Origin of the sequence: Clostridium neonatale, assembly GCF_001458595.1 — a bacterium.
Taxonomy (GTDB): domain Bacteria; phylum Bacillota; class Clostridia; order Clostridiales; family Clostridiaceae; genus Clostridium; species Clostridium neonatale.
In genome coordinates, this window is record NZ_LN890328.1 from 1,845,490 (window position 1) to 1,903,160 (window position 57,671).

Genomic DNA, 57,671 nt, shown 5'->3' on the forward strand with positions numbered 1-57,671 from the left:
ACTTCCTGCACCATATAATATATCCAGAGTATAACTTTCTTGAGGTCCTACTGATATAGAGTCTATTATTGTTGAATCAGGATTATCTGGCTCTAACCTCCATTGGTGTGTGTGAAGATGGAATACATGTGTTTCTTGTACCCCTCCGTGTATAAGTCTAAACTTAGAAGGGTCACCTTTATATGCTCTTGGTATAAACGTTGCTGGATCACCACAAGTCCAAGAACTCATAGAAACATCTTCTCCATCTACTACATGATGCTCCATTGGCTTTTTTATATCTATTATATTGATGTTATCCTTAGGATTACATGGATTACAGAACTTAAAACCTACATCTTTATCTGGTATAAAAGCAGCTCTATTTACCATAGGCTCTGATCTGTAACTTATGGCAGTTACAGAAGTTCGCATTCCAGTATGAGGATCTATAATTGGTTTTCCAAATCTATTTACAGCTTCAAGTTCATCATGAAAATACACTGCATACTCTCTAAAACTCGGCTTAGATGGATTGTGAATATCAGCAAATATACCGCTTTTTAGCTCATTTCCATCTACAGGATCTGTCCAACTAGCTCCCTTTGCTTGAACTATTAGTGCTCCAAACAAGCCGTGTATATTAGTTCCTTTTTCGCTAAATCTAGTATCACCCATATCACTAAAGTAAAATATTCCTTCTCTATCTGCGTACCATTCATAAGTTATCTTTTCACCTGGGCCAACTGTAGAATCGCCATTATAGCCTACATTAGCGCCATCAGATAATATATTTTTGTACTTAAGTCCTTGCATGTGAATAGATAATCTTCTATCTTCATTATGCTCAAACTCTATTCTTATAGTCTCTCCAACATTTGCTCTTATTGTAAGAGGCTGAACTTCTTCTGTAGGTCTTGGAAGAGGAAGCCCATTTTCATCTTTATTATAAAAATTTGCTATAGCTTTATTCTTTACTTCATCTTTATATTCTTTTAGTATATACATAATTCCATCTGGATCATGGTCACCGAAGAAATCATATACAATTGGTATAGATAGTACAGTAACATTAAAATCTCTAAAAATAGAATCAATATTATCGTTATCCATTCTAATTACTCCTTTGTTTACATTTTTTATAATATATAATATTACATAACAATATAAACTGTTACATTTTTTGGCATTAAAATTATTATTTTTACAAAAAAGATTCACCGAAAATTGACTATAATCATATAATAGACACTTAAAATGCGAAATATGACCATTAAAATTCCCTATTTTTTATCATGAAAAATGAGTTTCTTATAAAATTTCATTTTTACTAAATTAATATTGAATACGTATTTTTGGCATTTTGCAACTATATGAATAAAAATTAATGTATTAAATAGAATAAGCGTATAGTGTATTTAAATTATTGAAATTATAGTTATAATATTAATAAAGATATATACAAAAAAATGTACAAGGAGGTATATACAAATGAGTAAATTAAAGAAAGCTATTTTTGCTGGCGGATGCTTTTGGTGCATGGTAAAACCATTTGATTCATATGATGGTGTACAAAAAATAGTTGTAGGTTATACTGGTGGTCATGTAAAAAATCCTACATATGAAGAAGTATGTACAAAAGAAACAGGACATTATGAAGCTGTAGAAATTCTATATGACGAAGAAATAATAAAATATGTGGAATTAGTTGAAGCATTTTTTATGAGCATTGATCCAACAGATGAAGGTGGTCAATTTAATGATCGAGGAAAGAGCTATGAAACAGCTGTCTTTTATACTGATAATGAACAAAAGCTCATAGCTGAAGAATATAAGATGAATTTAGACAAAAGTGGAATATTCAGTAAACCAATAGCAGTAAAAATATTAAAAGCAGAAGAATTCTATCCTGCCGAGGAATATCATCAAGATTACTATAAGAAAAATCCTTTTAGATATAAAGCATATTATGAAGGTTCTGGTAGAAAAAACTTTATAGAAAATACATGGAAAATATCAACTTTTAAAAAAGAAGAACTCAAAAATAAATTAACACCTATTCAATATAAAGTTACCCAAGAAAATGGAACAGAACCACCTTTTGATAATGAATATAATGAAATTTTTGATGAAGGAATTTATGTAGATGTAGTCACAGGGAAACCTTTATTTTCTTCAAAAGACAAGTTCAACTCAGGTTGTGGATGGCCAGCTTTTTCTAAACCTATAAATAAAGGATATGTAAAAGAACATTCAGATTTTAGTCATGGAATGTTTAGAACAGAAGTAAGAAGTACAAATGGAGATTCTCACTTAGGTCATGTCTTTAATGATGGTCCTGATGAATTAGGAGGTTTAAGATATTGTATAAATTCAGCTTCATTAAAATTCATTCCAAAAGATAAAATGGAAGAACTTGGCTATGGTGAATATTTAGATAAACTATAAAACTAAAAAATTGCAAAGGAATAATTACTAATCGCTTTGCACAAATAGAAGAAATTAAACAAATTTAAAATATGCTATTCTTGAGAACTTAGGAATAGCATATTTTATTTTGTCTTTATTAATGATATGGATTTATTTTTATATGCTTTAATAGCTTATATACTTGCTCCAATCCGCAATAAATAAGCAAATTCTTAAGATTTTATGAATATAAACATTACTATTTTAAAGATTATTTCTTTATAAAATCATTGATTTACAAAAATTATAATTCTTACACATAAACACATATTAATTCTATAATTCTTTTCTTTTAAAATCTAAAAGACTCTAAAATCATACTTTTAAACCATATATATTATGTAATAGATAATTTAATATGAAAGGATTGATATATGTGGCTAATAAAAAATCTCCTCATATTCCTAAAAGTGATTTTGATATTAATGAAAGAAAATAAGCCTTTTTAATTTTATACTAAAATTCATAATGCACTTAAAAGACAGTAGAATTTTGTTTTTATACAAAATCTCTACTGTCTTTTATTTTTCTTCTTCCATTAGGCTAATTAAATATCTATTCCTAGAAATCTTTTTACTAATAATCCAATGACAAAAGATATTCCAGCTACTGAAAGGCTAACAATAGACATTTCTTTGAATTTTTCTTTGAATGATAAATCCTTAGCAATTGAGATATAATAATTAAATGCAGCAATTATTACTATAACTGCAATTAACATAACCCCTAATGACATCATGTACATATTATCTGGTAATAATAAATATGGAAGAATTAATATTACCACTGTAATCAAATATGCAACTCCTGTATAAATTGCTGATCTTGCCGCATTTTTATTGCCTTCATTTTTAGCTGATAAATATTCTGAAGAAGCCATAGATAGTGTAGCAGATATTCCTGTAATAAGTCCTGCTAAAGAAATTAATTTATTACTTTGCATAGCAAACGACCATCCTGCTAAACATCCAGTAAATTCTACCAATGCGTCATTTAATCCCAAAACCATAGACCCTACATATTTTAATCTATCTTCATCTATCATTCCTAATAATTTCTGTTCATGCACCTGTTCCTCTGTAAATACTATCACTGATTCTGGTATATTTTTTTCTAATAATATCTTTATTGATTTATTAATATATTTGTTTTGTCTTATTTCCATTATTTTGACTGCAAATGTATATCCTAATATTTTAGATAACAATGTATACCAAAATACAAGTGCTCGATTAGGCTTTACATCACGCTTTGTGTATCTTTTCCAAACATCATAATGCTTTTGTTCTTCACTAGCTATTAATCTCAAAGTCTTCTTATCCTCAACATTATTAGTATCTTCAGCAATTCTCATATATATTAGTTTTTCAGTCAATTCATCTGACTGTAATTTTTTTACTAGTTTTATAAAATCATCATCATTCATTTCTATTACTCCTTAACTTAATTATATGAAAATGAATTTTATTTATGTTATATATGTTAAATTTAGAATTCTATATTACATATGTTCTCTAAATAATATAATCTAATAACTTTCTCACTGAATTTCTTGATTCAGCATATATATTTTTGCAATCTCATCAATTACAAATAAAATAACTCTTACGTTAAAATAAATCTTTCTTCTTTGTTTTATCCACTTCACATTTCCCCTTATATTATAATATTAATAATAAGTTAATAATAATTATTGTTTTTATAAATCTCTATTTTTTTATTATTGTACAACTATTGGATACAATTATCAATATTGTTAATATATATACACACATTCCTGTCTACATATAATCTACATATTTATTTGTTAAAATACAATTAATTTAAAGTTTACAGATCATATGTTAACTTCATAAATTAAAATTTATAAATTAAGGAGTATAAAAAAATGATAAAACAAAGTGAATTTTTGATTAGTGGTATTCTAATTTGTATAATATTAGTATCAGGAGGTATCTTTATATATCATAATAACAATAATATTCAAGATCCAAATATGATAAATTATTTAGATAAAGATAATAAATTAATGGATACTATGATGAGTGAAATGGATGGAATACCTCATACTGGTGATGTATCTATTGACTTTCTTTACGGTATGATCCCACACCATGAATCTGCTGTTAGTATGTCTGAAAACTTTTTACAACATGGTGGAGAAAATGAAGAACTAAAAAAAATTGCTAATGATATAATCAATGTTCAAGTTTCAGAAATTGAAGATATGAAACAATTAATTCAAGAACTTGAAAAAAATATTCAAATAGATACTGATAAAGAAACTGATTATTTCAAGGAGTATAATAAAACTGCTAACCATACTATGTCTCATCAAACATTTAAGAACGTAGATGAAGCATTTGCTAAAGGAATGATTACTCATCATCAAATGGCAATAGATATGTCAGAAACAATTTTAAAATATACTGATAATAGTACAATAAAAAATATGGCTGAAAATATAATTGATACACAGACAAAAGAAATACAACAAATGGAAAGCATAATCCAAACTATTAAATAACCACCTGAAAAAGATGAATTGATATTAAAAGCCAAATCTAAAATTGAGTAGTACTCTTTTCTTATAGATTGGACAAAAATTAATTGAATATTTTAGAATGGTATTTAAAGAATACTCATTTTATGAGTATAATCAGAAGCTTTTCATAATATTACTTGAGCTATGTAATAAACAGATTAATTTCATAATATATGTTATAGAATTTGTTGACTTATACATTAGAATTCATAGCCTGTCCATTGTTCAAATAAGAATCATATGGATAGACTATGGATTTACGTAGAATTTATAATAATTTAGTTTTTATGTTTTCTATATTAGAATAAATCTCGTTTTACCACTTTCCTTTGTTCATGTGTCCTGCTAATTCAGCTTTTGATCTTTGCTTTATTGTCCAAACCTCATTTTTTGCTTTTTCAAATGCTGCTACGCACATAGGATCTAATTTTATTTCTATGCCTTCATTGCAAAGTTTAGCAATTTTATCAGCTAAAACTATGATTTCTGCATGAATATCATTAGTTCTGTCAGATTGATAGATCTTATCTGCATCTTCCTTGCTTAATTCAACAAATTTTTCTTTACCCATGTTGCATTTTGGACATTTTTCAGGAGCTTCTTCACCTTCACTTATAAATCCACACACTGTACATTTAAATAATTTTTTCATAATAATGCCTCCATTTATTTTTAAACGTTCTGTTAAGTTATATGAACATTGCTCTTCTCAACACTAGAAAATATAATAAGTTTGACTAGAACCAATTATCCCCCTAGAAAAGGAGAGAAGAACAATGAACAAAACTAAAGTAAAATGTCCTCGCTGTCACTCTGACCAACTATATAAGTTTGGTTTGGATAAGCAGGCTAACCAAAAATATCAATGTAAGAACTGCAAACGCCAATTCGCTCCTGACTCTGTCAGCATGCCGAAGAAATCAAAATACCCCACGTGTCCTAAATGTGGTAAATCTACATTCTTACATCATTCTTATAAGCACTATAATCGATATAAATGTGGCAATAAAAAATGTAATCATGTAATTGTACATCATCATAATTTAAATATTGATGATGCATCTAGTGAAAAGCTAACCGGCTCCCTTTCTATGAAAGGAATGCGCTTTCCGTTACATATTATTCTTACAGCATTGACATTATATTTCTTAAATAATACATCAACACGAGCTATTGCACATTTCCTACATACAACAGCAAATATAAAAGTATCCCATGTAACCATAGCGAGTTGGGCTCATAAATTTGCACCATTCTTCAATCTGAAAGCTGATTCCTTTAAAGATCAGTTAAATCTTCAATCTGACGATTGGCACGCTGATGAAACTGTTGTATTTATAAATGGCGAAAAGTATTATCTATGGCTTGCTATAGACTCAGAAACACGCTTCATATTAGCATTTCATCTTACGAAATCACGTAGTGAAGATTCTGCTTTTACTCTAATTAATCAAGCTAAAAAGTTTGGTGAACCTAGTAATTTCATTACTGATAGATTGCCTTCATATAATCAAGCTGTAGCTAAAGTTTTGCCAAATACTAAGCATATTCCTGTAGCACCAATGTCCAGTGATACAAGTAATAATCTTATAGAATCTTTCAATAAAACTTTTAAAGCTTGGTATAAAGCTAAAAAAGGCTTTAATTCATTCGAGAAAGCTAATAACTTAATATCTGTATTTATCTTTCACTATAACTTTATAAGACCTCATGGATCATTAAACAATCATACTCCAGCTGAAGTTGCCGGCTTCGCTAGCGATAGCAAATCTAAACATTCTTGGTTTGTTGCTGCTTAATTTAGTTAATCAATATCTTTGATTAACCTGCAAAAATCCTATTTATTGCAAGCTTGTTTGCCATGCAATAAATTAATCAAACTTATATAATTTTCAAAGAGCGAGTAATTCTACGAAATGTTAAGCTATTTTTTCATAACAACCTAACAGAATCTTTTTAAATTTAAATATATAATAAATATTTCATTACCATATATTCAACTATAATTATAGATTATTATTTTACTTTATTCAAAGTTCAAATAATAATTATTTTTAAAGAAAAGTACTGATCTAACAGAATTATCTTAATGTTTCTTCGAAATTCTAACAATTCATTAAATTATAATCTTAAAATGAATAAAAACTCATTATCCCTATAAATTTAAAACTTCTTATATGTAATTACATAATTAAATATATTTTCCATTTATTTAATCCTCATAAAATCTTCACAACTTTTTACTAAAATTAATATATCTAAAGATGAATTACTATTTAAATATATTTTGAAATAAAATAAAGTAATTTGATGGAGGCAAATATGAAGATCAAAAGAGAGATTATTAAGGTTTATGACATGACATGTACTTCATGTGAAGGCAAAGTGGAGAGTGCATTAAAGAAAGTTAATGGAGTTGTAAATGTAATTGCTAGCTACAGTGCTCAGCAAGTAACTGTTGAATATGATAGTGTGATTTGCAATACTGAACAATTAAAGGAAGCTATTAAGAAAGCTGGTTATAGTACAAAAAATTCAAATAATATTAAATTCGCAGGCTTTTTTGTTGTGGTTGCTGCTATTTTACTAATTGGTAATTCTACTGCGGGATTTGATATGAGCTCTGCTCTAAATAATGCATCTTATATGGTATTATTTATTGTTGGTATGCTTATATCAATTCATTGTGTTGGTATGTGTGGCGGTATAATGCTTACACAAAGTATTTTAAAAGAAGAAAAAAGTAAGTTTCAGACTTTAATGCCTGCAATTTTATATAATGCAGGAAGAGTAACTTCTTATACAATTATTGGTGCTATTGTAGGTGCTTTAGGTTCTGTCCTATCATTATCACTTAATGTGAAAGCAGGGCTTCAAATATTTGCAGGAGTATTTATGGTTATAATGGGATTAAACATGGCAGGATTCTCTATTTTTAGAAAGCTTAATATTAAGTTACCCTGGTCTTCATGTTCTATAAAAAAGAAACCTAAAACTCCTTTCTTAGTTGGAATGTTAAATGGATTAATGCCTTGTGGCCCTTTGCAAACAATGCAGCTTTATGCATTAGGTACTGGTAGTGCAATGAATGGAGCATTATCAATGTTTGTATTTTCTTTAGGAACAGTTCCTTTAATGTTAGGCTTTGGGGCTATATCTGGATTTTTAAGCAAAGGCTATACAAAACAATTATTAAAGTTTAGTGGATTTTTAGTAATAATACTTGGATTAATAATGGGAAATAGAGGCCTTGCACTTGCAGGTTTTGGCCTTCCTAATATAAGAACATTAGCACAAGGTACTTCAGCAAATGCATCTCAAACTAATATAGCTAAACCAACTATTGAAAATGGAGTTCAAATAATAAATATGACAGCAGATAATAATGGGTATACACCTAATGTATTTTATGTACAAAAAGGAATGCCTGTTAAGTGGATAATAACAGGAAGTAAGTTAAATTCCTGTAATAATGCTGTGGTAATACCATCTTTAAATATACAGAAAACTCTAAATTCTGGTGAAAACATAATTGAATTTACTCCAGAAGATAAAGATATAAATTTCAGTTGTTGGATGGGAATGATAAGAGGAGTTATTAAGGTTACTGATAATCTTGATTCTGTGGATACATCTAAGGCAGATCCATCATTGCCACAACCAAGTAGTGGAATGAGTTGCTGCACAGGTAATACAGTAACTGATGCTGAGCAAACTCCAAGTATATATGGTGATGATTTAAGTAAGGTTTCAACTGATAGATTGATTAAAAAGGCTAATATTTCTGGAGATACACAGAGTTTAAATATTAAGGGAACCGGTTATGAATTTGAACCACTTGTAGTAGTATTAGAAAAAGGCATAAAAACAAACCTTTCATTAGATCTTGATTCATATGATAATCCAGATAGCACTTTCACCTTATATGATGGAGAAACTGGTGATGTTGTAACTACATTTACAGGTAAGAAAGGTATTATAGACGTAGATTTTAATATAGATAAAAGTGGATCATATGTAGTAGTCAATAACAATATAGCTGCAATTGGAATCGAAGTAACAGATTCTTTGGAAAATGTAAATTTAGAAGATGTTCGTAAAAATTTTTTAGATAATTAAATTCATTAATTTTTACTGGTATATTCGTATATTCTATATTAACATATTATTCCAGTTGAAATTTAATAAAAAAATTGCCAAGGCGACTATGATATAATCACCTATAAAACATAAATCCAATAGAATAAAAAAAGGCTCTAGCATTTTTACCATATTAATATTAGATGATAAAAATGCTAGAGTTCACTAATGAATTTAAAAATAATTTATTAAATTTTCCGGATTTCCTAAGTACGCTAAAGTAATATATCTATAATTTGAATTCTATACTAAATCTCCTTTGACAGCTTCCTCATTTTTCGTCTTTAATTTAAGTATATTATAAATCACCCCAAGCATTATAAACCATACTGGTGTTACAAATAAAGCCACACGAGTTTCTTTATTAAGTGCTAATATACCTATAACAAAAATTAAAAATGCTAAAATTATATAATTAGCAATTGGGTACAGTGGCATTTTGAATTTGCTCCTAGATGCAAGTTCAGGATTAGTTTTGCGATATCTTAAATGACAAATAACTATAATTGCCCAAATAAAGATAAAGCAGAATGTTGATATGCTTGTAATTAGCACAAATACCCCTTCTGGCATAATATAATTCAGAATAACTGAAATAAAAATCACAGCTGCAGAGAATATTATAGCATTAGAAGGTACTTGATTAGGTGTTAATTTTTTCATTGACTCAGGTGCATTATTTTCTTTAGCAAGAGAATAAACCATACGGCTTGTACTGAAAATACCACTATTACAAGCAGATGCAGCTGATGTTAGTACAACGAAATTTACAATACTTGCTGCTGCTGTAATTCCTACTGCGCTAAATACCTGTACAAATGGACTTTTATCTGGATTAATTGAATTCCATGGGTATATACTCATAATAACAATAAGCGCCCCAATATAGAAAATAATAATTCTAATTGGAATATTATTAATGGCTTTTGGAATAACATGTTCTGGATTTTCAGTTTCACCAGCTGTTAATCCAACTAATTCAATTCCAGTAAAAGCAAATACAACCATTTGAAATGAAAGTACAAAACCTTTTATTCCATTTGGGAGCCAACCACCATTATTCCAAAGGTTTGTAAAGCTAGATGTACCAGCATCTGTAGAGAATCCTTTTATTATCATAAATGTACCAATTATAATTAATGCTAAAATTGCAACAATTTTAATTAATGCAAACCAGAATTCCATTTCTCCAAACAACTTCACTGTTGTAAGATTCATAATTAGTAAAACTATAAGAACTATAAGGCTTGGAACCCACTGAGCTATATTGGGAAACCAGTATTGTATATAAAGTCCAGCAGCAGTTAAGTCAGCCATGGCAAGTGAAATCCAGCAGAACCAATATGTCCATCCAGTAATAAATGCTGATCCGTTTCCTAAATAATCATGTACAAAATCTACAAATGAATGATAGTTTAAGTTAGAAAGTAATAGTTCTCCAAGGGCGCGCATAATAAAAAAACAAACTGTTCCTGTTATGGCATACGCAAATAAAATAGATGGGCCAGCCAAGCTAATAGACCTGCCTGATCCAAGGAATAAGCCTGTACCAATTGCACCTCCAATTGCAAGTAATTGAACATGACGATTTTTAAGGCCTCTAGACAAGTTTTCATTTTCTGACATATTATTCTCCGCCTTTCAAAATTATGAATATTTATTAGTTGGAGATACAAATTATGAATAGATAAGGTCTAAATAAAGTAATTAAATATAAATTACTTTTTAAGATATGTTAACTACCCTGTCCTTTTACCTGAGAGTTTCGCTATACAGCTTTCTCCTTCGGTGCTCATTATAAAGAGTCTCTCCAAGGATTCATCCAATAGCGGTCATCTCTAATATGTTATTAGGTACCTGAAAGATTTACTTCTTCGGTGTATAGCCATAGCCATAACTCTCCCGCTATCTTCATCTGAATTATTAAATTTCTTATTATATACTAATACTTTTTTGTAAAATTTACAAGTTTTTTATTTTAATTTAGAAAAACATTTTTCATAAAAATAGCAGACTATATTTCAAGTCTGCTTAAATAATATTCTTTTTAAATCAATAATTTTATTTCCATACCTCTTTTGCAACTTCCTGAACCAGTTTCAATTTTGCCCATTGTTCTTCTTCTGTAAGTTTATTACCTTCTTCCGTAGATGCAAATCCACACTGAGGACTTAAACATAAGCGTTCCAATGGAATGTATTTTGAAGCTTCTTTGATACGTTTAATTATATCATCTTTATTCTCAAGTACAGGAGATTTTGTTGTAATGAGTCCTAATACAACTTTCTTATCTTTACCTACATATTTAAGTGATTCAAAATCACCAGAACGTTCATCATCAAATTCCAAATAAAAGGCCTGTACATTTTCTTTTGCAAAGAGATCTTTTGCTACACTGTCATAACCTCCCTGGCACGCCCATGTAGAATGAAAATTTCCTCTACATATATGAGTGTTAATTACAAGGTCTTCTGGCTTACCTTCAATAGCAAGATTATTGATTCTTATTAATTTTTCAATATTATCTTGAAGGCCATCTTCATCAGTCCCCAAAATTAAGCAAGCATTAGGATCAACACACACTCCCCATGTACAATCATCAAACTGGATGTTCCTGCATCCAGCTGCATATAAGTCTCTAATAACTTTTTTGTATCCATCTGCAATATCTAAAATCAACTCTTCTTCGTTTGGATAAATGGCTTTTGTTTTTCCCAAATTCCCAGGGATAATCATCTGGAATAGAAACTGTGCCGGTGCAGGAATTGTCTGTCTAGCAACAGTATTATCATCTTCAAATTGTTTTACAAATTTAAAATGTTCCACAAAAGGATGATTGTGAGCAGATACTTTTCCAATAAGGAATGTGTCATCAATTAATGCTGCCTCTCCATCAAATGGAATTCCACATTTTGTTTTCTCATGTCCAACACCATTAAATGCCCACATAAAATCAAGATGCCATGAACTCCTTCTAAACTCTCCATCTGTTATAACACTTAGTCCAGCTGCTTTCTGTTTTGTAATTAAATCTGTAATCGCCGCATTTTCAACTTTTTTTAGCTCTTCTGCTGTAATTTTTCCATTTACATATTCACTTCTTGCCTTCTTTAAATAATCAGGTCTTAAAAAACTCCCTACAATATCATATTTAAAAGGTGCATTGTTATTCATAATTATTCCTCCTATAAAAGTTGTTAATCTAAATTTAAAAAACAATCTTTTATCAAAAATTTTTATTGAAGTAATCATATCACATAAATTTAATTATAGTGTAACTCCAAAAAACTATTACTTGTTATAGTTTTATACTATAGCTGAAATATGTAAATCTTGTTTTTAAAAGCACTAGAAATAAATCTTATATAAATTCTGAAATAATTTCATTTAATGCATCAATGTAAATATTCGCAAGTTTGCTAAGCCTAATACTTTTATGTGAAATCCAACCAACTATTATTTCTTCATTGACATCTAGAGGTACAGCAATAATATCATTTCCATTTAAATCAGAACTTAGAACTCCCGTTGATATAGTGTACCCATTTAATCCAATTAATAGATTAAAAAGAGTTGCTCTATCACTAACTTTTATGTTTTTTTTATGAGAAAGAGTACTTAGTATTTCTTCAGAAAAATGAAATGAATTATATTCTCCCTGCTCAAAACATAAATATGGATAATCCCTCAAATCTTCAATAGTTACTACTTTTTGCTTTGAAAGAGGATTATTTATACTAATAAATACATGTGGTTTTGCCACAAATAACTTTGTAAACTTTAAATTGTTTTCCTTAAAGAGTTTATTAAGAATTTTTGAATTAAACTCATTTAAGTATAAAACTCCTATTTCACTTCTAAGATTTTTTACATCGTCAATAATTTCATAGGTTTTCGTTTCTCTTAGACTAAATTCATATTCGTTATTTCCATATTCTTTTATTAAGTTAACGAAAGCATTGACAGAAAAGGCATAATGCTGAGTTGATACAGAAAAATGTTGTGCTGAAGGCTTTGTATTAAAATATCGTTTTTCTAACAGTTCTGTTTGCTCAACTACTTGTCGTGCATAACCTAAAAATTCTGCTCCATCAACTGAAACACTAATTCCTCTGTTTGTACGCTGAAAAATACTTATATTTAGTTCAGTTTCAAGTTCTCTAATTGCATTAGAAAGACTTGGCTGAGTAATAAAAAGCTTTCTAGCAGCAATATTAATTGATCCACATTTTGCAATTTCAATTGCATATTTTAATTGCTGTAATGTCATTTTATCACCACCTTAAAAATAAAAAAATCGCCAAGGCGACTATGATATAGTCTTCTATAAAAATACAAATCCAATAGAATACAATAGCTTTTATAAAACGTAATCCTTTAAGCCGTCGATTTTTTTCAGCGCACTCTGGATTTTCTGAGCTTGCCGAAGAAAAGACCAGGCGCATATAATTTATTTTTTATTCTTTAGGAACTATGCATTTAGTTTATTGCAATATTTTTAAAAATGAATTATCCACAGATTATCCATGAATATAATTTCCTAAAGAATAAAAAAGTCCTTCTAACTGATATGCTAGAAGGTATCAATTTTACAAGTTATATTTCTATATTCTCTTTTACAACCTCTCCTTCTAACATTTGTTCTTCATGTATTGTTATATCAATCTCTTTCTTTAAATCCTTTAATACAGCACCATATGCTGGTATCAAAAATGCATCTGCACATATCCATGCAACTGGACTAGCAAAACATACTGCTATATATCCAAATATAGGAACTAAAACAAATCCACACACTGTTCTTGCTATCATCTCACATACTCCAGCAAGTATTGCAAACATTGAATATCCCATTCCCTGAATAGTAAAACGTACTACATTTACAAAACATAATGGAATATAAAAAGTTGCTGTCATTATTAAATATTTAATTACTTGTGAAAGTATTTGTGCTTCACTACTATCTATAAATATTAATGCTATGCTCTTTCCAAAGAAAATTGATACAATAAGAGCTATTATTGAATATGCTGATCCTATAATTATACTGCTCTTTATTCCTTGACTTATACGCTCTAGCTTTCTAGCCCCAACATTTTGTCCAGCATATACAGCCATTGTTGAACCAAGTGCATCAAATGGACAGCATAAAAACGCAGATATCTTAGACCCAGCAGCAACTGAAGCTACCACATCTGAACCAAGATTGTTTACTGATGTCTGTAGTATTACACTACCTATAGCGGTAATAGAATATTGTAATCCCATTGGTATTCCCATATAACATAACTTTTTAATACATCTTACATCAATTTTTAATTCATCTTTTTCAAATTTAAGAATTTCATATTTTTTTCTCATAAATATTAAGCAACATACTCCTGATATTCCCTGTGATATAACCGTAGCCAAAGCTGATCCTTCTACTCCCATATGCACAAATATTATTAAATATAAGCCCAAAATAACATTAATCACTGAAGATATAATTAAAAAAATAAGTGGTGTCTTACTATCTCCAAGTGAACGAATAATACCTGCTAACAAATTATAAAGAAATGTTACTGGTATTCCTAAAAATATTACAAATATATAATCATATGCACCATCAATAATATTTTCTGGTGTCCTCATCAAAACTAAAATATCTCTGCAAAATACACATACTATAACTGTCATTATAGCTGAAATTATAATTGATAACCATGCACTATTAGCTACATATTTACGTAAAAGTTTATAATCAGATGCTCCAAATTTTTGTGCTACTGGTATTGCAAATCCATTACAAATCCCCATGCAAAATCCAATTATCATAAAATTTATTGAACTTGTTGACCCTACTGCCGCTAAAGAATCAACGCCCAAATATTTCCCTACTATAATTGTATCTGCCATACTATAAAACTGTTGAAATAGCATTCCAAACAATAATGGAATTGAAAATCCCAAAATAATTTTAAATGGATTACCTGTAGTCATATCTTTTGTTTCATTCTTTGCCATAGCCTTTATCCTCTTTCTAAAGCTAATATATTTAAAATATTATATTGCTCTTTTATACTCGTAAAATTTCTTCCTTATTATAGCTTAAGATCTATTGTTCTTTCAATGATTTATAAGAAAATCATTTCATTTTAATTTATTTTTGTAATTTTTCATAAATAATGTTTAATAACTCTAAAATTAACAATCCCAAAGCTAAAAATTCATTAAAATTAGTCTTGAACTTTTGTGATTTATTAAGTGAATATAATACCATTTAAGAACTTAATAATGTTACTTACTAATTTTCAATAAAACAGTAAGTTAATTCTTATATATTGTGTTGGTTTTATTTCTTGAAAATATTTTAATTATTGTTATATAATACCTAAATTCGGAGTAAAAGTTTATTATTGTAATTAAGAAACATGGGTAACTGTTGCTTATAATTCATTTTAACCATTGTAATCATAGCTTTAATAATAGTTATAATTGTTTTTTCCTATCTAAAAAGGAGATCCTACCAAAATGGTAAGATCTCTTTTACTTTGATTTTAGAATACTCCTGCTAATAGATCTAATAAAATCTGATTTAAATTTTCTTCTTGATACAGATTATTAAACTTTGTATACATTAATACCTATATGCGAATCAATATTTAAGTAGTTAAAAAATTCTGAAAATACTTTGTGTTTTCAATAAATTAGTTAATATATCTACATTACAAAAGTATTACTGAATACCAGCATAAATGCCGTTATTTTACCCCAAACATGAGTAAGTATACCTTTCAAAGATCTTACTTTTGAAGCATTTTGTAATTTTACTTTTTCATCAATTTGATTGATAAGGATTCAATAGGCTGCCTTATTTTACTTATAGCCGTGGAAGTTAGTGATTGAGCTGAATCCATTATTTTTTCTCCACGCTTTCTCTTATACGGAGTTAAAATAACCGTTCCATTAGCATTTGCTAATGTTTGAAGATCAGAATCTGCATAAGCTCTATCGGCATATATTTTACGATTTTCAAAGTTAAGTAAAAGTTCCCTTACAGCTTCTAAATCATGAACTGATGCTTGTGTTAATAAAGCATATTCTGGATACGGAGTAGTCTTGGGTCTTACATTTGCAATTACATGAAGTTTGCAACCATAATAATGAAAATCTTTGGTTGCACAATAGCCTTTATTACAAATTTCACTAGCAACTTTTCCTTTGTAGCCTCTTTTATCTTTAGCTAACGCTATCGGAAAAGAATCTACTATATTCTCAGTATAGATGAAAATTTATTAGTAAAAATTGATGCTAAAATACATGTTAGTTCTCGAAATGCTTCATGCAAGTTATTAAGTCTGTTATTAAATGCCTGATAACTTGGTATGTTTAGAAAGTATTCAATTAAGTGATTTACAGCATATTTGTACACATCTTTTTTAGTATATTGTTTTTGTAATGTTGCCCATAAATAAATTGTCATTATCTCCTGATCAGTGAATTTAGGCAAACAATTATTACTAAAACGTTGCACAGAATATGCTAATCTGCTATCATAAATAGCAGAAACATAACAATATAATTCAATTAGTTTAATAATAGTTTTCTGATTCATAACTTTTATTTTAAACTAAATTTGAATTTTGTTATGTTTCTTTTTTATTTCGATTTTAACTCTTGATTCGCATATTATTATATAAAATTTTAAGAATTGCTTCTGTTGCCCATCACATCATTATCAAGAGTTTATATGCTCAATTTGTAGAAACAATTTTATTATTTTAACTGTCTGCTATAAATTGAGCATATTATTTCATAATTAAATCCTTATAATACTTCCACCACAAACTTGGATGACCTAATCAATATCCAATATCATTTTCTGAATTTAATACATGTAGCTGGTTTTAAGCTCTAACCAAATCCCTATATTCACCTTTTAAGTATTCAAAAGCATCTAACACATCTTTTGGTACCTCAACATGTGCAATATATCCTCTTCCATTTGGTCCATATCCACTTTCATTATCATTCAATCGTGGTATTTCACCCATAAGCAGTGAAATATATCTTTCAAGATCCCACATTCCTAATATATTATTTTTCTCAAATGTCAACTTATCTTCTTTAACTATAACTTTAGTCTTATATGAAGCGTAGTTTATTATATTAATATTGGAATCATACTTTCTAAATCCTGCTTCCATTCTATGCTGCATAGTTGCATCTTGAATAATAATGATATTTTTAGCCTCAATATTTTTCTCATTCAACAAACGCAATGCATATGTTACATTATTACCACAATTAGTAGATTCCCTTTCTATATAATAATCTTTTATATTATATTTTAAATTCATATACTGACCCATTATATCTGCTTCCATCTTATTTTCTGTCTCAATTTCTGGGCATTCTTCTTTTACTTTTTTTCTTAAACTTTCAGTAGTATGACCTTCTCCTCCAACAATCATAAGCTTTTTAGCTACGCCATTTAACATAGCTTTTCCAGCTACTTTACAGCCTTCTAGTATGCTTCCACCAAATAATATTAATGAATCAGCATGTTCTATATTATATTTCTTTATTAATTCTTCTCTAGTTAATTCTTGTACATCCCTTTTTCCACAAAAATCTGCTAATATATTGATCTTTTCTGCTACAACTTGTAGGCTCATGTATTTATCTCCCTTCTTGTGTATATAATAAGCTTGTCCCAAGCTATTTACATTGAATTCTATCACATTTCTACACCAGCCAAATGATTTCTTTCTGCTTCTTTTAATATTCCATTGCCATCATTATCTCTATCTATATAAATAAGAAAATATCCTTTCTTCATTTCTCCTGTTGATATACTTACTGAATCAATATATCCCCATATGATTAAACTAACATTTTTTAGCTAAAGATATTGTTGAAACAGAATATACATTTAATAAAACATGATCTGCAACCTTCTTTTCTGAAGATCGTAATGTATTATAATAAGATTTATTTCTATTCTTAATTTTTAGTTAATCTATTCAATTCATCTATAGCAGCTACAAGTTCAGATTCATACTCTTCATATAAATCTCCTTCATCTTCTCCAAGCTGTTCTTCATAAAATCTTATCAAAGACTGAAGTTCATCTATTCTACTCATATTATTCTCCTTTTGTTATATTTTAATTTTTTTATAATACTTTAAGCGTAATATCTATACCAATTTTTTACACAATCAATTTTATATTGTTGTATAAAACAAAACAGTAATAAATTAACCATAAAAAAAATTCCTATATTTTTTCATATAATATGTGAATCAATTATTTTTTCTCCACAATTTCGCCTATATGGAGTTAAAATAACCATTCTTATTTATATTTTAACTCTTAATTCGCATATAATATATATAAATATTATATTCTAGTTTATTAATTTCTCAAACTAAAAATCCGCGAAAAATATAACTGATTTTTATTCTGTTCATTACTATTTCTCTAGAAATGATTTTTTTTTATTTTTTCTACTCCACACCATGAAAAGGCTCAATAAATAAGCAAATTCTTAAGAATTTAAGCATATATGTTCTAATATTTATAACTTTATTTCTTCTAACAATTGTAAAATTTTATCTTTATAGATATATTTCTTTTTATGATTTTAAAATGTTAACTACAGTATTTATTATCTATATAATACATACGTAGATTCATCTTCTTTGTATCTGTGAGCTCATCTGTAACCAAATCTTAATTTATTACTTTATCTAATCCTTTTTTATAAAAGAGCTATGTTTTTATAGACACAAATAATATTTTTATATATACTTAACTAGTTATTTAATATATTGATATAAAAATAATATTGGTTAAAATTATCAAACAAAAATTGATATTTTTATTAAAAAGGAAGTTAGGTGAAATTCCTACACAGTGCCGCTACTGTAATTAGGGAATGCTGATTCAAAATACACCATTGAACATAACCATGTTTGAGAAGGAGAATCCGTGTACTGATCTATAAGTCAGGAGACTTGCCATTATTATAATATCGATACTCTTCGGTAAAAGAGTGATATTAATAAAAATTAAATATCTAATGATGACTAAGAGTATCCTTCTATCTTTATATTGAAACAAATAAATATCAAATGATAAAAGGAGACAACATGAAAAAACAAAAAAAGTTAATAACAATTCTATTAAGCATGATCATTTTATTAGGTCTTATTTCTTGTGGTGTAAACAATAAAGACATACAAGATAATTCTTCAAGCTCACAATCTGAGCTAAATACTGATTCACACTATCCTGTAACTATAACAACATATAACTATGCAAAGGAGCCTATTGAAATAACTTTTAATAAGGCACCTGAAAAAGTCGTAGCTATTTATCAAAATTCTATTGAAACAATGCTTGCATTAGGACTTGAAGATAAAATAGTTGCTGCTGCAGGTCTTGACCATGATGTAAAAGATGAATATAAGGATAGTTTCAGTAAAGTAAATTATTTAGCAGAATTTACTCCTGATAAAGAAACTATAATAATGGAAAAACCTGATTTTATATTAGGATGGTATTCTTTATTTGATGATAAAAGATTAGGTGATGTTGACTACTGGATTAACAATGGAACAAACACTTATATCTCATTAAATAGTGGAATATCTGAAGAGAGAACCATTCAAAATGAAATTACAGACATATTAAATATAGGTAAAATCTTTAATGTTGAAGATAAGGCTAAGGCTTTAGCAGATAATATTACTTCAAAAGTTGAAGAAGTTACTTCAAAAGTTGCAAATAAAGAAGAACAAACAGCTATGGTAATAGAATATTTTGATAATGATATATATACTTATGGAGCTAAAACTTTAGCTGGAGATATGGTAACAAAATTAAAAGCAGAGCTTTTAAATCCTGAAGGTGGAAATATAGGTGCTGAAGACTTAATAAATTTAAATCCTGATTGTATTTTTGTTTCTTATATGGACAGAGGAGATGAAAATGTTCCTATAGATGAAGTAAACAAAATACTTAATAACCCTGCTTTTGCAAGTCTTTCAGCAGTAAAAAATAAAAGAGTTTATGCAATACCATTAGGTGATATGTATTCCAGCGGTATAAGAACCATAGATGGTATAAACACTTTGGCTAATGGATTATATGGAAATGAATAAAAAACTTTTCAAAGAGGTTCCTATATATGTAGGAACTTCTATTCTACTTTTAATTATACTTTTTTTATCAATATGTCTTTCTGTTACCATAGGATCTGTTGATATAAGTATAAAAGAAGTTTATGAAGTTATATTATATAAATTATTTGGTATTGGTTCTTCATATAGTAGAACTGGTCCTATTTCCGATGTGGTCTGGCTTATAAGAATGCCAAGAATAGTGCTTGCTATTGCTGTAGGCGCTGGACTGTCTGTAGCTGGAATAGTCATGCAGGCGATAGTAAAAAATCCTCTTGCTGATCCTTATATACTAGGTGTATCATCAGGAGCATCTCTTGGTGCTACCCTTTCAGTAATTCTTGGATTTGGGAGCATCTTTGGAATTAACTCAATTGGATTTATGGGCTTTATTGGCGCCTTTACAATATCTATTTTAGTTTTGGTTATATCAAATATTGGTGGACGAAGTAATTCTATAAAGCTTCTTTTGTCAGGTATGGCATTAAGTTCAGTATGCAGCTCATTTTCAAGCTTTTTAGTATATATATCTGATGATTCACAAAAATTAAAAACTATAACTTTTTGGTTAATGGGCAGCCTTGCTGGAGCAAAATGGGATGAAATAATCATCATACTTCCAATTATTATTTTAGGAACAATATTTTTTATAACTCAATATAGAACATTAAATTTAATGTTATTGGGTGATGAGGCATCAATTACTTTAGGCACAGATTTACATAACTATAGAATCATATATCTAGTAATAACCTCTCTTATGATTGGCATATTGGTTTATGCTTCTGGTATGATAGGATTTGTGGGACTTATTGTTCCACATATAGTAAGAATAATTTTTGGAACTGATCATAGAAAGATAATACCAATAGCAGCTCTTTTAGGATCTATAATCTTAATATGGGCAGATGTATTTTCAAGAGCAATAATAAAAGGAACTGAAATTCCTATTGGAATAGTTATATCAATAATCGGAGCACCATTATTTGTATGGCTTATGATCAAAAAGAATTATGGTTTTGGTGGTAATAAAAAATGAATATAAAAACTGAAAATATTAATGTAGTTATAGATAACAATAATATATTAAAAGACATAAATATAGAAGTAGATAATAAAGAAGTTATAGGTATAATAGGTCCTAACGGCAGTGGAAAATCTACTCTTTTAAAATGTATATATAGATTATTGAAGCCAAATGCTGGCCTAGTAAAATTCGATGATGTTGATATTAAAAATATATCTATAAAAGAAAGTTCGAAGAAAGTAGCTGTTTTATCACAACATAATAACTATGATTTTGATTTTACTGTTAAAGATATAGTTCTCATGGGACGCTCACCTCATAAAAAGTTCATGGAAAGAGATAATAAGAATGATTATGATCTTGTAAATGATGCTCTAAGAAAAGTTGATATGATAAACTTTAAAGATAGAAGCTTTCAAAGCTTATCTGGCGGAGAGCAGCAAAGAGTAATACTTGCAAGAGCTTTAGCCCAGCAGCCTAAATGCTTAATATTAGATGAACCTACAAATCATTTAGATATAAAATATCAGCTGCAACTTATGAGAATAGTTAAAAGCTTAAATATAGAAGTGATTGCTGCCATTCATGATTTAAATATTGCTGCTATGTATTGTGATAAAATATATGTTTTAAAAGACGGAAAAATAGTTCAGTATGGCACTCCAAAAGAAATTCTTACACCACAGCTTATAAAAAATGTCTATGAAGTAGATACAAAGCTTATAGTAGATAAAGATATAGTTCATATCTCCTATTTAATATAGGAATATATTTTCCACGTCTTACTTTCAACTACTTTATAACAGAATTTTTATGAAACTTTTTATGTATTAAATAATGTAACGTTAATTTCTTGTTTGCATTAGTTAATTCTTGTTCAAGTAATTTAATCCTTTACATTTTTTTGCTACAATAAAACCTAAAGAAGTTAAGAAGAATTATCCTAAAAATAATGTATTCCCATAATAAGTATACTAAAAAAATCTGGTCTTCCTAAATTAGGCAGATCAGATTTTCTTCTACTATTTTAAAATAATACGCTACCTTTGTACTATAATTACTTAAAAGCAACTATTTTATGTTGTAAATATGTTTCTTCTATAAATATTTTTCCTAATTATTGGAATAATCAATTTTTTAAGTGCCTTATTTGAAAACATAAAAATACCTCTAACTAACATAAAAACCTATCTCATAGGCTTATTATTTCAAAACTTTTTCTAGCCTTTCTAATCCTTCTCTAAGTAATGATCTAGAACATGCTATGTTTATTCTAATAAATCCTTCTCCTGCTTCACCATATGTTTGTCCATCATTGATTCTTAGGTCACCTTGTTCAAGTATTTTTTTACTGATCTCTTTTGAACTCATACCAAGACTTTTACAATCAATCCATATTAAATACGTAGCCTGAGGTACCATAACCTTTAATTTGGGAAGCCTTTCATTAATAAATGAAAGTAAATAATCTAGATTTCCTTTTAAATAATCCAATAATTGTTCTAACCATTCTTCTCCTTCATTATAAGCAGCAATTAATGCCTCAATTCCAAAAATATTAGGCTCTATTGCCTCATTAATATTTAGTGACCTATTTACTTTTTTTCTATATTCCTCATTAGCTACTATTATATTTGATGTTTTGAGTCCAGCAATATTAAATGTTTTACTAGGTGCCGTACAAGTGATGGAATTCATTAAAAATTTTTCATTAATTGATGCAAATGGAATATGTTTATTTCCTTTATAAACCAAATCCCTATGAATTTCATCAACTAATACTAAAACATTATATTTTAAACATATTTCACCTAATCGTTGAAGTTCATCTTTACTCCATACTCTTCCTCCAGGATTATGAGGATTGCATAAAATAAAAATTTTAACTCTTTCATCTGAAGCCTTCTTTTCAAAGTCCTCAAAATCAATTTCGTAAAACTCACCATTGTACTTTAGTTCATTTAATACTATGGTACATCTATTATTCGTTATGGACGTATTAAAATAATTATAGACCGGTGAATGAATTAGAACTTTATCCCCTGGTTCTGTAAATGCTTGTACAACTGCTGAAAGTGATGGAATTACACCTGTACTAGCTTCAATCCATTCCTTTTTTATTTCAAAATTATGTTTCCTATTTCACCATCTAACCTCAGCTTCATAATAGTCATCTGGAATATTAGTATATCCAAAGATTCCATGCTGCACTCTTTTTTCTAAAGCATTGATAATTGGATCAGCTGTTTTAAAATCCATATCAGCTATCCACATTGGTATAATATCTTTTTCCTGTGAGGTGTCCCACTTAACACTATTTGTATTTCTTCTATTAATAATAGTATTAAAATCATACTTCAAATTGATTACCTCCTTATAAATTATATAATATCATACTGCTTTTCTTATAATTTGTATATTTTCAAAATCCAAATTTGGGTCATCCAATATAATATCTTTAACATCTTCTACTTTTATGGTCCCGCTAAATGGATTCTTAATACTTTCAACTGTGTTTATGACTTCAGCTTTAACTGTTGAATATTCAAAGCTTAAATCTGTATCAACCATTTCACAATTTTCTAATATTAAATTTTCTGCATAACACAATGGCTGTGTTCCACTTATTTTGCAGTTAATAAGTCTTAGATTTTTAGAATACCATCCTAAATATTCTCCATTCAAAACAGAATCATATACTGTAATATCTTCTGTATTCCAAAAAGTATCTTTTGAGTTGATTACACACTCTCTAAAAACACCTTTTTTTACGTGTTGAAATGAGTAATTTCCATCTAATTTAAAATTATTAACTTCAACATTAGAACTATGTAATAATAAATAATTACCTTTAAATTTAGAATCATTAATCTTAACATTTTTACAGTACCATAGTGTTTCCTCTGTATTCATAATAGTTTTATTAATTGTAATATTTTGAGCATCTCTAAAAATCTTAGGTGCATCAACTTTGCAGTTATTCATTATTATATCACTTGTATACCAAATGGCTGCACGACTATCTTCTGTAAAATAGCTGTCATAAACTTCTACATCTTTATTATGCCATATTGGATACTTACCCCAAAATTTACAATTATATATTCTTATATTTTCACTCTCTTTAATTGGAGATTCGCCTTCTAAAAATACACTGTCCTTTATTTCTGTATTAAAAGATTTAAATAGTGAACGTTCTCCTTCAAAAGTTCCTTTTTCTATTAATTTCATAACGTCAATTCCTCTTCATCTTTATTATTTTTTTAAATTCATTAATTTATATTTTCTCCATATATCAATATACCATCTGACCATATTACCCGATCAGATGGTTATTAAAATCGTAAATCAGTTATTTTCAGAGTAAACTTCTTTTGCCAAACTAAACGCTGCCCATGCATTTGGCCATCCCACATAAAATGCCAGATGAGTAATTATTTCAGACATTTCTTCGGCTGTTACTCCATTATTCTTTGCATTAATTATATGGTATTTTAAAGAATTATCAAAAATACCTTTTGTCATTAATGCTGTAACTGTAATCACGCTTCGATCTCTAAGTGATAACTTATCCTCTCTTGCCCATACTTCACCAAAAAGAACATCATCATTAAGTTCTGCAAATTTTGGTGCAAATGTTCCAAGAGCCTCTCTTCCTGCTGTCTGCTTTTTCATATATATTCCTCCACTCTATAAATAATATTTTTCACTTATGACATTCTAATACTATCTTAGTTTTGCATACTCTTCATCTGTTACAGCTTCACACCATTCATTAGAAACACCTTCTTTATGAATAGATAATGCTAAATGTGCAAAAGCTTCATCTGCTACTGCACCATGCCAATGTTTAATTTCTGGTGCTATATATACTACATCTCCGCTTTTTAAAAGTTGTGGCTTTTTTCCCATTTCTTGATACCATCCATGGCCACCAACACAAATTAATATTTGACCACTACCATGATGAATATGCCAATTATTTCTACATCCTGGTTCAAATGTTACATTGCATATTCCAACTTCTTTATCATTTAAAGAGCTTAAATAACTTTTACCGATGAAATATTCTGCATATGCTGTATTTTCTTCACCAAGTAAAAAATCTGATACTTTTTCTAATTCTTTTCTATCCATTATTCTCTTCTCCTCTTTTATCTATATTATTTTATTTCTTTTATCTATATGCTTTTTCATAGATTTTCACGCAATCTTCATGTGATAATGGGCATGGATCACACATAAATAACCCCCCCATTGTTTCTCTTGCGTTCTTTGCCATCTTATCAAATTCATCTTTTTCTATACCGTAATCTGACATTTTAAGATCTGCTACACCGCACGCTTCCTGTAATTTTACAAGCATTGTAATAAAATCTTCAGGTGATTTTGCATCCTCCATACCAAGTGCTTTTGCCATTTTAATAAATTTATCATCACATACATGCTGATTTATAAAATGCTTATAATATTCTTTACTTAACATTATGAGTCCTGCTCCATGTGGTAGGTCTTGATGATAAGCACTCATGGCATGCTCCATAGAATGTTCACTTGTACATGCACTAATAGTCATAACTGTTCCAGAAAGGGTATTGGCAAATGCCATATGTTCTCTTGCTTCAATATCATTTCCATCTTTCACAGCTCTTTCAAGATATTTTCCAACATTCTCAATAGCTGTTAATGCATACATATCACTCATCAAATTAGCTGCTACTGAAATATAACATTCTACACTATGAAATAATGCATCAAAGCCTTGATAAGCTGTAAATTTAGCTGGGACACTTTTCATAAGTTCTGGATCTACGATTGCTAAAACCGGATAAAGTGAATCAGGACCTCCAAATCCAATCTTTTCATTTGTTTCTTCATTAGTAACAACACCCCATTGATCAACTTCAGAGCCTGTTCCTGCTGTGGTTGTGATTGCTACTACTGGAAGTGGATTATTTAAAAGCTCTTGTCCTTTTCCAGTTCCGCCATTAATGTAATCCCATAGATCTCCATCATTTGTAGCCATGGCTGCAATTGCTTTAGAAGCATCCATTACACTTCCACCACCTAATGCTACTACAAAATCACAGTTATTTTCCCTAGCACACTTTGCTCCAGTCATAACTGTAGATTTTAATGGATTAGCTTCTACCTTATCAAATAAAACATTTTCTACTCCTGCAGCATTTAGCTCTTCCTCACATCTTTTTAGATAACCATTTTCCTTAGTTGATTTTCCATTAGAAATAACAACTAAAGCCTTCTTCCCTGGAAGCTTCTGTTCTCTTAAATTGTTTAATTGTCCTACTCCAAACAATAATCTTGTTGGTGAATACTTCATAAAATTCATATCTACACATCCTTTATTCTATAATTTTATTAAATCAAATATACTTTCGACTTGCATATATTGCTTTCATGTATTATGATAACTTTATACTAATACCTAAACCTAACTTTAGGTCAATACTTTTTAAAAATTTTTTTGGAGGTGTTTTATGGCTTATTCCATTGGAGAAATTTCAGAAATGCTTAATATATCAATATCAACTCTGCGCTACTACGACAAAGAGGGACTTCTTCCTCTCGTTAACAGAACTTCTGGAAATATACGTATATTTGACGATACAGATGTTGAATGCTTAAAAATGATAGAATGTTTAAAAAATACAGGTATGCCGCTTAAGGATATTAAAAATTTTTTTGAATGGTGCGAGGAAGGGGATTCCACAATTGATAAACGATATGAACTGTTTATGCACCAAAAGGAAAAGACCGAAAAACAGATTGCTCTATTACGAAATGCTTTAAATCGCATAAATTATAAATGCGAATTTTACAGAATATCCAAAGAAAAAGGAACTACAAATCTTCCTGGTTTACGTGAAGAACTAGCTATGAAATTTTTAAATAAAGAGCCTGAAAAATGAACACCAGAATAACTTGGTGTTCCTAGATTTATTAATTAATCATATATATAAGAAGTCAAATTCCAATAAATTGATTTATCAATTTCATCACTATTTATTATTTCTCTATCCCATGCAATATCTTCTCTAACTATCTTTGCTGGATTTCCTGCTATGATGCAGTTATTGGGAAATGTTTTGTTAACAAGACTATTTGCTCCAACAATGCTTGCTTCTCCAATATGTGTGCCAGATATTAATGTACACTTAATGCCAACCCATACATGCTCGCCTAATATTATATTTTTCTGGCCATTTATTTGTTTCCCAGATTTAACATCAAATATAGGATGTCCATCATTATTCACAAAAGAAACATATTCTGAAAACATGCAGTCAGCACCAACATCTATTTTCCCACCGAAATAAGCTATACATCTAAGATTCTCTCCACTATGGCTCTTCTTTCCCACAGTAATACTGCTTCCTTTTTTAGCAAAGAATATAGTTTTGTTTTGGAAGCTTGTTTTTTCCTGAAGATTAATTGAACTTTTCTCAAAAGCTCCAACCAGACTTTCTTTTCGTATTTTGCAAGGAGAAGATAAATTTATAGAACTATTATCAACACATACTATAGAAACATTATCTCCTATAAGACAGCTATCTCCTATTCTTACACTTGATTCACCATTACATTCTATTGTAATATTTTCACCAATATTGCAATTAGAGCCAATATATATACTGTTTCCTCCTATAGCTGAAATTTGAATCTTATCATTTATTTCTGTATTTATATTAATTATGTTGTTATATCCTAAAACTTTAAACTTTGTACCTTTTGGTGCTTTTATTTTATTTCCATAAATATCAGTGTATTCTTCATCCTTTAATACAACAACAGGCTTATGAATTATATATAAATAGTCCTTTTCTTCTAAGTAATTATTTTCATTTAAATAATTTTCTATTTTTTCATCATAATCATGTGTCACAAATACATAAAAATCCTTAGAGTTGTTTTTTAATATTTCTGCACCTAAAATCTCTTTATCAGTTACTGCATTTTCTTCTTTACTAATATCTAATTTACTATCTAAAATTAAAGAAACTTCATATCCATTGTTATTTAACATATCAAGTAAAAACTTATTATTTTCGCTTGTCCCCCATAAAACTATCTTTCTTTTATCTATATTCTCTAAATACTTTGCAAAATCAATGCTTTGTATTATATTTTCAAAAAAAGCTGACATATAATTCCCTCTTTCATATATTTAATGCTTCTGCTAAAGCTTCACTCTCTACTACTGAACCTCTTATAGTATTTATTAAGACAACATTTTCCTTCATTAAAGCTATGTTTTAATTCATCTTTTACATGACACTTTAAATCTATAAGCTTCATGCATTAAATTTATAAAATCACATCTCTATTGCAATCTTTTGAATATATATAAGAAAATAATTCTCTTCCAACTCCATAAGCACATTGTGCAACATACGGTCCAAACCATATGAAATCTTCCTTCTTTATTCCAATCCACTTATCATCTAATAAATACATACCTTCACCACTCAAAACATAAGCGCCATGTTCTTGCACATGAGTTTCAACTATTGGATGACATCCACCTGGTTCAAATGCAAGTATATGCATATTCATATCATAGCCAAGATGCGTTGGAAGTAAATCTTTTATATATACATTTTCCATTTCATTATAAATTTCATATTCAATATCATTAACATTTCCAACACAAACTTCTGCTTCAATGCCTTCAATTGGAATATATATTTGCTTATATAAAAGAAACTTTGCATTATCATTTCCTACATTTTTAAATGATATTCCAACTCCAGCTGGTGAAAAGGCATATCCTCCATCAATTAACGTATATTCTTCTTCTCCAATTTTTATATCTAATGTTCCATTTACACAATATATAAAACTTTCTATTTTATCTTCTTTAGCAAATGGTATAGTTGTTCCTCCATTTACATTTGCATCAACTATATATTGAACAAAGCTTGCTCCCATTTTAGGCGATGCAACTATGCTCACTCTACACTCCTTAATATTGGGTATAACGTTATTTACCAAACCATCTTTTGGTATTACTGCATATAACCCAGGCTTAACTACAGCTCTCGTTGATAATAAATCACTTGGATATCCCATTTTTATATCTCCTCTTAAATCACTTTATTTGCTAGATTAAAATCTACCTTCTTATATTAAAACAAAATTTTGTATGTCTTATTAAAAGTTTTAACTTTAAACTAATTGTATTATTTTACACTTTTTCTTTCAATTACATAATAAATATTTTGTATTTAAATTCTGCTTTAAAGAAGCTGCTTGCATATATTAAAATATAAATTTATATATTTTTTCATATCTACTTTATAAAATCCAACTAATCTTTATTAGGCGCTTTTATGATATTTTTTTGTAATCCATATATTGATTTATTTCCATTGAAAATATATGAAATAGAACAAACTACAAAAAAGTATGGCATATACTCATATCCAAAAACTTCAGCTCCTATAAATATAGGTGCTAAAAGTGTATTTGTGGCACTTCCGAATACTGCAGTATAGCCAAGAGCTGCAATAAATTCCACTGGCATATTCAATATATTAGCTAACACTACACCAAGGCTGCATCCAATAGAAAACAGTGGAGTAACCTCTCCTCCCTGATATCCAGCAGCTAATGTTATAACTGTAAGTATAATTTTAAAAAACCAGTCAAATTCATAAATATGTTCTCCATTAAAGCTTGCATTTATTAAATTAGTCCCTAAACCTGAATACCTTCCTCTTCCACAAATAATAAATAAAATGCTTAATATTATTCCAACTACAAATATTTTTTTTATAGGATCTTCAAATGTATTACCTAACTTTTCTTTTGCATATTTTAAAAATGCAGAAAATATTCTTCCAGCAAAGCTAAAGATAACTGCTATAATTACTAGTTTTAAAATAAACATAGCATCTATATTTATTTTTGTTTCCAGTTTGAAAGTAAACTTTTCTAAGTTCAATAGATGTGCTGTAAAGCTGGATGAAAAAGCTGCAATAATGATTGGCAGCAATGCTGTATAATCAAGTGCTCCTGCAATCAAAACTTCCAAAGCAAAAAAACATGCTGCAATTGGTGTCCCAAACAATCCTGCAAAACCTGCTGCCATTCCTGTTACTAAAAATATTCTAGAAGCATTTTCTATTTTAATTCTACTTCCAATGTAATGAGAAACAGTGGCTCCAATTTGTACAGCTACTCCCTCTCTTCCAGCACTTCCTCCAAACAAATGAGTCATCCATGTTCCTATCATTGAAAGTGGTACAAGTGCTAATGGAATGCTTTCTTCTTCACCATGACCAACATTAAATACTAAGTTCATGCCCTTTATTGCTTTCTCACTAAACTTTCTATATATCCAAATTACCCATATTCCTGCAACTGGAAGTAAGAAAATAAGCTTCATAAAATGCTCGCTCCTAAACTCCCCTAAATAAATTAAAATCTTTCCAAAACCTGCATCTATTGCTCCAACTATAACTCCAATAATAACGGCTGCCAAACTAACAATAATCATTTGCTTGTAACATTTAATAAACTCCTTCATTATGTATTACCTCCAATTTTACATAAAAAAACTGATAACTATCCGTAGCAATTACAGAAGTCATCAGCATATAGCGGTTTAGACATTTATGTCACGGGAGACTTTCATTCCCTATTTATATTCACTCTTTTAAATTTATACAAAATTCTTTTTAGATTATAGCATTTTAATATTATTTTGTAAATGCATTACATAGTTAATTTCATTCCATTAATTTTTCTTTTAATAATATCTATATTATATATTATTATTCATAGCTAACTCTTTTAATCCACTCACTAAATAGTGCATTAAACACTTCTGGCTGTTCTATCTGTAAATTATGTCCTGCCATATCTAGCACGGCAAAAGTTGCCCTTGGATAATTATCTAGAATACTCCATGTCCCCTTATATCCAACGCTTGAATCCTGACGACCTAGTAAAAATAATGTAGGTTTGTTAAACTTTTGATCAAACATATCCTTTTCGAAAGATAATTTTTTCCCACATTTATTAAGCTTATTCAAAAAATCATTATCAGCTAATTTTATACCAGATAAAATTTCATTGTTATATCTTGTCCAAGTTTCTTCTGTTTGAACTACTTGTATAGATTGAAACATTTCTGCTTCTTCTTTGTCAAGTTTTGATAATAATTCATCATCTTTATTTAAAACAATATGTTTAGGTCTTAAATCATGACCTTTAGTTGCTGGGCATAATAAAAATAATCCATCTACTCTTTCTTTCATTTTATATATTAGTCCTAAAGATAAATATCCCCCATAAGATTCACCCGCAAGTAAGAAATTCTCATCTGGAATAATTTTATCAATTACTTCAATAACAATGTCCAGCATCACATCAGAATTCACAATCCAATCTTTACTCTTTGTTTTTCCCATACCAGGCAGATCAATATATATTCTTTTATATTCATTACTTTCACCTAATATTGGTTCAATACATCCTGACATTAATCTATGGTCAACTGTATATCCATGAAGAATAACTATAGGCTTTCCATTTCCTTTAATCTCATAATTTAGATCTAAATCTCTTATTTTCAAATACATTTTTTATTCTCCTTTTTTATTTATCTTTGATATATGGTCAATACTAATTCTATTGGCTATAATATTATCAATAAGCTTTTAATTTATAATTGATAGATATCATCTTATTTAATAAATAAGCGATTTGCAACTATCTTATCAAGATAGTTTGTTATCAAACTATTTCTTTAAAAAAATTAAAAATTATTTTTTATTTTTAATAATGTTTTTAATAAATCCGACTTCTCCTTTTCTGAAATTCCTTTGTATACTGTAGATATTAAATCTTCAGATATTGATTCAAACATTGGTTTTAATGCCTTACCTTTTTCACTGAGACTTACATATATAACACGATTGTCTAAAGTATCTTTTGTTTTCTCAACATAGCCTTCCTTTATTAGTTTATTTACTAATGCTGTTACTGTTGATTTATCTTTTTCAATCTTCTCTGCAATCTCCTTCATAGTTAATTTTTCATTATATAAAAGTGCAAAAATAATGTCTCCATGAGAAGGTGCAAAGCCCTTCAAACCACATTTATTCATTTCATCTGTAATAAATGTATTTGCGTGATCTCTTATTCTTGAAATTAATGATATTATATCTTCTACTCTCATAAGATCATTATAGTTTGGCATCAAACTATTGTCAAATATTTTCATTTTCTTTTGTATATATATGATTATTTTAATGTACTTCATTACTGATTTTCTAAATTTAATTAAATCAAAATATCTATTTATTACCTTTTCAAATTGTAATTTATTGCTTTATTTCAGTTACAATATTACTTAAAATCCATTTCTTATTTTTATAGTCTTAATTATAGCATCATCCCATATCTGTGCTTCAATATATCTTATAGGTCCTTGTTCTCCTAAAGGATTCCAACTCTGAGGAAGTCCGTACTTATCAATAATCTTTAAAATTTCTTCATATGTATATACTTGTTTTCGATACTCTTTACTATCATCTCCTCTTGGTCCAAAAACAGGAAACATATCCCCATATGTAAATGAAATATAATTAGTATCAATATCTTTTATCTCAATACTAATTGATGTTCCATCTTTATACCAAGATAACAACCATGGGCAGTCTTCTAATGTCATATAATGTGGTCTTCTTCTATTAACTCTACCACCCTTGCTTATAAATATCTTTTTGACAATATCTTCATACTCAAATCTTCTTTCTAAATATATTTCGTCTCTATTAGATGCAAAAATGGCTTTATTATTATAAATAATATTCATAATATTTTTAGCATCTTCAATTTTTAAGTCTGAAAGATTCATAAATGGTCCTATTTCTTTTTCATAGTAATGAAAAAGTCTCATCGTCTCACCTCAACTATTTTCAAAATATCTCTTTATCAAATTACAGCTTATACTTTGGAATATTATAACATATATACAAGTATCAAGTTATCCACTCTTTGAAAATTTTTTTATTATTTAATCATCAGTACAAATATTATTGTAATGTAATTCATGAAAGATTTTCTCACCATAAAAAAATCTATATCTGCAAACGAAATAGCTATGTACCCTAGTATATTTACTTCTTTTCAAAGATGTATATAAACTGATCATAACATGCCTTCTACAAAAATAACTTTTCTATATATAAAAAGATAATAACTTCTGTAAAAACTACAGAAGTCATTATTCTATAACTGTTTATTCATATTCTTTTGAAATTACTGAAAGTTTCCTAAGATAATTGTTCTCTCGATATTCCTTGCTAATTCTACATCCGCTATTAATTTAGGTAACCTTTTTATTCTAAATAGGATTTTTAGTTAGTATTAAATTTCTCACTTATGCATATTAGTATCAATTAAATCACCCAGTAATTATCATGAAATACAACCTGACGGTAAGTTCCAAAATTCATCCACTTATTAAATATTTCACTTTCTGAATCCTCTTTATTAGTATTATATTCACTTAAAAATGCTTTAAGTTCATCATCTGAATAAACTTTAATTTCAAAACCTCTTCCATTTATAACTGGATAGCTGCCATAACTATACTTATCAAGTACAATAATTTCACTTATTTTTTTATCTCTAACTTTAACAGCCACATTATCTCTTAAGATTAAAATATCAAAATTATCTGGATAATTATAACTTTCTCCCTTTGTTGGAATTGTATCGCCTACTGTGTATTTTGGATGCTTATCATAATATTTTGATACATTTAAACTATCTAAGTTATAATAGAATTCTTCAAATATATCTCCTCTTGCACTTAGATTTTCATATACAAATGCTACATCATTCTTTAAGTTTTCTTCTAAGCATTCTATTACACCACATGCTGAAGTCATATTACTTACCCTGTCAATTAAAATAAGTTCGCCTAGAGTTTTATGAGATTTAAAATTATCTACAACTATGTTTTCTGCCAAAACAATCTTGCAGTATGCAATTTCATTTTTTGTTAAAGAACTTGCTTCCTTATGCTCGCCACTATTTACATCAATTGCATATTCAATTTTTGATACAACTGCTGGTATTAGTTTTGTTCCAATCTTAGCTAAAAACTCTTGTCCATTATTTAATTTACTATCATCCATCCATAAAATAGTAGCTTCAATATGCTTTTCTGTGTTAATCTCAGAATCTTTGAATAAAACGCATCCCCTTGATACATCTACTTCTTTATTTAATGTAATAGTAACAGGCTGACCTTTATATGCATCTTTACTTTCTTTATCACCAATGTTGATACTCTTCACATATGCTTTTTCATTACTTGGAAGTGTTGTTATTTCATCTCCGATTGCTATTCTTCCTGCTTCAACCTGTCCTTGAAACCCTCTAAATTCATGGTTTGGGCGGCATACCCTTTGCACTGGCATATAAAATCCTTCTTCATCCTCATCGGATACATCTACGTTTTCAAGATAAGCTAAAAGAGGTTCACCATTATACCATGAAATATTTTCTGATTTCGTAGTTATATTATCTCCTTCTGTAGCACATAAAGGAATTATTTTTACATCTTTAAGTGAAAGTTCTTTTGAAAGATCATTAATAACTTTCTCAATTTCTAAAAATTTATTTTCATCATAATTTATTAAGTCCATTTTATTTACTGCAAATACAAAATGCTTGATTCCCATTAAAGAACAAATTCTGGCATGACGTCTTGTTTGAATTAAAACTCCCTGCTCTGCATCAACAAGTATAACAGCTAAATCAGCAAATGATGCTCCAACTGCCATATTCCTTGTATACTCTTCATGTCCTGGTGTATCTGCAACAATGAAGCTTCTATTATCTGTTGTAAAATAACGATATGCAACATCAATAGTTATTCCCTGTTCTCTTTCAGCCATAAGTCCATCAAGCAAAAGTGAATAGTCTATTTTTCCTTCTCTGCTTCCAACCTTACTGTCAAGTTCTAATGCCCTTTTCTGATCCGCATATAGAAGTTTTGCATCATATAATATATGTCCTATGAGAGTTGATTTTCCATCATCTACACTTCCGCATGTAATAAATTTAAGTAATCCTTTCATCTTAGAAATATCCCTCCCTTTTTCTTCTTTCCATACTTCCTGCTGCTTCATTATCAATAACTCTTGTTGTTCTTTCTGATGAAACTGCACTTAAAGTTTCTTCGATTATCTCATCAAGTGTTGTGGCTTCTGATTCACATCCGCCAGTTAATGGATAGCATCCGAGAGTTCTAAACCTTACTTTTTTATATTGAATTTCTTCACCAGGCTTTAATTTTAATCTATCATCATCCACCATAATTATATTTCCATCTCTATACACAACTGGTCTTTCTTTTGCAAAATATAATGGTACAATATCAATATTTTCTCTTTTTATATATTGCCATATATCTTTTTCTGTCCAGTTAGAAATAGGGAATACTCTCATGCTTTCTCCCTTATTTATTTTCGTGTTAAATAATTTCCACATTTCAGGCCTTTGATTTTTAGGGTCCCATGCATGAGCTTCATTTCTAAAAGAAAAAATACGTTCCTTTGCTCTTGATTTTTCTTCATCACGCCTGCCCCCACCAAAGGCAGCAGTAAATCCGTATTTACTTAAAGCTTGCTTTAAAGCCTGTGTTTTCATAATATCTGTATAAGCTGAGCCGTGATCAAATGGATTTATTCCTTGTCTTACACCTTCTTCATTGGTGTACTTAAGCATTTCTATACCTAGCTTTTTTGCTGTTTCATCTCTGAATTTAATCATTTCTTTAAACTTCCATGTAGTGTCTATATGCAAGAATGGGAATGGTGGTTTTTCAGGATAAAATGCCTTCATTGCCAAATGAAGCATTACTGAACTGTCCTTTCCTATTGAATACAGCATTACTGGCTTTTCGCACTCTGCTGCAACTTCTCTTATAATATATATTGCTTCTGCTTCTAACTCATCTAAATGAGATAATTCACTCATATATAGCCTCCATTTCTACTGCCATAGCAGATTTATAATTAAGTATTTATTTGACTATTTCCTATATTTACTTATATAAAAATTTAAATTGACTTAATTGATATTTATTTAAATTTTTTCTATTTTTAATACTTCACTTATATCAAGATTTGAACTACATTAATATTTATTTGAATCCTTTGGATTTAAATCTATAACATATGTTTCACCATCTGGTTTTTCTACCTTCCAGTGTACAAGTTCACCATCTTCTTTAACAGTAAGTGTGCTTCCTCTTCCCCCAATATCTGCACCAAGATATAATGAAATAGCCTGACTTTTGCATTCTTTAACACAAGACGTACATCCCCAGCAGTCTTTTGGATATTTAATAAAAGCCTTTTTATTATCATCCATTTTTATAAGATTCCCTGGGCATGCTTCTAAGCACTGCCTGCATCCTATACATTTATCTTTATCAATCTTTATGCTCATATTTTTCTTTTCCTCCTACAAGTTCTCGAAAAATAATTTGTATCTTTCCATCAACTGCTTTTGAATTTACATACTTAAGGTATACATCACTTTTCTCTGGATAATCTAAATTCTCTGCAAAGCTGTGCCATCTTGTCTCTTTTCTTGCCTTTAAATGAGCAATTACAGATAAACATACTGTAAGCCTCTCTTTTAATTCATATATAAACATAAGCTCATGCATATCTTTAGCAGCAAGATGTGAAGTTAATGAAATTAAATTTCTTATCTTTTCATCAGCCATATGAAGCTGTCTTTCATTATATTGATAATTGCTGCCTATACCACCTGCATAACTGTCCATTATTTTCTGCATTGCTTCTTCTAATTCTTCAACAGTAAAGCTTTCATTTTCTTCATTTAAAATACTTTCAATCTCATATTTCTTCTCTTTGATTAACAGCTCTTTTTCATGATCTTTTATTTCAGCTTCATTTTTAATCTTTAAATTATTAACTTCTAAGTTTGTTTTATTTTTACCGTCTAAATCATGAATTATAGATAATGCTGCAATTTCTCCTTCTACAAGAGCTCCTGTTACATATTTTTGAGGACATCCACCTGCCACATCTCCAGCTGCATAAAGTCCATGTATAGTTGTTTTTCTATTTGTATCTACCCAATATCCGCTTGCAGTATGCCCTCCAACTATGTATGGTTCTGTTCCTTCAATTTCAACATTTTCTTCACTTGGATTCTTTCCACTTTCTATCCATTTTAATGTCTGGCTTGGTGCCATATTAAGATATGCCTTTTTTAATTCATCATTTAATTCTTCTTTAATTCCTTGTGTTTTTAAATAACATGGACCTCTTCCTTCAATATTCTCTCTTACTGTTCCATATAGCCTTTCAGATGTTGTAATCCCATATTTACTTTCATAAACCTCACCTTTAGAATTTATCTGTTTTGCTAAAACACCTTGGGCAATTGTTCCTGTAGGTGCTATTGTGTCTTTACATCTTAATGCTATAAAACGCATTTCAAAAGTTGTCATTTCAGCACCGGCTCTTATTCCCATTGCATACCCTGCACCTGTGTTAAAAGGTGGATACCACATTTTATGCCTTGAAAAGCCTGGATTGTTAGGTTTATAAAGACCTGCTGCTCCACCCGTTGCACATATAACCTTTTTAGCTTCTATAAAATATAAAACGTCTTTATTTACATCTATTGCAAATGCTCCATAAATCTTATTATCTTTAACAACATAATCTATAACATTCATATGATTGTATGCTGTAACGCCATTTAACTTCTTTACAGCATCTGCCAATATAGGCTTTATATTTTCACCATTAATTTTTATATTTCTATTGCCTCGTGCAACATATTCTCCATTTTCATCTTTTAAAATAACAAGACCTAAATCTTCTAATTTTTTTGTTACTTTATTTAGACCTTGAGACATTGTAAGAAGCAGATCTTCTCGTACAATTCCTTCTGCATCCTTTTTAGCATACTCAACATAATCCTCTGGCTTTCTTCCTTTTACAATATATGCATTGATTGCATTTACACCTGCCGCAAGACATCCACTACGTTTTATATTGGCTTTTTCAGCAATCAAAACAGAAAGATCTGAATTTTCTCTAAGCGTAATTGCAGCATAGCATCCAGCTGTTCCACCACCAATGATTAATACATCTGTTTTAAGATGCTTTATATCTACCTCAGTTTTCAAAAAATCGCCCCCTAAATTTAAATCTACGCTGAAACTTTAAATAAATACTGGATTTCTATCTTCCATTGCTGCATTTTCTATTAATACAGCTTTAGCATTTTCAAATGCATATAATCTATAAATTAGTACATTTACCTTTTCATTAAGCTTAACTTCAGGTTCCTCTAAAGAACGATTTGCAGTAAGAATCAGCCCCTTTACATTAACCTTAACTTCTATATAACTTCCACGAAATGATATTTCTTCAATAATTCCTTCTTCTGCCGCACTCATATACTGATTTAAATTTCCCAGTTTCTTTATTCCAATAAACTCTGGTCTTATAACTGCTTTTTCTAAATTTTTAATATCTGTAAATCCTTTTAAATCATAATGTTTATCAAAAGATGTAGACTGTCCTATAAATTCTGCAACAAATGCATTTTCTGGATGTTTATATATTTCAATAGGTGTTCCAACCTGTTCAATTCTTCCTTTATTTGTGATTATTATTTCATCTGCAACTTCAATTGCTTCATCTTGGTCATGTGTAACAAAAATACTTGTTACACCAACTCTTGAAATCATTTCTTTAAGCCAGCTTCTAAGTTCTTTTCTAACCTTAGCATCAATTGCTGCAAAAGGTTCATCAAGAAGTAAAAGCTGTGGATTTGGTGCTAAAGCTCTTGCAAAGGCTACTCTTTGCCTCTGTCCTCCAGATAGTGCATTTGGATATCTATTTTCCATTCCTTTTAATCCAACTAGCTCTATCATTTCTGTAACTCTTTCCTTTATTTCTTTTTTACTCTTTTTTTGCACCTGTAGACCAAACGCTATATTATCAAATACAGTCATATATCTAAAAAGTGCATAACTTTGAAATACAAATCCAATTCCTCTTTTGCTGGCAGCTAAATCATTAACTCTGATACCATTTATAAAGATATCACCTGAGTCTGGTGACTCAAGTCCTGCAATCATTCTAAGAATTGTTGTTTTTCCACTTCCACTTGGACCTAAAAGCCCAATAAGTTTACCCTTCTCAATTCCAAAATTAACATTATTTGAAGCTTTATAATCTTCAAAAGTTTTATTTATATCTTTTAATTCAACGTACATCTGCACCACCAACTTTCTTCGACTTATATTCAACAATATTTTTTAGAATCAATATTATAATTGCCATTATTACTAATAGAGAAGATACAGCAAATGCTTCTGATAATTTAAATTCGTTATATAATATTTCAACATGCAGTGGCAGTGTATTTGTTTTTCCCCTTAAGTGACCTGAAATAACAGAAACTGCTCCAAATTCCCCCATTGCACGTGCTGAACATAAGATGATTCCATATAAAAATGCCCATTTGATATATGGAAAAGTTATTTTTCTAAAAATTCTAAATCCACCTGCTCCCATAAGTGCTGCTGCTTCTTCCTCATCAGTACCTTGTGCATTAAGTACTGGTATAATTTCTCTTGACACAAATGGAAACGTTACAAATATTGTTGCAAGTACTATTCCTGGGACAGCAAAAACTATTTTTATATTATGACTCATAAGAAATGGATGTGCCCAGCCCATTCTCCCAAAAGTTAATGTAAAAAGAAGTCCTGCTACAACTGGTGACATTGCAAATGGAATATCTATTAATGTAGTAAGAACCTGTTTTCCTCTAAAGGTGAATTTAGTAATACACCATGCTGCAAACAGTCCGAATATTGTATTCACCAATACAGCTGCTATGCTTGTAAATAAAGTTAGTTTTAATGCTTTGATGGTGTATATATCAAGTACTGCATTTGTATAAGAATTGAGTCCTTTCTTTAATGCATACACAATAACAACAATTAAAGGCAGTACAAGCATTATCAAAACAAATAAAATACTTATTGTCACTAATATATATTTTGTAGATTTAAAATTATTATCTTTACTCATTTCTGCCTCCTAGCTTGTCCTTTTATTCACTAGAGATTGAATAATATTTATAACAAATAAAATTGAAAATGATGTAGCTAGTATTACAAGTGCAATTGCTGTTGCATCCGTATACTTTAATTGTTCTAACTTTGATACAATTAAAAGTGGTGCAATTTGTGTCTCATAAGGTATATTTCCTGCTATAAAAACTACACTTCCATATTCACCAATACCTCTTGCAAGAGCAAGTCCAAATCCTGTAAGCATTGCTGGAAATATCTCTGGAAATATCACTTTGAAAAATGTTCTTCTCTCACTTGCTCCAAGCATTGCAGCTGCTTCTTCATACTGTTTATCTAACTTTTCTAAAACAGGCTGTATAGAACGTACTACAAATGGTATTCCAATAAAAATCATAGCTATAATTATTCCTATCTTCGTATAAGCTATTTGTATACCAAAATTTGAAAAAATACTTCCAATCCATCCTTCATTTGAATATAAAGAAGTAAGTGCAATTCCAGCCACTGCTGTTGGAAGTGCAAATGGTAATTCTATCAAGCCATCTAATAACCTTTTCCCTGGAAAATCATATCTCACTAATACCCATGCAAGAATCATTCCAAATATACCATTAACTACTGCTGCAATAAATGCACACCCAAAGCTTACCTTATAGCCTGATACAACTGCACGTGAAGTAACAACTTCTAAGAACTCTTTAAAGCTTAAATTTGAGGCACATATTACTATGGAAACAACAGGAAGCAATATAGTCAAACTTAGCATTGATATTGTAATACCCATAGAAAGTCCAAACCCCGGTATAATTCTCTTTCCACTTTTTCTTTTTATACTTAATGATATTTTCTCCATAACTCACATCCTCTTTCCTGTAGATGAGTAAAAAAATAAGAACTAAAAGTGAATAGTTTTAGATGGAAAACATAGGTTTTCTATAATTTACTTTTAAAACATCACTGCTATTTTTTTCTTAACTCTTAGTTCTTAATTATTAGTTTTTACTTTTAATAATTTTATTCCAAATTATAGCGTAGTATCTCAATTATAAGTTTATTCATTACTTTTCTTGATAAATCTGATCAAATATAGCTCCATCCTCAAAAAAGTCTTTATATGCCTTATCCCATCCGCCAAACTTTTCATCTACAGTTACAAGGTTAATATTAAGGTTAAATACATCTTTATATTCTTTTAAAATTTCTTCATTAGATGGTCTATAAAAATTATCTCCAGCAATTCTTTGTGCTGTGTCAGAATATAAATATTCTAAATAAGCTTTAGATACTTCTTCAGTTCCCCTTCTCTTTACAGTTTCATCTACAACTGCAACTGATGGTTCTGCCAAAACACTTAAACTAGGAGTTACAATTTCAAATTCATCTGGATGCTCCTTTACAGATAAATAAGCTTCATTTTCCCAAGCAATCAACACATCGCCTTGTCCATTTTCAACAAATGTTGTTGTAGCACCTCTTGCACCTGAATCTAACACAAGTACATTTTCATAAAGATTTTTAACAAATTCTTTTATCTTTTCCGCATCTCCATTATATTTTTTATCCGCATACGCCCATGCAGCAAGGAAATTCCAGCAAGCTCCTCCTGATGTTTTTGGATTTGGTGTAATAACCCCTACTCCATCTTTTACAAGATCATCCCAATCTTTTATATTCTTGCTGTTTCCCTTTCTTACAAGAAAGACAATAGTTGATGTGTATGGTGAGCTGTTCGATTTAAATTCGTTAATCCATCCACTTTCTATTAATCCTGCATTTTCAATTGATGTAATGTCATGTGCTAATGCCAAAGTTACTACATCTGCTTCATTTCCTTCAATAACTGAACGTGCTTGTTTCCCAGAACCGCCATGAGATTGAGTTATATTAACATCTTGTCCAGTTTTCTCTTTCCAGTACTTTGCAAATTCTTTATTATATGCTTCATATAATTCTCTTGTTGGATCGTATGATACATTTGTAATTTCAATTGTTTTTTTCGCATCAGATTCTGCATTTGAACTTTCACCGCATCCTGAAAATGCTCCTAAAGCACATAATGTTGCTAACCCTAAACTAATAATCTTTCTTATTTTCATAATCTTCTCTCCTTATCAGTAATTCAATATGCTTTTATTTTTGCTTTATAATACATGCAACATCGCATATTTCCATATCTGTGAGAGATTATAGCCCCAATTTTACTCATTTCTTACTTTCACCCCATTTTTGTTTATTTATGGTATATTTAGGAGTATACATTCCTTTTCCGAGTATGTCAATAGGAAATCTATGATTTATTTTATAGATATGCTTTCTATAAAATAATGTGCAAAAAAACACCAGCATTTTTTAGTATACTGGTGTAAAAAAACTTTTAATATTTAGAGTGCTATAAACATTAGTACTCTTATCTCATATAAGACATATTTTTATTCAAATAAAGGAGTAGATAGATATCTTTCACCTGTGTCTGGTAATAACACAACAATGTTTTTCCCTTTATTTTCAGGTCTTTTAGCTAGTTCTGTTGCTGCATGTATTGCTGCCCCAGATGAAATTCCAACTAATACCCCATCTGTTTTAGCAACACTTCTAGATGCTTCAAATGCATCATCATTTTCAACTTTAATAATTTCATCAACAATATCAAGATTCATTACGCCAGGTATAAAACCTGCACCTATACCTTGAATTTTATGTGGACCAGGCTTACCACCTGATAATACTGGAGAGCTTGCAGGTTCAACTGCCACAATTTTGATATTAGGATTTTTAGCTTTTAATACTTCTCCATTACCAGTGACAGTACCACCAGTACCAACTCCAGCTACAAAAATGTCTACTTTTCCTTCTGTATCATTCCAAATTTCCTCTGCTGTAGTTTTTCTGTGTACTTCAGGATTAGCTTCATTTTCAAATTGTTGTGGTATAATTGCATTTCCATATTCAGCTACTAATTCTTCAGCTTTTTTTATTGCACCTTTCATTCCATCTGCACCTGGAGTAAGAACTATTTCAGCTCCTAATGCCGCTACAATTCTTCTTCTTTCAATACTCATTGTATCTGGCATTGTAAGAATTAATTTAAGACCTTTGGCAGCTGCTACAAAAGCTAGTCCGATTCCAGTGTTTCCACTAGTAGGCTCAATAATAACAGTGTCTTTATTTATTTTGCCATCTTTAATTCCTTTTTCAATCATTGCATTTGCAACTCTGTCCTTAACACTTCCTAGTGGATTAAAGTATTCAAGTTTTGCAATAATATTTGCTTCTAAACCGTTCTTTTCTTCATAATTACTTAACTCAAGTAATGGTGTATTTCCAATCAAATCTGTTAATTTCTTTGCTATTTTTGCCATAATTATTCTCTCCTTTTAATATATATATTTATAATTCTTCGTTATTTATTAATGATAAAATCGTAAATCTAAACAGACTTGTCCTATTTAATTTTAATAAGTATAATTTTTTAAGCTACTACTATATTTATAAAAAGCTCTGCATTTACATTGCATTTTCTTCTTATTTTTACTTATATTTGTATTATAGACTCTTTATTCCGAGTTTGTCAATAGGATTTATATGATTTATATTTATTCACTAAAAATTTATCTTCTAGAAATAGAATTTTTTAAGCAAAAACTTACTGTACTTTATACATTTCTTGATAAAAACAAAAAGAGTTAAAGAAATCGAAAGATTTATTTCTTTAACTCTTCTTCTACTAAGCTAATTCAGTCTTTTTACTAATATCCATATTGCTCATAAGAAAAATTATTAATGCTATCCAAATGAACCCAAATGTAATTGCATTAATTGCTGTAAATTTTTCTTTATATAAAATAACTCCTATAAGCAATTGTAAAGCTGGATTAACATACATTAATATTCCTGCTAAAGAATATGGTGTGCTTTTTATGCCTTGTGCAAAAAGCAATAATGGTACAGCAGTTATTATTCCTGCTAATGGTAATAACAAAAACTGCATTGGATTATGAATAACTCCAATAGCTCCAATTCCATTTATTTCTGCATAAATTATATATACTATTGCAATTGGTGTTACTGCTGCTGTTTCAATTATAAGTGAAACTTGACTTTCAGCTTTTACCATTTTTTTAATTGCTCCATATATTGCAAAACTTCCTCCAATTATAACTGCCAAATATGGAACCTGTCCATATCTTATTATTGGTATCATAACACCTATGAAAGCTATAACAACAGAAATCCATTGGTTCTTATTTAATTTTTCTTTAAAACAAGCAAATCCCATTAAAATTGTTATTATTGGATTCATATAATAAGCTAAACTTGCTTCAAGAATATGATTGTTGTTTACTGCCCATATATAGCTTCCCCAATTAATACTAACCATAACCCCTGCTGCACACAGCAATAAAATTTCTTTCTTATTTTTAATTACCTCTTTAATCTTTAATGATTCTTTTTTAAAAATTATTAATACAAAGCAGAATATTAATGACCAAAATATTCGTGATGCTAAAATGTACACTGGATCTAATTGGTTTAAAAGTTTCCAAAATATCGGAAGAATCCCCCAAAGTACGTAGCACATCAAAACTGCAAATGCCCCTTTTTTCATTTTCTTCCCCCTTACAACATTGCTTATAGCTTTTTTATTCTTACTAGTATATAACTTCATGAGTAAAATTTGTATACATAATAAATATGAATGTATCAAAAATTTCTACTGCACAAAAATCTTATAACAGCCCTACTAAATAATCTTTTATTTATATAAATGCCAATTTATTTTCAGCAATTATATAACGTAATTATCAATTTTACTATTATGCCATTCTACTAAATCCTCTAATGTAACATTATCAACAACACCTTTAATTGCATCATCGATCTTTTTCCATAGTATAACTGTTACACATTCATTTTCACGTTCACATGTATTTACTTCGTCTTCTAAACATGGTACTGGGCATAGACTTCCCTCTGTTAATCTTAAAATACTTCCTACTGTATATTCTCTTGGCTTTTTGGATAAATTATATCCGCCTTGTGGTCCTCTTACACTTCTTACATAGCCTGCTTTTGTTAAGATAGCTATTATCTGTTCTAAATATTTATCTGATATCTCTTGTCTTTCAGAAATCTCTTTTATTCTTATTGGCTTACCATTTTCATTAATGGCTAAATCAAGCATTAATCTTAATGCATATCTTCCTTTTGTAGAAATTCTCATTATCCTATCCTCCTAAATTCACTTTTCATTTGCAATATAGGCATAGCCTTATTAAATAAATTGTTCGTAGCTCATCATAACTATATCATGATATATTCTTATCTTTGTATTTCTATTCATATCAAAATTCTAGTCTTTATTATATTTTATATCTATTCATTGTTTTTTGTACAGTATATAAAATCATAATTTTTTAATTCTTAATTTAATACATATAGAAATAGGCTTAATTTATATTGAAGTCATGTATGCATAAATTCCAATAAATTCATAAATATTGTGATATACTTGTATATAAATACCTGCTTTTTCAAATATAAAATTATAATTGTTAAAATATAGGAGAATCGTATGAAAGATAAATTAGAAAACCTTATAAAAACTTTTATTAGAGAATATTCTCAAAATCATAATACCACTACTTCCTGGAATGAACCCTTAATTGCATATGCAGATGCATTTAATGAAGACTTTATTAAACTTAAGGAATTAGTAAGTCCTACCCATGCAATGCCTCATGATTTTTTATCTAATGCCAAAACTGTAGTTACATACTTCATACCATTTAATGGTGATATTATAAAAAGTAATATAGCCCATAAACATTCATCAAAAGAATGGTCAATAGCTTATATAGAAACAAATAAATTAATATATGATTTAAATACATTCATCAAATCTGAGCTAGAAAAATTAGGTTTTAACTCTAATATAATTCCTGCCACTCACAATTTTGATACTCAAAAGCTTATAAGTGACTGGTCTCATAGACATGTTGCAGCTATTGCTGGGCTTGGTACATTTGGAATTAACAATATGCTTATCACTGATAAAGGATGTTGTGGACGTGTTGGAAGCTTTGTAACAGATATGAAAATAGAGCCTTCTTCTAAAATTAAAAATGAAAACTGCTTATATAAAAGTTTAAATATATGTAAAAAATGTGTTGAAAGATGCGTTAATGATGCATTAAAAATAGATTCTTTTGACAGGCATAAATGTTATGAAATGTGCTTAATTAATGATAAATTTCATGATAATCTTGGACTTGTTGATGTTTGTGGCAAATGCTTAGTTGGAGTTCCATGTTCTACAAAAAATCCAAATAATATCTGATTTGTATAACTTGAAATTTCTAATAAGAAAAATATAGACAATCATCATATCTTTATTTATATCATTGATGATTGTCTATAAATATCTATTTGGAAAATAAGTCATTCTTACTATCAGAGTTCCAAACATATTCAATATTATGAGCTATTTCATTTGCTTTTTCTTCTCCAAACCTGTCACTTACAAATCCTAACGTCATATCAATTCCTGCTGAAACGCCTGATGATGTATAATACTTTCCATCTACAACCCATCTTGCTTTTTGTACCCAATTAACAGTATCATTAATAGATTTAACCCATTCAAATGCTTGCTTATTTGATGTTGCACTTTTTCCGTTTAATACATTTGCTTTTGCAAGAAGAGCTGAACCTGTACATATTGATAAGCAGAATCCAGATTCTTCTGCTATTACTTTCAACATATTAAGAAATGATTCATCATTTACAAGTTCTCTTGTTCCTTGTCCACCTGGAATAACTAAAATACCTTTTTTATCAGCCAAATCAATATCCTCTGTTATAATTTGAGTTTTTTGTCTGCTTGTAATCATTCCACCATTTTGTGAATAGTAGTGAATATCATACTCTTGCACTTTACCTAATATTTCTAGTGGTCCAAAAATGTCTAATGTTTCAAAATCATTAAATAATACAATATTTACGTTCATTTTATCATCTCCATTAGCAATATGAAATATATAATAAGTTTAATTCCACCATAAACAATATAATTTATAACCATCTTTAAGCTTCTCAATAGATATATGCTCATCTATTTCACTTGGAGATGCTTCTTTAAACCAAGATTCTATCTCTTCTTCATTTGCTGTTGTAACAACAAAAGCAGTATCTGAGTATGGCCATTCTTCTTCAACATCTACATCAGATATTTCTATATATACTTCCTTAACATTTTCTTTTTTCTCTATCTCTTTAAAAATCGCATAAAATTCCTTAACATCAAATTCATCAGTACATGCATTTGATGCAAAAGAACCTTTCACATAATTGCCTTCAAAAAAATCATTAACCGAAATTCTTTCATTATTTTCTATTTTATTAAGTAAAGCTCTTTTTTCCTTAGATGAAGGATTTAATTTAATTGCTGTATCATAATAATTATTAGCTTTATCTTCTTGACCTAACTTCTCATAGATTTTACCTATTTTATTACAATAAAGCTCGCTCTTATTATTAAATTCAAAAGCTTTTATATAATATTTTAAAGATTTTTCATACCTTTTATATCTTTCATAATAAGATCCTAACAAAAAGTATCCTTTTGCATCATTTGGCTTATCTTTAATTGCATCTAAATATTTTGTTAAACCTTGATCCATTTCAAAATTTTCTAAATTAACTGCTTTTTTATAATAGTTTTGTGCTTTATTTAAATCACCTAATTTTTCATAAATATCCCCTATAATTTTGCAATAATAATGATTATACGAATCTACTTCAAAAGCCTTCTTATAATATTTTAACGCTTTTATAAAATCATTATTTTTCTTATAATAATTCCCTATCCATGAATTTATTTTGGGATCCTTAGGATTCTTAGCTATCATTTTTTTATATTTGTCTAATTCACTATCCATAAAATCCTCCCTTCTATATGTTTCTTAATATATTATTACTCAATTGCCTCTTTTCATTTTTCTACTTCATAAGCATATTTTACTAAATGAATTATAAATTTACAATTGTATCTATTTTGGCTTTTTAAAAGAGTTGAATAAAAATATAGCTATTTAATTTTCAAAGAACATTTTTTCATTTTAATTCACTGCTTAAAATCTAACTATTATATAATGTTAGAAATCCGAAAAAAATTTTTATTCTAATTCTGTTTAACATCTTAAAAACTTCTTCTTATCCCCAGTAAATAAGCAAATTCTTAAGTTTTTACACATATATGAACTAATATTTATGAATATATTTATTCTAATACTTTTAAGTTTATATCTTTATAAATATACTAATTTGTAAAATGTTATCTATGTGACTTCAATAAAATTTTTCTTCTCAAATTTAAAGGTTCTAAATATCATTTCATTTAATGATTTTAAATTTATCTTGAGTGTTATAAATATTTTTCCCATAGTTTTTAATTTTAGCGTTTAATGGACATAATGTATAACAAAAGTTAAATACACTAGAAATTTTATTTTGAGCAAAATAAAACTTCTAGTGTATTTAACTTTTATTTTTAATTTTAATAATTATATACATTTTAACTTTACTCCATTAACTCCTGCTTTAAAACTTTTCATAAACAAATCGAATGTACCTTTAATTGATTGTGCATTATCAGTTTCATGATTTAACTTAAGTACTTCGATTGCGGTTTCGACAGTACATAACTCTCCTTCCGATGCACCTCTTCTCAAAGTATATTCTGACTTATAAATTGGATTTAATGAAATTCGCGGCAGTTTTTTTAAATAATCACTCTTTCTAAACATTTTTGCAGCTTCTTTCCATGTGCCATCCAAAATAATAAATGCTGGCGTTTTTTTTGAAGCTTTATATTCAAATTTTCTTTCTAACGATTCATCATTTTCTGTAGGAAATAGTATATATATTTCATACTCTTTACTATTAATGTAATCAATTAATTTTTCAGGAATATTTTTTCTCTCCCAAAGGAATAACTCCGTTGATTTTTGGTTAACCAATTTTAGTAATCTAGCTGTATTTGAAGGCCTACTAAATTCTTTTTCTGATGATAATATCCATATCTTTGCTTTAGTCTCTATCTTAGGCACAATATTGCATATACAATTTATTATTGGTAATCCGCATTTATTGCAACTTTCATATAATTTTGTAATTTGTTTAACTTTAAATTTAGAATCCATATTCTATCCTTTTAATACTTTTTTTATTCTTTGTTATTAATTTTTTCTTGTACATTAGTTTGTATTTCCTTATTATTAATCCTAAAAACTACAATTGCACTCAGCGAACTTACAACCATAACAAAAATAATACAAAAAACAACCAAAAATATACATTTCCCTTTACTTATCTCCATTATTGACCAGCTCCTTTCATAATTAAATTATATCTAATATATCTTTATATGTAAACAATTACCCTTTTAAAAAGTTTCTAATAAAGTAAAAGAGGCAGCCTTAATAAAATGGACCCTATATAGTAGACACTAATAAAAGAGTGTCTATCTATATAGAGTCTTTTTTTGTACAATAAATTTATGAGGTGATTTAATTAATGAGTAAGAAGACATTTTCAAATGAAGAAATCAAGAATTTATCTAAAAATAAGTATGTTAAAAAAATTAGTGATAAAGCTATTACATATACTAATGAATTTAAAATTCATTTTATAGCAGAATACAATAACGGAAAATCTCCAAGAGTAATTTTTCAAGAAGCTGGATTTGATGCTGAGGTAATTGGTTTAAAACGTATCGATTGTTCATCAAGCAGATGGAAAAAAGCTTATAAAGAAAATGGAGTTCTTGGCTTAGATGATACTCGTCGTAATAATAGCGGTCGTCCGCGTGAGCGTGAACTAACTAAAGACGATATTATAGCAAAACAAAATGCTGAGATTGAATATTTAAAAGCTGAGGTTGAGTTGTTAAAAAAATTAGAGCTGCAAGAAAGGCAGGTGAGAAAAGGTAAATTAATTGCAGCAGAAGCATTTTACTTAATAGAAAACTTGGCTAAAGGTTCTATAAATAACTTTAGTATTAGACATTTATGTGCTATAGCTGAAGTTTCACGTTCGGGTTATTATAGATATTTAAAAAGTAAATCATTAAAAATCGAACGTGATAACAATGATATAGTCCTTAGAAATAATATACTAAAAGCATTTAATTTTAAGGGATACAAGAAAGGATCACGTTCAATTAAAATGACTTTAGAAAATAGCTTTGGTATTACATATAATAGAAAGCGTATTCAAAGGATTATGAGAAAATATAATATACTTTGCCCAATAAGAAAAGCTAATCCATATAGAAGAATGGCTAAAGCAACAAAAGAGCATAGAGTTGTTCCGAATCTTCTTAACAGAAACTTTAAACAAGGGGTAGCTGGAAAAGTACTTCTTACTGATATTACATATTTACCATATGGTGCTAACCAGATGGCTTATTTGTCAACCATAAAAGACGCTTCAACTAATGAAATATTATCTTATAATGTATCAAATAGTTTGGAATTAGATATAGTTATGACCACCATACGTAATTTAATGTCTAATAAAGATTTTAAACCATCTAATGATGCATTTATTCATTCGGATCAAGGAGTTCATTATACTAGTCCTAAATATCAAAAATTATTAAAAGAAAATAATCTTGGACAATCTATGTCTAGACGCGGTAATTGTTGGGATAATGCCCCTCAAGAATCTTTCTTCGGCCATCTGAAAGATGAAGTTGATTATAAGAGTTGTACTACATTAGAAGACATCGAGAATTCTATTAATGATTATATTGATTACTACAATAATCATCGTTGTCAATGGAATTTAAAAAAGCTGACTCCTGTAGAATACAGAAATCAGCTTTCAGCGGCATAAGCATCTTTTTTTTATTGTCCTTGACAAAGGGTCCACTTTATAATTAGCTGCCTCTTTTTATAATAAGGTTAATTTATAAAGAATATTCTAAAAGCCGAATTAATAGAATTCTTGAAAAGTGTTCCATTATCATGTACTATAAAACCATTCATAACATAGATTAAATTTTAAGTAAAAAATACGATCCAATTTTGGAAAGTTCGGAGACCATAAGAAGTAATTCATTATAGATTGTCCATTTTTTATTTATATTTATTCAAAAATAAATTGCTTTATTATATTTATCATTTCACTTCTATATAAATCATTTTCTCTAGCTTTTATTAATGTATTTTTTAAGTTATTTTCTATATAAGACTCATAACACTCTTCTTTTAAATATGCTTCTAATGCATCTATAAGTTGATTTTCTTTTTTTCTAATCTCGTATTTATTATCTGAGATTTTTAAGTTACAATATAAAGAATTAATTGTTTTTAAAGCTTCCATTTATATCCCTTCCTTTTACCATAATATTTCACTCCGCTCACGAACATATGTTCTATTTATATAATATAACTTCTATTATATTTTGTAAATAGTAAAATTTATAGTGACAACTTTTAAAATATAGATATTTATGTTCATAATCTAAATATCTATATTTTAAAATGGACCCTATATAGTAGACACAAAATAAAAGAGTGTCTACTATATAGGGTCCATTTTAACTATTTGTTTTTTCTTTAATTTAAATTTCACTATCTCTAAATTCAATTTGAGTACCTTCTGGTGCAATTATTTTAAACAAATATCCATTTTCAACTTTGTATATTTCTTCACTATTTTTTCTTTTGAAATTATCATATCCTAATGATTTTATTCTATTATATTCTTCATTAATATCATCAACTTTAAAACACATATGTACAATTCCCGCACTAGATGAGGTATATTCTTTAAGTTTTTCACCTTCTTTATTTGTTTGAAGCTCTATCATAAAATCTCCAAGCTTTAACCAAGTATTGTACCCTCTGGTATGAAAATTCTCTGTCTCATGAATTAATTCGAATCCTAAAATATTAGTATAAAAATTTAATGATTCTTCATATTTTTCTGTTTGAATGCAAACGTGATGTATAGATTTCATAATATATTCTCCATTCATTTTCTATATCCAAAATTCAAATTCCAATAAAAACCCGTCTTGTAAAGATAATAGTTTTCTAAAACAATAACCAATTTAACAAATTCTAAGCTTATGCCGAATTCATTAATTTATGCAAAGCAAAATATTATGCCAGTTCCTATTTTAAATGTAAAATAACCTGCTAATATTGAAATCAGAAGTCTTATCATAATATAACTTATTTTACTTTTTATTGATTTATATTCTTTCAATGATTTAACTATTGGTTTAAAAATACTGAAAACTTCAAATACAATTATAAGCATTAATAATATATACATCAATGTAATCATATTTACAACATCTCCTTTTAATAAATTTTTATATACATATCAAATTTGAAATATAGAGTTTTCTTATAAATTTTTATTTATATAATCTTTCACCTAGATAAAATATTTTTTCTCTTAATTTTAAGTACCTTTTGCTAAAATTACATCTTTAAAACTAAGTTAAATTTAACTTACCAGTTATTGATATAACTGCATTCCCACCAATATATATTCTTCCTTCATTGCCCACCCTGCTTAATATAATTGAAGGCTTACCCATTGCTTCTCCTTGAATAAAAGTATTTTTATCCTTTTCCTCAATAAGACCTTCTTTTAAGAGATAATAAGTAAGCGCCCCATTCGATGTTCCTGTTGCACACTCTTCATCAATTGCATAAAGTGGTGCAAAATTTCTACAGTATGCAGTTGCCTTTTTGCTTTTTTCTAAATAAAACATATGAATGCCAACAACATTGTATTTTTTAGATAACCTTATTACTTCTTCTTTATTTTGAATTGCATTATTTAATACTTCTCTTGATTTTACAGGTAGAAGTATATCAGTAAGTCCTGTATTTACTATGCAACATTTAATTTCTTTGTCTATATCATTATCCTTAAGTCCATAAGCTTTATAAATTTCTAAAACTTCGTCATAATTGAATTCCCTTACTATCTTTCCTTCTGCCATCTCAATCCAGACAACATTTTCTTTAACTATTACTTTTAAATTTCCAGCTAGTGTTTTTGCATAAAATTCTCCAGTACCTATTATCCCTTCATTACAAAGAACAGTAAAAGCAGATACAGTAGCGTGTCCGCACAAATCCACTTCACTATTTGGTGTAAAATATCTTATTTCAAAGCTATTTTCATCTTTACCTTTCTTAACAAAAGCTGTTTCGGAATGTTTAAGTTCTGCTGAAATATTTATCATTACTTTTTCGTCTAAGAATTCGTTATTTTCATCAACAATAACAACACCTGCTTGATTTCCTTGAAATACTTTATCTGAAAATGCATCTACAACAAATAATTTCATGATTTCACCTCACTATAATATACAAAATTTTATTTATATATTTATTGGATGTCCTAATATTCAAATTATTATCTAATATAATTCATAATAATTATTATACCATGTAAATACAAATAGTCGAAAATATTCCTGTTAATTATGGTATACTTATTTTTGTAAAAATACTAATTATGTGGTGATAATATGAATATAAACAATATTATAAATGACTATGGTTCTTACATATATAATTATGCATTAAAGCTTTCTTGCCATCCAGCTGTTGCAGAAGATTTATCTCAAGAAACCTTTATTAACGCATGGAAAAACATAGATTCTCTAAAAGATTCAAATGCAATAAAACCATGGCTTAGAAAAATATGCTTTAATCTTTTCTTAATGAATGTACGAAAAAATACAAAGAATCCCGAAAATCTTTATGATGAAATAGAAAACCTTGAGCAAGATGGTCTTTTATATGTATCTTCTATTCCAAATCCAGAAGATGAAATAATTGTAGATGAATACATAAGCGATATGCAAAATGGATGTTTTCTTGCTATGGTTAGAAAGTTGACCTTAAATCAAAGAATAGCCTTTTCTTTAGTTGATATGTTTGGTTTATCCTTAGATGATGTTTCAAACATACTTAATATTTCAAAAGTTGCTGTTAAAGGCCTTCTTTATCGTGCTCATATGAATTTGGATTCTTTCTTTTCTGATCATTGTAATATTCTAGATATAAATAATCCATGTAGCTGCAAAGCTTGGATTGATTTTGCCAAAACGAGAGACAGCCTTAAGAAAGATGCAAATAATAATAAGCATAAGCTGATAGAAAGATTAGATTATAAAAAATGTAACTATGTTTTTAATAAATCTACACGTGCTAAGGTTAACTATCTTTATAAAAATATGCCATTGAAGAAACCACAAAAAGAGTGGTATAAAAATGTAATTGATATTATAAATGATATGTACATTTGAAACTATAATTAGCTATAAATATCTCATAATACATAATTTCTACGTAGAAACTATAAAAATCATATAAATTTTTTCATGCTATCCGTTACTTTCCTCCTTTTAGTGCATCTATATAAATGAAAGCATATTTTCATTTATTTTAAGGAGGAATTTTTATGAATAACTATGAACAAGCAGTAAAGGAACTAGCACCTTGTGGCAATGACTGCTCACGATGTGCATCCTATGTAGACAGCAAAATTGTACGTTTAAGCAAAGAGCTTAATGAAAATCTAATTAATTTTGAAAACATGGCAAAAAAATTAAAGGACCTTATGCCTATTTTTAACTACTATAAAGAATTCTCAGATATACTCACTCATTTTTCTAATGGAAACTGTGAAGGCTGTAGGTTTACAGATAAGCCAAAATGCCAATGCAGTATAAATTCCTGTCATAAAACCCAAAATGCGGATTTCTGTTTTGAATGTAGTAGTTTCCCATGCACACCAACCACTTATAATGAATCTCTTATAGAAATTTGGAAAAATAATAATAACAAAATAAAAACATATGGTGTAGAAAATTTTTATATTGAACAAAAAAATAAGCCTAGATATTAAAGTAAAAGCCAGTGAATTGATGATTCACTGGCTTTTACTTTAATATTTACTCTATACTAAACTTCTCTTTTAATTCGCCAAGTGGCGACAGATGACTGTCACCACTCAAATTATTTTCTAGTCAATTCCTCTAACAATTTATAAACACGTTTATTTAATAGGTGTTTCAATAAGCCCTTCTCTATTTATATCTTCACCTATTCCTTCTAATATTAATTTTACTCCTTCACATATTTTTTCTTTATCCATCATGTAAATTCCCCCATAAATACGGTAAATTATGCCTTAATTCTTTTTATATTTTCTCATAGTATTACTTTAAATACAATAAGTATAAATTTTTCATATTATTAAAAGTTAATACAAAATATATAAATATATTATAATACAATCTTTTACTATTCAAATCTGCATATTAAAGTTATAATTAATTGACAATTGGTATTTTCTTTTGATAACTTTAATATTGAAATATTAATTGAATATGTGATCTATAAGGAGATATTATGAATAAGACTTTTGAAGAATTAAATTTAAATTCAAATATAATTGAAGGATTAAAAAAACAAGGAATAACTGAACCAACTTCTATTCAAAGTGCGTGCATCATTCCAGCTTATGAAAATAAAGATATAATAGGTGAAAGTTATACTGGAAGTGGTAAAACACTTGCTTATCTACTGCCTCTATTTCAGAAAATAGATACATCTAAAAGAGAAATGCAAGCCTTAATATTAGCTCCAACACATGAATTAGCACTACAAATTGAAGCACAAATTAAACTTCTAGCAGAAAATTCAGAGATTCCTATGACTTCTTTATCTATTATTGGAGATGTTAATATCAATAATCAAATAAAAAAGCTTAAAGAAATTAAACCTCATATAATTGTAGGTTCTACTGGAAGAATACTAGATTTAATAACAAAGAAAAAGATAACTGCACATACTATAAAAACTATAGTAATTGATGAATGTGATAATTTATTAAATCCAAAAAGAATTGCTGTGGCAAAGAACATAATTAAAACTACAATGAGAGATCGTCAGCTTATGGCATTTTCAGCTTCTATAAAAGAAGATACTTTAAATGCTTGTAAGGAATTAATGAAAGAGCCTATAATAATTAAATCAGAAGATAAACCTTCACTCAATCCAAATATTGAGCATTTATTATTTGTTTGTGATAGACGTGATAAATTTGATACATTAAGAAAAATTATTGCAGCTTCTAATCCTAAAAAAGCTATTGTATTTGTAAATAATAATGAAGATATTGAACTTACAACTGCAAAATTAAATTATCATGCTAAGGATTGTTTTGCTATGAACAGTCATATTTCTAAAGAAGATAGAAAGCTTGCTATAGAAAGCTTTAGAAATGGTAAAATTAAAATACTAGTATCTTCTGATATAACCGCGAGGGGGCTTGATGTTGAAGATGTAACACATATATTCCATCTAGATTTACCATTAAAACTTAATGAATATTTACATAGAGCTGGAAGATCTGCAAGAGGAAATAAATCTGGTATTTCTATTGCTATAGCTACTGAAAAACAACTTAATATAATAAAAAAATATGAAAAAGAATTTAATATAAAATTTGAAAATAAAAAAATCTTTGGTGGAAAAATTGAAGATTCTAACTCGCCAAAACAATTTGATAGTGAACCTAAGCATAGAAATAAATCTTATAATAATAAAAATGGAAAATCAAAGTTTCATAACTAATGAAACAATAAATAGGCTTTATTTCATAAAAAAATAAGCATAGATATTTATCCTAAAGTGATACCTATCTATGCTTATTTTTATTATACTTAGTTAATTTTTAATTTCATAAATTAATGCGCTGCACACTCAATCAAAAAAATGACATTAATTATGATAATTTTAACTAATAAAACGAATTGTCGCATTAATAACTTCGATCATAATTATTATAGTTTTCTACTTTATGCGGTAACCCTATTTTGCAATTATAATATATTTATTAATCATTTATTTCCAGAATAATAATACATATTCCTATCAATACTCCTGTTATTATTATTCTAATAATATCGTCATCACTTATTCCAATTATCCCTAAAATATAGTCTCTTGAAAAGAATAAGATTAGAGTAAAGCAAATATAAATTATTTTATAATATTTTTTAGGCTTATTCTCTTTTATTTTCTGTAAATAATTCAATCCTGATTTTTTATCAATTGTATTAATCAATAAAGATACTCCTAATCCCATAA

56 protein-coding genes, 2 pseudogenes and 3 riboswitches (2 of these 61 only partly in view) are annotated in these 57,671 nt (G+C 28.6%); of the genes and pseudogenes, 13 read left to right on the plus strand and 45 right to left on the minus strand.

What is annotated here, in order from left to right; all coding sequences use genetic code 11:
- Positions 1-1,092 carry the start of a multicopper oxidase domain-containing protein gene (locus BN2920_RS15240; RefSeq protein WP_058295839.1) on the minus strand. 2,712 nt of this gene lie to the left of the window's left edge, so only the first 1,092 of its 3,804 coding nucleotides appear in the window; its start codon is at positions 1,090-1,092; its stop codon lies off the left edge, out of view.
- A 378-nt stretch (positions 1,093-1,470) separates the two neighbouring features.
- Here BN2920_RS15240 and msrB point away from each other — a divergent pair, with 378 nt between their 5' ends.
- On the plus strand, positions 1,471-2,427 hold the full coding sequence (gene msrB / locus BN2920_RS15245) for a peptide-methionine (R)-S-oxide reductase MsrB (protein ID WP_058295840.1): 957 nt from the start codon (positions 1,471-1,473) through the stop codon (positions 2,425-2,427).
- Positions 2,428-2,995: 568 nt separating this feature from the next.
- Here the strand turns inward: msrB and BN2920_RS15250 are convergent.
- Entirely contained in the window at positions 2,996-3,874 is an 879-nt protein-coding gene (locus BN2920_RS15250; RefSeq protein WP_058295841.1) for a VIT1/CCC1 transporter family protein, read from the minus strand.
- A gap of 462 nt (positions 3,875-4,336) precedes the next feature.
- Between BN2920_RS15250 and BN2920_RS15255 the strand changes: the two genes are divergently transcribed.
- A complete protein-coding gene (locus BN2920_RS15255; protein ID WP_083498828.1) occupies positions 4,337-4,975 on the plus strand; it encodes a DUF305 domain-containing protein in 639 nt (212 codons plus the stop codon).
- A gap of 334 nt (positions 4,976-5,309) precedes the next feature.
- Here BN2920_RS15255 and BN2920_RS15260 read toward each other — a convergent pair whose 3' ends face one another.
- Complete coding sequence (locus BN2920_RS15260) at positions 5,310-5,645, minus strand: rubredoxin-like domain-containing protein (RefSeq protein ID WP_058295842.1); 336 nt, start codon at positions 5,643-5,645, stop codon at positions 5,310-5,312.
- Positions 5,646-5,769: 124 nt separating this feature from the next.
- Here BN2920_RS15260 and BN2920_RS15265 point away from each other — a divergent pair, with 124 nt between their 5' ends.
- A complete protein-coding gene (locus BN2920_RS15265) occupies positions 5,770-6,792 on the plus strand; it encodes an IS6 family transposase (protein WP_058293044.1) in 1,023 nt (340 codons plus the stop codon).
- A gap of 523 nt (positions 6,793-7,315) precedes the next feature.
- Entirely contained in the window at positions 7,316-9,112 is a 1,797-nt protein-coding gene (locus BN2920_RS15270; protein ID WP_058295843.1) for an urease accessory protein UreH domain-containing protein, read from the plus strand.
- Positions 9,113-9,376: 264 nt separating this feature from the next.
- Here the strand turns inward: BN2920_RS15270 and BN2920_RS15275 are convergent, their stop codons facing one another.
- The 8 genes from BN2920_RS15275 to BN2920_RS21850 form a co-directional block, all read right to left on the minus strand.
- Positions 9,377-10,759: an amino acid permease gene (locus BN2920_RS15275; protein WP_058295844.1), complete on the minus strand. Its 1,383-nt coding sequence runs from the start codon at positions 10,757-10,759 to the stop codon at positions 9,377-9,379.
- A gap of 108 nt (positions 10,760-10,867) precedes the next feature.
- Positions 10,868-10,957, minus strand: a riboswitch (glycine riboswitch).
- 237 nt (positions 10,958-11,194) lie between these two features.
- Positions 11,195-12,307: a 5-methyltetrahydropteroyltriglutamate--homocysteine S-methyltransferase gene (locus BN2920_RS15280; protein ID WP_058295845.1), complete on the minus strand. Its 1,113-nt coding sequence runs from the start codon at positions 12,305-12,307 to the stop codon at positions 11,195-11,197.
- Positions 12,308-12,494: 187 nt separating this feature from the next.
- On the minus strand, positions 12,495-13,403 hold the full coding sequence (locus BN2920_RS15285; protein ID WP_058295846.1) for a LysR family transcriptional regulator: 909 nt from the start codon (positions 13,401-13,403) through the stop codon (positions 12,495-12,497).
- Positions 13,404-13,729: 326 nt separating this feature from the next.
- The gene (locus tag BN2920_RS15290) at positions 13,730-15,139 is read right to left on the minus strand and encodes an MATE family efflux transporter (protein ID WP_058295847.1); all 1,410 of its coding nucleotides are present in this window, start codon (positions 15,137-15,139) and stop codon (positions 13,730-13,732) included.
- A gap of 803 nt (positions 15,140-15,942) precedes the next feature.
- On the minus strand, positions 15,943-16,407 hold the full coding sequence (locus BN2920_RS22640; protein ID WP_083498830.1) for a transposase: 465 nt from the start codon (positions 16,405-16,407) through the stop codon (positions 15,943-15,945).
- Entirely contained in the window at positions 16,383-16,730 is a 348-nt protein-coding gene (locus BN2920_RS21845) for a hypothetical protein (protein ID WP_141443160.1), read from the minus strand. Before BN2920_RS21845 ends, BN2920_RS22640 begins: the two co-directional genes overlap by 25 nt.
- Before the next feature lie 292 nt (positions 16,731-17,022).
- The gene (locus BN2920_RS15300) at positions 17,023-17,793 is read right to left on the minus strand and encodes a YdcF family protein (protein WP_058295849.1); all 771 of its coding nucleotides are present in this window, start codon (positions 17,791-17,793) and stop codon (positions 17,023-17,025) included.
- A gap of 328 nt (positions 17,794-18,121) precedes the next feature.
- Positions 18,122-18,262 (minus strand): hypothetical protein, encoded by a 141-nt coding sequence (locus tag BN2920_RS21850; RefSeq protein WP_172437817.1) that lies wholly within the window; start codon positions 18,260-18,262, stop codon positions 18,122-18,124.
- Between the two features lie 688 nt (positions 18,263-18,950).
- A riboswitch (cobalamin riboswitch) is annotated at positions 18,951-19,157 on the plus strand.
- A 113-nt stretch (positions 19,158-19,270) separates the two neighbouring features.
- Here BN2920_RS21850 and BN2920_RS15305 point away from each other — a divergent pair.
- Genes BN2920_RS15305 through BN2920_RS15315 form a run of 3 tightly spaced genes read left to right on the plus strand, consistent with a single transcriptional unit; the run spans position 19,271 to position 22,093 of the window.
- Positions 19,271-20,284: an ABC transporter substrate-binding protein gene (locus tag BN2920_RS15305; RefSeq protein WP_058295850.1), complete on the plus strand. Its 1,014-nt coding sequence runs from the start codon at positions 19,271-19,273 to the stop codon at positions 20,282-20,284.
- The gene (locus BN2920_RS15310; RefSeq protein ID WP_172437818.1) at positions 20,271-21,341 is read left to right on the plus strand and encodes a FecCD family ABC transporter permease; all 1,071 of its coding nucleotides are present in this window, start codon (positions 20,271-20,273) and stop codon (positions 21,339-21,341) included. The genes BN2920_RS15305 and BN2920_RS15310 overlap by 14 nt, the downstream gene beginning before the upstream one ends.
- Positions 21,338-22,093 carry an ABC transporter ATP-binding protein gene (locus BN2920_RS15315; RefSeq protein ID WP_058295851.1) on the plus strand — a complete coding sequence of 252 codons (756 nt, stop codon included), beginning with the start codon at positions 21,338-21,340 and terminating at the stop codon, positions 22,091-22,093. Before BN2920_RS15310 ends, BN2920_RS15315 begins: the two co-directional genes overlap by 4 nt.
- 439 nt (positions 22,094-22,532) lie before the next feature.
- On the opposite strand, the pseudogene BN2920_RS15320 reads toward BN2920_RS15315, so the two are convergent.
- The 6 genes and pseudogenes from BN2920_RS15320 to BN2920_RS15340 all read right to left on the minus strand — a co-directional run.
- Positions 22,533-23,456: pseudogene (locus tag BN2920_RS15320) on the minus strand (MalY/PatB family protein); the annotation flags it as partial.
- 15 nt (positions 23,457-23,471) lie between these two features.
- A complete protein-coding gene (locus BN2920_RS22175; RefSeq protein WP_242868397.1) occupies positions 23,472-23,690 on the minus strand; it encodes a hypothetical protein in 219 nt (72 codons plus the stop codon).
- A gap of 30 nt (positions 23,691-23,720) precedes the next feature.
- Positions 23,721-24,560 (minus strand): DUF3737 family protein, encoded by an 840-nt coding sequence (locus BN2920_RS15325; RefSeq protein WP_058295852.1) that lies wholly within the window; start codon positions 24,558-24,560, stop codon positions 23,721-23,723.
- A gap of 117 nt (positions 24,561-24,677) precedes the next feature.
- Positions 24,678-25,004, minus strand: coding sequence for a carboxymuconolactone decarboxylase family protein (locus tag BN2920_RS15330; protein WP_058295853.1), 327 nt, complete (start codon positions 25,002-25,004; stop codon positions 24,678-24,680).
- A 51-nt stretch (positions 25,005-25,055) separates the two neighbouring features.
- Positions 25,056-25,466, minus strand: a complete 411-nt coding sequence (locus BN2920_RS15335; RefSeq protein ID WP_058295854.1) for a cupin domain-containing protein — start codon at positions 25,464-25,466, stop codon at positions 25,056-25,058.
- Positions 25,467-25,506: 40 nt separating this feature from the next.
- Complete coding sequence (locus BN2920_RS15340) at positions 25,507-26,679, minus strand: iron-containing alcohol dehydrogenase (RefSeq protein ID WP_058295855.1); 1,173 nt, start codon at positions 26,677-26,679, stop codon at positions 25,507-25,509.
- Between the two features lie 148 nt (positions 26,680-26,827).
- On the opposite strand from BN2920_RS15340, the gene BN2920_RS15345 reads away from it, so the two are divergent.
- A complete protein-coding gene (locus BN2920_RS15345; protein ID WP_058295856.1) occupies positions 26,828-27,259 on the plus strand; it encodes a MerR family transcriptional regulator in 432 nt (143 codons plus the stop codon).
- 35 nt (positions 27,260-27,294) lie between these two features.
- Here the strand turns inward: BN2920_RS15345 and BN2920_RS15350 are convergent, their stop codons facing one another.
- From BN2920_RS15350 to BN2920_RS15430, 18 genes are all read right to left on the minus strand, one after another.
- Positions 27,295-28,494 (minus strand): acyltransferase, encoded by a 1,200-nt coding sequence (locus BN2920_RS15350; RefSeq protein ID WP_058295857.1) that lies wholly within the window; start codon positions 28,492-28,494, stop codon positions 27,295-27,297.
- Between the two features lie 13 nt (positions 28,495-28,507).
- Positions 28,508-28,591 carry an NAD(P)-dependent oxidoreductase gene (locus BN2920_RS22425; protein WP_083498832.1) on the minus strand — a complete coding sequence of 28 codons (84 nt, stop codon included), beginning with the start codon at positions 28,589-28,591 and terminating at the stop codon, positions 28,508-28,510.
- Positions 28,592-28,655: 64 nt separating this feature from the next.
- Positions 28,656-29,420, minus strand: coding sequence for a (S)-ureidoglycine aminohydrolase (gene allE, locus BN2920_RS15355; protein WP_058295858.1), 765 nt, complete (start codon positions 29,418-29,420; stop codon positions 28,656-28,658).
- 238 nt (positions 29,421-29,658) lie between these two features.
- Positions 29,659-30,879: a chloride channel protein gene (locus BN2920_RS15360; RefSeq protein ID WP_058295859.1), complete on the minus strand. Its 1,221-nt coding sequence runs from the start codon at positions 30,877-30,879 to the stop codon at positions 29,659-29,661.
- Between the two features lie 47 nt (positions 30,880-30,926).
- Positions 30,927-31,000, minus strand: a riboswitch (Fluoride riboswitch).
- A gap of 126 nt (positions 31,001-31,126) precedes the next feature.
- Positions 31,127-31,936 (minus strand): alpha/beta fold hydrolase, encoded by an 810-nt coding sequence (locus BN2920_RS15365; protein WP_058295860.1) that lies wholly within the window; start codon positions 31,934-31,936, stop codon positions 31,127-31,129.
- Positions 31,937-32,112: 176 nt separating this feature from the next.
- The gene (locus tag BN2920_RS15370) at positions 32,113-32,580 is read right to left on the minus strand and encodes a MarR family winged helix-turn-helix transcriptional regulator (protein ID WP_242868398.1); all 468 of its coding nucleotides are present in this window, start codon (positions 32,578-32,580) and stop codon (positions 32,113-32,115) included.
- A gap of 129 nt (positions 32,581-32,709) precedes the next feature.
- Positions 32,710-33,258 carry a hypothetical protein gene (locus BN2920_RS15375; RefSeq protein WP_058295861.1) on the minus strand — a complete coding sequence of 183 codons (549 nt, stop codon included), beginning with the start codon at positions 33,256-33,258 and terminating at the stop codon, positions 32,710-32,712.
- A 502-nt stretch (positions 33,259-33,760) separates the two neighbouring features.
- Complete coding sequence (locus BN2920_RS15380) at positions 33,761-35,452, minus strand: sulfate adenylyltransferase subunit 1 (protein WP_083498834.1); 1,692 nt, start codon at positions 35,450-35,452, stop codon at positions 33,761-33,763.
- 1 nt (position 35,453) lies between these two features.
- Positions 35,454-36,353, minus strand: coding sequence for a sulfate adenylyltransferase subunit CysD (cysD, locus tag BN2920_RS15385; protein ID WP_058295862.1), 900 nt, complete (start codon positions 36,351-36,353; stop codon positions 35,454-35,456).
- A gap of 159 nt (positions 36,354-36,512) precedes the next feature.
- Positions 36,513-36,827 (minus strand): 4Fe-4S dicluster domain-containing protein, encoded by a 315-nt coding sequence (locus BN2920_RS15390; protein ID WP_058295863.1) that lies wholly within the window; start codon positions 36,825-36,827, stop codon positions 36,513-36,515.
- Positions 36,811-38,550: an adenylyl-sulfate reductase subunit alpha gene (locus BN2920_RS15395; protein ID WP_058295864.1), complete on the minus strand. Its 1,740-nt coding sequence runs from the start codon at positions 38,548-38,550 to the stop codon at positions 36,811-36,813. The genes BN2920_RS15390 and BN2920_RS15395 overlap by 17 nt, the downstream gene beginning before the upstream one ends.
- Before the next feature lie 36 nt (positions 38,551-38,586).
- The gene (locus tag BN2920_RS15400; protein ID WP_058295865.1) at positions 38,587-39,648 is read right to left on the minus strand and encodes an ABC transporter ATP-binding protein; all 1,062 of its coding nucleotides are present in this window, start codon (positions 39,646-39,648) and stop codon (positions 38,587-38,589) included.
- Positions 39,638-40,471 carry a sulfate ABC transporter permease subunit CysW gene (gene cysW, locus BN2920_RS21480; protein ID WP_058295866.1) on the minus strand — a complete coding sequence of 278 codons (834 nt, stop codon included), beginning with the start codon at positions 40,469-40,471 and terminating at the stop codon, positions 39,638-39,640. The genes BN2920_RS15400 and cysW overlap by 11 nt, the downstream gene beginning before the upstream one ends.
- 9 nt (positions 40,472-40,480) lie before the next feature.
- The gene (cysT, locus tag BN2920_RS21485) at positions 40,481-41,329 is read right to left on the minus strand and encodes a sulfate ABC transporter permease subunit CysT (RefSeq protein WP_058295867.1); all 849 of its coding nucleotides are present in this window, start codon (positions 41,327-41,329) and stop codon (positions 40,481-40,483) included.
- 205 nt (positions 41,330-41,534) lie between these two features.
- The gene (locus BN2920_RS15415; RefSeq protein WP_058295868.1) at positions 41,535-42,572 is read right to left on the minus strand and encodes a sulfate ABC transporter substrate-binding protein; all 1,038 of its coding nucleotides are present in this window, start codon (positions 42,570-42,572) and stop codon (positions 41,535-41,537) included.
- A gap of 333 nt (positions 42,573-42,905) precedes the next feature.
- Positions 42,906-43,835, minus strand: a complete 930-nt coding sequence (gene cysK, locus BN2920_RS15420) for a cysteine synthase A (RefSeq protein WP_058295869.1) — start codon at positions 43,833-43,835, stop codon at positions 42,906-42,908.
- 365 nt (positions 43,836-44,200) lie between these two features.
- Complete coding sequence (gene rarD / locus BN2920_RS15425) at positions 44,201-45,082, minus strand: EamA family transporter RarD (RefSeq protein WP_058295870.1); 882 nt, start codon at positions 45,080-45,082, stop codon at positions 44,201-44,203.
- A 180-nt stretch (positions 45,083-45,262) separates the two neighbouring features.
- Positions 45,263-45,697, minus strand: a complete 435-nt coding sequence (locus BN2920_RS15430; RefSeq protein WP_058295871.1) for an RrF2 family transcriptional regulator — start codon at positions 45,695-45,697, stop codon at positions 45,263-45,265.
- Positions 45,698-46,048: 351 nt separating this feature from the next.
- On the opposite strand from BN2920_RS15430, the gene BN2920_RS15435 reads away from it, so the two are divergent.
- Positions 46,049-46,813 carry a hypothetical protein gene (locus BN2920_RS15435; protein ID WP_058295872.1) on the plus strand — a complete coding sequence of 255 codons (765 nt, stop codon included), beginning with the start codon at positions 46,049-46,051 and terminating at the stop codon, positions 46,811-46,813.
- 85 nt (positions 46,814-46,898) lie between these two features.
- Here the strand turns inward: BN2920_RS15435 and BN2920_RS15440 are convergent, their stop codons facing one another.
- The 4 genes from BN2920_RS15440 to BN2920_RS21490 all read right to left on the minus strand — a co-directional run bounded on the left by BN2920_RS15440 (position 46,899) and on the right by BN2920_RS21490 (position 49,852).
- Positions 46,899-47,483, minus strand: coding sequence for a DJ-1/PfpI family protein (locus tag BN2920_RS15440; protein WP_058295873.1), 585 nt, complete (start codon positions 47,481-47,483; stop codon positions 46,899-46,901).
- Between the two features lie 39 nt (positions 47,484-47,522).
- Entirely contained in the window at positions 47,523-48,413 is an 891-nt protein-coding gene (locus BN2920_RS15445) for a tetratricopeptide repeat protein (protein ID WP_058295874.1), read from the minus strand.
- Between the two features lie 624 nt (positions 48,414-49,037).
- Positions 49,038-49,676, minus strand: coding sequence for a tRNA-uridine aminocarboxypropyltransferase (locus tag BN2920_RS15450; protein ID WP_058295875.1), 639 nt, complete (start codon positions 49,674-49,676; stop codon positions 49,038-49,040).
- 23 nt (positions 49,677-49,699) lie between these two features.
- A complete protein-coding gene (locus BN2920_RS21490) occupies positions 49,700-49,852 on the minus strand; it encodes a hypothetical protein (protein WP_157065785.1) in 153 nt (50 codons plus the stop codon).
- A gap of 197 nt (positions 49,853-50,049) precedes the next feature.
- Here BN2920_RS21490 and BN2920_RS15455 point away from each other — a divergent pair, with 197 nt between their 5' ends.
- The gene (locus tag BN2920_RS15455) at positions 50,050-51,372 is read left to right on the plus strand and encodes an IS3 family transposase (RefSeq protein ID WP_058293045.1); all 1,323 of its coding nucleotides are present in this window, start codon (positions 50,050-50,052) and stop codon (positions 51,370-51,372) included.
- A gap of 252 nt (positions 51,373-51,624) precedes the next feature.
- Here the strand turns inward: BN2920_RS15455 and BN2920_RS15460 are convergent, their stop codons facing one another.
- From BN2920_RS15460 to BN2920_RS15475, 4 genes are all read right to left on the minus strand, one after another.
- On the minus strand, positions 51,625-51,861 hold the full coding sequence (locus BN2920_RS15460) for a hypothetical protein (protein ID WP_058295876.1): 237 nt from the start codon (positions 51,859-51,861) through the stop codon (positions 51,625-51,627).
- A gap of 241 nt (positions 51,862-52,102) precedes the next feature.
- On the minus strand, positions 52,103-52,501 hold the full coding sequence (locus BN2920_RS15465; protein ID WP_058295877.1) for a VOC family protein: 399 nt from the start codon (positions 52,499-52,501) through the stop codon (positions 52,103-52,105).
- Positions 52,502-52,629: 128 nt separating this feature from the next.
- Complete coding sequence (locus BN2920_RS15470; protein WP_058295878.1) at positions 52,630-52,833, minus strand: hypothetical protein; 204 nt, start codon at positions 52,831-52,833, stop codon at positions 52,630-52,632.
- 154 nt (positions 52,834-52,987) lie between these two features.
- Positions 52,988-53,854: a PhzF family phenazine biosynthesis protein gene (locus BN2920_RS15475; RefSeq protein ID WP_058295879.1), complete on the minus strand. Its 867-nt coding sequence runs from the start codon at positions 53,852-53,854 to the stop codon at positions 52,988-52,990.
- Positions 53,855-54,037: 183 nt separating this feature from the next.
- Here BN2920_RS15475 and BN2920_RS15480 point away from each other — a divergent pair, with 183 nt between their 5' ends.
- Both BN2920_RS15480 and BN2920_RS15485 read left to right on the plus strand, forming a co-directional pair.
- Entirely contained in the window at positions 54,038-54,820 is a 783-nt protein-coding gene (locus BN2920_RS15480; RefSeq protein WP_058295880.1) for an RNA polymerase sigma factor, read from the plus strand.
- 155 nt (positions 54,821-54,975) lie between these two features.
- Positions 54,976-55,422 carry a DUF3795 domain-containing protein gene (locus tag BN2920_RS15485; protein ID WP_058295881.1) on the plus strand — a complete coding sequence of 149 codons (447 nt, stop codon included), beginning with the start codon at positions 54,976-54,978 and terminating at the stop codon, positions 55,420-55,422.
- A 159-nt stretch (positions 55,423-55,581) separates the two neighbouring features.
- Here the strand turns inward: BN2920_RS15485 and BN2920_RS21495 are convergent.
- Positions 55,582-55,674: pseudogene (locus BN2920_RS21495) on the minus strand (GTP cyclohydrolase I FolE); the annotation flags it as partial.
- A gap of 254 nt (positions 55,675-55,928) precedes the next feature.
- Here BN2920_RS21495 and BN2920_RS15490 point away from each other — a divergent pair.
- Positions 55,929-57,155 (plus strand): DEAD/DEAH box helicase, encoded by a 1,227-nt coding sequence (locus BN2920_RS15490; RefSeq protein WP_058295882.1) that lies wholly within the window; start codon positions 55,929-55,931, stop codon positions 57,153-57,155.
- A gap of 262 nt (positions 57,156-57,417) precedes the next feature.
- On the opposite strand, the gene BN2920_RS15495 is transcribed toward BN2920_RS15490, so the two are convergent.
- Positions 57,418-57,671 carry the 3' portion of a hypothetical protein gene (locus BN2920_RS15495; RefSeq protein ID WP_058295883.1) on the minus strand. Its footprint extends 22 nt past the window's final position, so only the last 254 of its 276 coding nucleotides appear in the window; its start codon lies beyond the right edge, outside the window; it ends in the stop codon at positions 57,418-57,420.

Coding starts and splice junctions, on each gene's coding strand:
- msrB (WP_058295840.1), top strand. CDS start 1,471: ATGAGTAAATTAAAGAAAGCTATTTTTGCTGGCGGATGCTTTTGGTGC.
- BN2920_RS15250 (WP_058295841.1), bottom strand. CDS start 3,874: ATGAATGATGATGATTTTATAAAACTAGTAAAAAAATTACAGTCAGAT.
- BN2920_RS15255 (WP_083498828.1), top strand. CDS start 4,337: ATGATAAAACAAAGTGAATTTTTGATTAGTGGTATTCTAATTTGTATA.
- BN2920_RS15260 (WP_058295842.1), bottom strand. CDS start 5,645: ATGAAAAAATTATTTAAATGTACAGTGTGTGGATTTATAAGTGAAGGT.
- BN2920_RS15265 (WP_058293044.1), top strand. CDS start 5,770: ATGAACAAAACTAAAGTAAAATGTCCTCGCTGTCACTCTGACCAACTA.
- BN2920_RS15270 (WP_058295843.1), top strand. CDS start 7,316: ATGAAGATCAAAAGAGAGATTATTAAGGTTTATGACATGACATGTACT.
- BN2920_RS15275 (WP_058295844.1), bottom strand. CDS start 10,759: ATGTCAGAAAATGAAAACTTGTCTAGAGGCCTTAAAAATCGTCATGTT.
- BN2920_RS15280 (WP_058295845.1), bottom strand. CDS start 12,307: ATGAATAACAATGCACCTTTTAAATATGATATTGTAGGGAGTTTTTTA.
- BN2920_RS15285 (WP_058295846.1), bottom strand. CDS start 13,403: ATGACATTACAGCAATTAAAATATGCAATTGAAATTGCAAAATGTGGA.
- BN2920_RS15290 (WP_058295847.1), bottom strand. CDS start 15,139: ATGGCAAAGAATGAAACAAAAGATATGACTACAGGTAATCCATTTAAA.
- BN2920_RS21845 (WP_141443160.1), bottom strand. CDS start 16,730: ATGAATCAGAAAACTATTATTAAACTAATTGAATTATATTGTTATGTT.
- BN2920_RS15300 (WP_058295849.1), bottom strand. CDS start 17,793: ATGAGCCTACAAGTTGTAGCAGAAAAGATCAATATATTAGCAGATTTT.
- BN2920_RS21850 (WP_172437817.1), bottom strand. CDS start 18,262: ATGAGTAGAATAGATGAACTTCAGTCTTTGATAAGATTTTATGAAGAA.
- BN2920_RS15305 (WP_058295850.1), top strand. CDS start 19,271: ATGAAAAAACAAAAAAAGTTAATAACAATTCTATTAAGCATGATCATT.
- BN2920_RS15310 (WP_172437818.1), top strand. CDS start 20,271: ATGGAAATGAATAAAAAACTTTTCAAAGAGGTTCCTATATATGTAGGA.
- BN2920_RS15315 (WP_058295851.1), top strand. CDS start 21,338: ATGAATATAAAAACTGAAAATATTAATGTAGTTATAGATAACAATAAT.
- BN2920_RS15325 (WP_058295852.1), bottom strand. CDS start 24,560: ATGAAATTAATAGAAAAAGGAACTTTTGAAGGAGAACGTTCACTATTT.
- BN2920_RS15330 (WP_058295853.1), bottom strand. CDS start 25,004: ATGAAAAAGCAGACAGCAGGAAGAGAGGCTCTTGGAACATTTGCACCA.
- BN2920_RS15335 (WP_058295854.1), bottom strand. CDS start 25,466: ATGGATAGAAAAGAATTAGAAAAAGTATCAGATTTTTTACTTGGTGAA.
- BN2920_RS15340 (WP_058295855.1), bottom strand. CDS start 26,679: ATGAATTTTATGAAGTATTCACCAACAAGATTATTGTTTGGAGTAGGA.
- BN2920_RS15345 (WP_058295856.1), top strand. CDS start 26,828: ATGGCTTATTCCATTGGAGAAATTTCAGAAATGCTTAATATATCAATA.
- BN2920_RS15350 (WP_058295857.1), bottom strand. CDS start 28,494: ATGTCAGCTTTTTTTGAAAATATAATACAAAGCATTGATTTTGCAAAG.
- BN2920_RS22425 (WP_083498832.1), bottom strand. CDS start 28,591: ATGAAGGAAAATGTTGTCTTAATAAATACTATAAGAGGTTCAGTAGTA.
- allE (WP_058295858.1), bottom strand. CDS start 29,420: ATGGGATATCCAAGTGATTTATTATCAACGAGAGCTGTAGTTAAGCCT.
- BN2920_RS15360 (WP_058295859.1), bottom strand. CDS start 30,879: ATGAAGGAGTTTATTAAATGTTACAAGCAAATGATTATTGTTAGTTTG.
- BN2920_RS15365 (WP_058295860.1), bottom strand. CDS start 31,936: ATGTATTTGAAAATAAGAGATTTAGATCTAAATTATGAGATTAAAGGA.
- BN2920_RS15370 (WP_242868398.1), bottom strand. CDS start 32,580: ATGAAAATATTTGACAATAGTTTGATGCCAAACTATAATGATCTTATG.
- BN2920_RS15375 (WP_058295861.1), bottom strand. CDS start 33,258: ATGAGACTTTTTCATTACTATGAAAAAGAAATAGGACCATTTATGAAT.
- BN2920_RS15380 (WP_083498834.1), bottom strand. CDS start 35,452: ATGAAAGGATTACTTAAATTTATTACATGCGGAAGTGTAGATGATGGA.
- cysD (WP_058295862.1), bottom strand. CDS start 36,353: ATGAGTGAATTATCTCATTTAGATGAGTTAGAAGCAGAAGCAATATAT.
- BN2920_RS15390 (WP_058295863.1), bottom strand. CDS start 36,827: ATGAGCATAAAGATTGATAAAGATAAATGTATAGGATGCAGGCAGTGC.
- BN2920_RS15400 (WP_058295865.1), bottom strand. CDS start 39,648: ATGTACGTTGAATTAAAAGATATAAATAAAACTTTTGAAGATTATAAA.
- cysW (WP_058295866.1), bottom strand. CDS start 40,471: ATGAGTAAAGATAATAATTTTAAATCTACAAAATATATATTAGTGACA.
- cysT (WP_058295867.1), bottom strand. CDS start 41,329: ATGGAGAAAATATCATTAAGTATAAAAAGAAAAAGTGGAAAGAGAATT.
- BN2920_RS15415 (WP_058295868.1), bottom strand. CDS start 42,572: ATGAAAATAAGAAAGATTATTAGTTTAGGGTTAGCAACATTATGTGCT.
- cysK (WP_058295869.1), bottom strand. CDS start 43,835: ATGGCAAAAATAGCAAAGAAATTAACAGATTTGATTGGAAATACACCA.
- rarD (WP_058295870.1), bottom strand. CDS start 45,082: ATGAAAAAAGGGGCATTTGCAGTTTTGATGTGCTACGTACTTTGGGGG.
- BN2920_RS15430 (WP_058295871.1), bottom strand. CDS start 45,697: ATGAGAATTTCTACAAAAGGAAGATATGCATTAAGATTAATGCTTGAT.
- BN2920_RS15435 (WP_058295872.1), top strand. CDS start 46,049: ATGAAAGATAAATTAGAAAACCTTATAAAAACTTTTATTAGAGAATAT.
- BN2920_RS15440 (WP_058295873.1), bottom strand. CDS start 47,483: ATGAACGTAAATATTGTATTATTTAATGATTTTGAAACATTAGACATT.
- BN2920_RS15445 (WP_058295874.1), bottom strand. CDS start 48,413: ATGGATAGTGAATTAGACAAATATAAAAAAATGATAGCTAAGAATCCT.
- BN2920_RS15450 (WP_058295875.1), bottom strand. CDS start 49,676: ATGGATTCTAAATTTAAAGTTAAACAAATTACAAAATTATATGAAAGT.
- BN2920_RS21490 (WP_157065785.1), bottom strand. CDS start 49,852: ATGGAGATAAGTAAAGGGAAATGTATATTTTTGGTTGTTTTTTGTATT.
- BN2920_RS15455 (WP_058293045.1), top strand. CDS start 50,050: ATGAGTAAGAAGACATTTTCAAATGAAGAAATCAAGAATTTATCTAAA.
- BN2920_RS15460 (WP_058295876.1), bottom strand. CDS start 51,861: ATGGAAGCTTTAAAAACAATTAATTCTTTATATTGTAACTTAAAAATC.
- BN2920_RS15465 (WP_058295877.1), bottom strand. CDS start 52,501: ATGAAATCTATACATCACGTTTGCATTCAAACAGAAAAATATGAAGAA.
- BN2920_RS15470 (WP_058295878.1), bottom strand. CDS start 52,833: ATGATTACATTGATGTATATATTATTAATGCTTATAATTGTATTTGAA.
- BN2920_RS15475 (WP_058295879.1), bottom strand. CDS start 53,854: ATGAAATTATTTGTTGTAGATGCATTTTCAGATAAAGTATTTCAAGGA.
- BN2920_RS15480 (WP_058295880.1), top strand. CDS start 54,038: ATGAATATAAACAATATTATAAATGACTATGGTTCTTACATATATAAT.
- BN2920_RS15485 (WP_058295881.1), top strand. CDS start 54,976: ATGAATAACTATGAACAAGCAGTAAAGGAACTAGCACCTTGTGGCAAT.
- BN2920_RS15490 (WP_058295882.1), top strand. CDS start 55,929: ATGAATAAGACTTTTGAAGAATTAAATTTAAATTCAAATATAATTGAA.